Annotated in this window: 49 protein-coding genes and 15 pseudogenes (1 of these 64 only partly in view); 15 read left to right on the forward strand and 49 right to left on the reverse strand. The window is 33.6% G+C overall.

Features of this window, described 5'->3' with window-relative positions:
* Positions 1-27: 27 nt before the first annotated feature.
* Together C568_RS0117145 and C568_RS33155 are read left to right on the forward strand one after the other, a co-directional pair.
* Complete coding sequence (locus tag C568_RS0117145) at positions 28-672, forward strand: hypothetical protein (protein ID WP_003204295.1); 645 nt, start codon at positions 28-30, stop codon at positions 670-672.
* Positions 673-904: 232 nt separating this feature from the next.
* Positions 905-1,096, forward strand: a pseudogene (locus tag C568_RS33155) (IS6 family transposase); the annotation flags it as partial.
* Positions 1,097-1,154: 58 nt separating this feature from the next.
* On the opposite strand, the gene C568_RS0117150 reads toward C568_RS33155, so the two are convergent.
* The 5 genes and pseudogenes from C568_RS0117150 to C568_RS35565 all read right to left on the reverse strand — a co-directional run.
* Positions 1,155-1,772, reverse strand: coding sequence for an IS6 family transposase (locus C568_RS0117150; protein WP_018782246.1), 618 nt, complete (start codon positions 1,770-1,772; stop codon positions 1,155-1,157).
* Between the two features lie 404 nt (positions 1,773-2,176).
* Positions 2,177-2,560 carry a hypothetical protein gene (locus C568_RS0117155; protein ID WP_006097720.1) on the reverse strand — a complete coding sequence of 128 codons (384 nt, stop codon included), beginning with the start codon at positions 2,558-2,560 and terminating at the stop codon, positions 2,177-2,179.
* Positions 2,561-2,748: 188 nt separating this feature from the next.
* Positions 2,749-3,321 (reverse strand): histidine phosphatase family protein, encoded by a 573-nt coding sequence (locus C568_RS0117160; RefSeq protein ID WP_018782247.1) that lies wholly within the window; start codon positions 3,319-3,321, stop codon positions 2,749-2,751.
* Between the two features lie 316 nt (positions 3,322-3,637).
* Positions 3,638-3,919: pseudogene (locus C568_RS35560) on the reverse strand (1-deoxy-D-xylulose-5-phosphate reductoisomerase); the annotation flags it as partial.
* 178 nt (positions 3,920-4,097) lie between these two features.
* Positions 4,098-4,211 (reverse strand): annotated as a pseudogene (locus tag C568_RS35565) (IS6 family transposase); the annotation flags it as partial.
* A gap of 155 nt (positions 4,212-4,366) precedes the next feature.
* Between C568_RS35565 and C568_RS0117170 the strand changes: the two are divergent.
* Positions 4,367-5,425, forward strand: coding sequence for an endonuclease/exonuclease/phosphatase family protein (locus C568_RS0117170; RefSeq protein WP_018782248.1), 1,059 nt, complete (start codon positions 4,367-4,369; stop codon positions 5,423-5,425).
* 478 nt (positions 5,426-5,903) lie between these two features.
* On the opposite strand, the pseudogene C568_RS30960 reads toward C568_RS0117170, so the two are convergent.
* Positions 5,904-6,404 (reverse strand): annotated as a pseudogene (locus C568_RS30960) (IS6 family transposase); the annotation flags it as partial.
* A gap of 176 nt (positions 6,405-6,580) precedes the next feature.
* On the opposite strand from C568_RS30960, the gene C568_RS0117180 reads away from it, so the two are divergent.
* A complete protein-coding gene (locus tag C568_RS0117180) occupies positions 6,581-8,533 on the forward strand; it encodes a bifunctional metallophosphatase/5'-nucleotidase (RefSeq protein ID WP_018782250.1) in 1,953 nt (650 codons plus the stop codon).
* 257 nt (positions 8,534-8,790) lie between these two features.
* Here the strand turns inward: C568_RS0117180 and C568_RS35570 are convergent.
* The 3 genes and pseudogenes from C568_RS35570 to C568_RS0117190 form a co-directional block, all read right to left on the reverse strand.
* Positions 8,791-8,936: pseudogene (locus tag C568_RS35570) on the reverse strand (IS6 family transposase); the annotation flags it as partial.
* Between the two features lie 30 nt (positions 8,937-8,966).
* Positions 8,967-9,347: a BA_1872 family lipoprotein gene (locus C568_RS0117185; RefSeq protein WP_016113579.1), complete on the reverse strand. Its 381-nt coding sequence runs from the start codon at positions 9,345-9,347 to the stop codon at positions 8,967-8,969.
* Between the two features lie 165 nt (positions 9,348-9,512).
* Positions 9,513-9,752, reverse strand: a complete 240-nt coding sequence (locus C568_RS0117190; RefSeq protein WP_231398863.1) for a hypothetical protein — start codon at positions 9,750-9,752, stop codon at positions 9,513-9,515.
* A 1,181-nt stretch (positions 9,753-10,933) separates the two neighbouring features.
* On the opposite strand from C568_RS0117190, the pseudogene C568_RS34330 reads away from it, so the two are divergent.
* From C568_RS34330 to C568_RS35575, 3 pseudogenes are all read left to right on the forward strand, one after another.
* Positions 10,934-11,035: pseudogene (locus tag C568_RS34330) on the forward strand (IS6 family transposase); the annotation flags it as partial.
* Positions 11,008-11,097, forward strand: a pseudogene (locus tag C568_RS36485) (IS6 family transposase); the annotation flags it as partial. The pseudogenes C568_RS34330 and C568_RS36485, both read left to right, overlap by 28 nt.
* A 129-nt stretch (positions 11,098-11,226) precedes the next feature.
* Positions 11,227-11,387, forward strand: a pseudogene (locus C568_RS35575) (IS6 family transposase); the annotation flags it as partial.
* A gap of 158 nt (positions 11,388-11,545) precedes the next feature.
* Here C568_RS35575 and folE read toward each other — a convergent pair.
* The 25 genes and pseudogenes from folE to C568_RS0117330 all read right to left on the reverse strand — a co-directional run bounded on the left by folE (position 11,546) and on the right by C568_RS0117330 (position 33,019).
* Positions 11,546-12,133 (reverse strand): GTP cyclohydrolase I FolE, encoded by a 588-nt coding sequence (folE, locus tag C568_RS0117205; RefSeq protein WP_006097712.1) that lies wholly within the window; start codon positions 12,131-12,133, stop codon positions 11,546-11,548.
* A gap of 43 nt (positions 12,134-12,176) precedes the next feature.
* Positions 12,177-12,893 (reverse strand): 7-carboxy-7-deazaguanine synthase QueE, encoded by a 717-nt coding sequence (gene queE, locus C568_RS0117210; protein ID WP_018767833.1) that lies wholly within the window; start codon positions 12,891-12,893, stop codon positions 12,177-12,179.
* On the reverse strand, positions 12,886-13,377 hold the full coding sequence (gene queD, locus C568_RS0117215) for a 6-carboxytetrahydropterin synthase QueD (RefSeq protein ID WP_006097709.1): 492 nt from the start codon (positions 13,375-13,377) through the stop codon (positions 12,886-12,888). The genes queE and queD overlap by 8 nt, the downstream gene beginning before the upstream one ends.
* A complete protein-coding gene (gene queC, locus C568_RS0117220; protein ID WP_003203747.1) occupies positions 13,377-14,042 on the reverse strand; it encodes a 7-cyano-7-deazaguanine synthase QueC in 666 nt (221 codons plus the stop codon). Before queC ends, queD begins: the two co-directional genes overlap by 1 nt.
* Before the next feature lie 12 nt (positions 14,043-14,054).
* Positions 14,055-14,843, reverse strand: a complete 789-nt coding sequence (locus C568_RS0117225) for an ABC transporter permease (RefSeq protein WP_006097707.1) — start codon at positions 14,841-14,843, stop codon at positions 14,055-14,057.
* A 2-nt stretch (positions 14,844-14,845) separates the two neighbouring features.
* Positions 14,846-15,637, reverse strand: coding sequence for an ABC transporter permease (locus C568_RS0117230; protein ID WP_018782253.1), 792 nt, complete (start codon positions 15,635-15,637; stop codon positions 14,846-14,848).
* Positions 15,634-16,632 carry an ABC transporter ATP-binding protein gene (locus C568_RS0117235; protein ID WP_018767830.1) on the reverse strand — a complete coding sequence of 333 codons (999 nt, stop codon included), beginning with the start codon at positions 16,630-16,632 and terminating at the stop codon, positions 15,634-15,636. Before C568_RS0117235 ends, C568_RS0117230 begins: the two co-directional genes overlap by 4 nt.
* Before the next feature lie 17 nt (positions 16,633-16,649).
* Positions 16,650-17,315 (reverse strand): PIG-L deacetylase family protein, encoded by a 666-nt coding sequence (locus C568_RS0117240; protein WP_003203739.1) that lies wholly within the window; start codon positions 17,313-17,315, stop codon positions 16,650-16,652.
* 163 nt (positions 17,316-17,478) lie between these two features.
* Positions 17,479-18,246, reverse strand: a complete 768-nt coding sequence (locus C568_RS0117245; protein WP_018782254.1) for a class I SAM-dependent methyltransferase — start codon at positions 18,244-18,246, stop codon at positions 17,479-17,481.
* A gap of 11 nt (positions 18,247-18,257) precedes the next feature.
* Positions 18,258-19,037 carry a glycosyltransferase family 2 protein gene (locus C568_RS0117250; RefSeq protein WP_018782255.1) on the reverse strand — a complete coding sequence of 260 codons (780 nt, stop codon included), beginning with the start codon at positions 19,035-19,037 and terminating at the stop codon, positions 18,258-18,260.
* Positions 19,003-19,761 (reverse strand): DUF5591 domain-containing protein, encoded by a 759-nt coding sequence (locus tag C568_RS0117255; RefSeq protein WP_018782256.1) that lies wholly within the window; start codon positions 19,759-19,761, stop codon positions 19,003-19,005. The genes C568_RS0117250 and C568_RS0117255 overlap by 35 nt, the downstream gene beginning before the upstream one ends.
* 13 nt (positions 19,762-19,774) lie before the next feature.
* Positions 19,775-21,442: a carbamoyltransferase family protein gene (locus tag C568_RS0117260; protein ID WP_018782257.1), complete on the reverse strand. Its 1,668-nt coding sequence runs from the start codon at positions 21,440-21,442 to the stop codon at positions 19,775-19,777.
* Between the two features lie 20 nt (positions 21,443-21,462).
* Positions 21,463-22,497, reverse strand: a complete 1,035-nt coding sequence (locus C568_RS0117265; protein ID WP_018782258.1) for a bis-aminopropyl spermidine synthase family protein — start codon at positions 22,495-22,497, stop codon at positions 21,463-21,465.
* A 612-nt stretch (positions 22,498-23,109) separates the two neighbouring features.
* A pseudogene (locus tag C568_RS33175) lies at positions 23,110-23,250 on the reverse strand (IS6 family transposase); the annotation flags it as partial.
* Positions 23,251-23,663: 413 nt separating this feature from the next.
* Positions 23,664-24,833 (reverse strand): serine hydrolase domain-containing protein, encoded by a 1,170-nt coding sequence (locus C568_RS0117275; protein WP_018782259.1) that lies wholly within the window; start codon positions 24,831-24,833, stop codon positions 23,664-23,666.
* Positions 24,834-24,935: 102 nt separating this feature from the next.
* Positions 24,936-25,055, reverse strand: a pseudogene (locus tag C568_RS36490) (ABC transporter ATP-binding protein); the annotation flags it as partial.
* An 845-nt stretch (positions 25,056-25,900) separates the two neighbouring features.
* Entirely contained in the window at positions 25,901-26,179 is a 279-nt protein-coding gene (locus C568_RS34800; protein WP_018782260.1) for a hypothetical protein, read from the reverse strand.
* A gap of 3 nt (positions 26,180-26,182) precedes the next feature.
* Positions 26,183-26,335 (reverse strand): annotated as a pseudogene (locus C568_RS36300) (hypothetical protein); the annotation flags it as partial.
* A 4-nt stretch (positions 26,336-26,339) separates the two neighbouring features.
* Positions 26,340-26,759 (reverse strand): annotated as a pseudogene (locus C568_RS36495) (cell wall-binding protein); the annotation flags it as partial.
* Between the two features lie 852 nt (positions 26,760-27,611).
* Positions 27,612-28,145: pseudogene (locus tag C568_RS33195) on the reverse strand (sensor histidine kinase); the annotation flags it as partial.
* Positions 28,146-28,593: 448 nt separating this feature from the next.
* Complete coding sequence (locus tag C568_RS0117305; RefSeq protein WP_018782264.1) at positions 28,594-29,874, reverse strand: L-cysteine desulfidase family protein; 1,281 nt, start codon at positions 29,872-29,874, stop codon at positions 28,594-28,596.
* Between the two features lie 62 nt (positions 29,875-29,936).
* Positions 29,937-30,344: a PAS domain-containing protein gene (locus C568_RS0117315; RefSeq protein ID WP_018782265.1), complete on the reverse strand. Its 408-nt coding sequence runs from the start codon at positions 30,342-30,344 to the stop codon at positions 29,937-29,939.
* 459 nt (positions 30,345-30,803) lie between these two features.
* Positions 30,804-31,796 carry a glucan-binding protein gene (locus C568_RS0117320; RefSeq protein ID WP_018782266.1) on the reverse strand — a complete coding sequence of 331 codons (993 nt, stop codon included), beginning with the start codon at positions 31,794-31,796 and terminating at the stop codon, positions 30,804-30,806.
* Positions 31,797-32,109: 313 nt separating this feature from the next.
* Positions 32,110-32,712 (reverse strand): DUF2812 domain-containing protein, encoded by a 603-nt coding sequence (locus tag C568_RS0117325; RefSeq protein ID WP_003203117.1) that lies wholly within the window; start codon positions 32,710-32,712, stop codon positions 32,110-32,112.
* A 4-nt stretch (positions 32,713-32,716) separates the two neighbouring features.
* Positions 32,717-33,019 (reverse strand): PadR family transcriptional regulator, encoded by a 303-nt coding sequence (locus C568_RS0117330; protein ID WP_018782267.1) that lies wholly within the window; start codon positions 33,017-33,019, stop codon positions 32,717-32,719.
* A 299-nt stretch (positions 33,020-33,318) separates the two neighbouring features.
* Between C568_RS0117330 and C568_RS0117335 the strand changes: the two genes are divergently transcribed.
* Positions 33,319-33,738, forward strand: coding sequence for a GNAT family N-acetyltransferase (locus C568_RS0117335; protein ID WP_003210015.1), 420 nt, complete (start codon positions 33,319-33,321; stop codon positions 33,736-33,738).
* Positions 33,739-34,185: 447 nt separating this feature from the next.
* Positions 34,186-35,115 (forward strand): GNAT family N-acetyltransferase, encoded by a 930-nt coding sequence (locus tag C568_RS0117340; protein ID WP_018782268.1) that lies wholly within the window; start codon positions 34,186-34,188, stop codon positions 35,113-35,115.
* Between the two features lie 162 nt (positions 35,116-35,277).
* On the opposite strand, the gene C568_RS33200 is transcribed toward C568_RS0117340, so the two are convergent.
* From C568_RS33200 to C568_RS0117360, 3 genes are all read right to left on the reverse strand, one after another.
* Positions 35,278-35,481: an IS3 family transposase gene (locus tag C568_RS33200; RefSeq protein ID WP_080548478.1), complete on the reverse strand. Its 204-nt coding sequence runs from the start codon at positions 35,479-35,481 to the stop codon at positions 35,278-35,280.
* Complete coding sequence (locus C568_RS0117345) at positions 35,447-35,956, reverse strand: GNAT family N-acetyltransferase (RefSeq protein ID WP_006095682.1); 510 nt, start codon at positions 35,954-35,956, stop codon at positions 35,447-35,449. Before C568_RS0117345 ends, C568_RS33200 begins: the two co-directional genes overlap by 35 nt.
* Positions 35,957-37,175: 1,219 nt before the next feature.
* On the reverse strand, positions 37,176-37,901 hold the full coding sequence (locus tag C568_RS0117360) for a metallophosphoesterase family protein (protein ID WP_018782271.1): 726 nt from the start codon (positions 37,899-37,901) through the stop codon (positions 37,176-37,178).
* Positions 37,902-38,038: 137 nt separating this feature from the next.
* On the opposite strand from C568_RS0117360, the gene C568_RS31990 reads away from it, so the two are divergent.
* The 3 genes from C568_RS31990 (at position 38,039) to C568_RS34815 (ending at position 38,945) form a co-directional block, all read left to right on the forward strand.
* Positions 38,039-38,359, forward strand: a complete 321-nt coding sequence (locus C568_RS31990; RefSeq protein ID WP_080740046.1) for a DUF4352 domain-containing protein — start codon at positions 38,039-38,041, stop codon at positions 38,357-38,359.
* Between the two features lie 284 nt (positions 38,360-38,643).
* Positions 38,644-38,745: a YjcZ family sporulation protein gene (locus tag C568_RS33205; protein WP_018764670.1), complete on the forward strand. Its 102-nt coding sequence runs from the start codon at positions 38,644-38,646 to the stop codon at positions 38,743-38,745.
* Between the two features lie 47 nt (positions 38,746-38,792).
* Positions 38,793-38,945 (forward strand): hypothetical protein, encoded by a 153-nt coding sequence (locus C568_RS34815; RefSeq protein ID WP_003203102.1) that lies wholly within the window; start codon positions 38,793-38,795, stop codon positions 38,943-38,945.
* A gap of 106 nt (positions 38,946-39,051) precedes the next feature.
* On the opposite strand, the gene pdxR is transcribed toward C568_RS34815, so the two are convergent.
* On the reverse strand, positions 39,052-40,443 hold the full coding sequence (gene pdxR, locus C568_RS0117380; RefSeq protein ID WP_029427436.1) for a MocR-like pyridoxine biosynthesis transcription factor PdxR: 1,392 nt from the start codon (positions 40,441-40,443) through the stop codon (positions 39,052-39,054).
* Between the two features lie 110 nt (positions 40,444-40,553).
* On the opposite strand from pdxR, the gene C568_RS0117385 reads away from it, so the two are divergent.
* Both C568_RS0117385 and C568_RS0117390 read left to right on the forward strand, forming a co-directional pair.
* Positions 40,554-41,459, forward strand: a complete 906-nt coding sequence (locus tag C568_RS0117385) for a DMT family transporter (protein ID WP_018782273.1) — start codon at positions 40,554-40,556, stop codon at positions 41,457-41,459.
* 210 nt (positions 41,460-41,669) lie between these two features.
* Positions 41,670-42,227, forward strand: a pseudogene (locus C568_RS0117390) (transposase); the annotation flags it as partial.
* Between the two features lie 174 nt (positions 42,228-42,401).
* On the opposite strand, the gene C568_RS0117395 reads toward C568_RS0117390, so the two are convergent.
* Both C568_RS0117395 and C568_RS31995 read right to left on the reverse strand, forming a co-directional pair.
* Positions 42,402-43,031, reverse strand: a complete 630-nt coding sequence (locus C568_RS0117395) for a hypothetical protein (protein ID WP_018782275.1) — start codon at positions 43,029-43,031, stop codon at positions 42,402-42,404.
* A gap of 256 nt (positions 43,032-43,287) precedes the next feature.
* A pseudogene (locus C568_RS31995) lies at positions 43,288-43,907 on the reverse strand (IS6 family transposase).
* 293 nt (positions 43,908-44,200) lie between these two features.
* On the opposite strand from C568_RS31995, the gene C568_RS0117405 reads away from it, so the two are divergent.
* Positions 44,201-44,398 (forward strand): aspartyl-phosphate phosphatase Spo0E family protein, encoded by a 198-nt coding sequence (locus tag C568_RS0117405; RefSeq protein WP_003203089.1) that lies wholly within the window; start codon positions 44,201-44,203, stop codon positions 44,396-44,398.
* A gap of 261 nt (positions 44,399-44,659) precedes the next feature.
* Here the strand turns inward: C568_RS0117405 and C568_RS0117410 are convergent, their stop codons facing one another.
* The 9 genes from C568_RS0117410 to C568_RS0117450 form a co-directional block, all read right to left on the reverse strand.
* Positions 44,660-44,911, reverse strand: coding sequence for a SunI/YnzG family protein (locus tag C568_RS0117410; RefSeq protein WP_003203088.1), 252 nt, complete (start codon positions 44,909-44,911; stop codon positions 44,660-44,662).
* Between the two features lie 203 nt (positions 44,912-45,114).
* Positions 45,115-45,597: a DUF5105 domain-containing protein gene (locus C568_RS30980; protein WP_018782276.1), complete on the reverse strand. Its 483-nt coding sequence runs from the start codon at positions 45,595-45,597 to the stop codon at positions 45,115-45,117.
* Between the two features lie 600 nt (positions 45,598-46,197).
* Positions 46,198-48,813: a phosphoenolpyruvate synthase gene (ppsA, locus tag C568_RS0117420; RefSeq protein WP_018782277.1), complete on the reverse strand. Its 2,616-nt coding sequence runs from the start codon at positions 48,811-48,813 to the stop codon at positions 46,198-46,200.
* Positions 48,814-49,598: 785 nt separating this feature from the next.
* Positions 49,599-51,530: a DNA mismatch repair endonuclease MutL gene (mutL, locus tag C568_RS0117425; RefSeq protein ID WP_018782278.1), complete on the reverse strand. Its 1,932-nt coding sequence runs from the start codon at positions 51,528-51,530 to the stop codon at positions 49,599-49,601.
* Positions 51,531-51,538: 8 nt separating this feature from the next.
* Entirely contained in the window at positions 51,539-54,211 is a 2,673-nt protein-coding gene (mutS, locus tag C568_RS0117430) for a DNA mismatch repair protein MutS (protein WP_018782279.1), read from the reverse strand.
* Between the two features lie 178 nt (positions 54,212-54,389).
* The gene (gene cotE, locus C568_RS0117435; protein ID WP_003199431.1) at positions 54,390-54,932 is read right to left on the reverse strand and encodes an outer spore coat protein CotE; all 543 of its coding nucleotides are present in this window, start codon (positions 54,930-54,932) and stop codon (positions 54,390-54,392) included.
* A 129-nt stretch (positions 54,933-55,061) separates the two neighbouring features.
* Positions 55,062-55,493: a RicAFT regulatory complex protein RicA family protein gene (locus tag C568_RS0117440; protein WP_006095670.1), complete on the reverse strand. Its 432-nt coding sequence runs from the start codon at positions 55,491-55,493 to the stop codon at positions 55,062-55,064.
* Between the two features lie 3 nt (positions 55,494-55,496).
* Positions 55,497-57,026 (reverse strand): tRNA (N6-isopentenyl adenosine(37)-C2)-methylthiotransferase MiaB, encoded by a 1,530-nt coding sequence (gene miaB, locus C568_RS0117445; RefSeq protein ID WP_003199427.1) that lies wholly within the window; start codon positions 57,024-57,026, stop codon positions 55,497-55,499.
* Between the two features lie 449 nt (positions 57,027-57,475).
* On the reverse strand, positions 57,476-57,671 hold the 3' end of the coding sequence (locus C568_RS0117450) for a 2-oxoacid:ferredoxin oxidoreductase subunit beta (protein WP_018764680.1). Its footprint extends 671 nt past the window's final position; only the last 196 of its 867 coding nucleotides appear in the window; its start codon lies beyond the right edge, outside the window — the gene reads right to left on this strand; its stop codon occupies positions 57,476-57,478.

Genomic DNA, 57,671 nt, shown 5'->3' on the forward strand with positions numbered 1-57,671 from the left:
TCTATATTAAGAAATGAGGAAAAATATATGAATATAGAGCTACTAGATACACACCACGTGAAAGATGCAGCACATTTAATTGCACATTCTTTTGTGAATAACGAACCTCTTGTAAGCAGTTTACAAATTCCTTTTGCTCCTTTTCACAAAATGTGCGAGGAAATGGTAAAACAAGCTGTATCTCAATCTATGTCATTTGTAGCAATAGAAAACTTTCAAATTGTTGGTGTTCTTTTAACAAGAAAAGTAACCCAACCATTAATAGATAAAGATAAAGCGAGTGAACTGTGTCCACAAATGGATCCCATTTTTCTACTCTTAGATACTTTAGAAACGGAATCAATTGAGTTTTCAAATTTAGATAAAGAAAGATTAGTCTATCTAGATATGGGCGCTTGTCATCCAGATTGGATGGGCAGTGGGGTAGTCACTACTCTTATTTCACATGCTATTCAAGAAATAAGTACAAGAGATTTTGATTTTATTGCTGCTTGTACAAATAAAATTTCTCAAAAAATCCTTAAAAAATTGTATAAGACTTTTGAGATTAATGAAATAGTGTATAATAAATTTCCTTATAAGGAATCATTGCCTTTTGCTAACACAACAACTTCCTTAACAGCTCAATTATTATATATACCTCAATCTCAATTTGTCATTAAAGCTATATAATTTTTAGAACTACTATAAATTCGAAAAAAATTATCCTATATGTGCATGAATCCTAAATTATTACTTTTCAAATAGTATACCCATACTTTTATAGCAGCTAAAAAAGGCTCCGAATTGAGGAGTTTTTTTCTTTATAATTGGTCAATATCTTAACTTTTTCGGATTCTGGTGCAAAAATCTCTTAAACTTGGACATACTGATATTACTACTCTAGAAAAGGTGCGTGACCAGTATGGAAAAGAAAAATTTGTTCAAATGGAAGCATTATCAGCCTGAACTCATCTTATTAACAGTAAGGTGGTATCTACGGTACAATTTGAGCTTTCGAAACCTAGTGGAAATGATGGAAGAAAGAGGTTTATCCATTACTCACACAACGATTATGCGCTGGGTTCATCAATATGGATCTCAATTAGAAGAGAAAGGGTTCTGTTGCAAAGTTTCCGAAGACACAAAGAGATGGGGAATATTGTGGGCCAGTTTTATGAAACTATTAATAATTCATGTAATGCGTTATACGTCGAAAAAACGAAGTTTGGTTGAAGACTTTGAAATCCTAAAGAACGGGAGAATCGACGTTTCACATGTCGGTGATCTTGCTCAATGATATTATTGAGATACTTGATTGTATGATGAAAGGTATTTTTGTAAAGACCTATCTCCTTTAATTTTTTGAATGCGAAAGCTAAAGAAGGGGCCTTATCTGTCGTCAGAACAGTTGGTTCTCCAAAAGTTCGAACAAGTCTTTTCATAAAAGCATATGCTGCTTGTGTGTCCCGCTTTTGACGAAGTTGAATAACAAGTGTTTGTCCCTTTTTATCAATTGCTCGATATAAATAACACCATTTCCCTTTCACCTTGACATAGGTTTTATCCAAACGCCAAGATAACAATATGTTTTTGTTTTTCTTCTTCCAAATGTGATAGATAAGCTTTCCATATTCATGAACCCAGCGCATGATAGTTGTTGGATGAATAGAAATACCACGTTCTTTGAGAATTTCAGACACATCGCGATAACTTAAAGAAAAACGACAATAGTAGCCAACAGCTATTAAAATAAGATCCTTCTTGAACTGGTTCCCTTTAAAATATCCCATCTGTGATTCTCCTCGTTTTCTTTTTCGAAAGTGTAGCTTAGTTTAGAAAACTTTGCAACAGAACCCTAATTTTCATATAGGATACCGTCATATTGATAAAAAGACGGTATCCTTTCCCATGATTTCTCAGAAAGAATAACGTCTTTTTCATTTTAGGGGGTATTTTGTCTTGTTAGGTTGATAGTACTCCCATAACGAAATTTTCTGCTAAATTGTAACAAAAAAGCTCAGTTTTTTATTTTGGGATAATTCTGAATTCTTAAGTTAATGGGCATGGGACTGAACCCCTAATACTTTATTTTAATAATGACTCTTTTCATGAAATAAAACTCAGTTATCAGTCTAAACCATTTTTTAGATTTAACAATAACAAGTGTGCATTTTTACCGTTCAGATAGTCTCTTTTATTCTAATTTCTTCATTTCTTTCAGCCGTTCTATATCCTTTTCTGAAGCCTTTTCTATTTTATACAGTTCATAGCTACCCTTTATCTCATTTATCACTACAAATTCAATTTCATTCCGAACATAGCTTTTAGTTTTTCCCTTTTTATAACCAATAACATTATCTAATATAGTTTCCCCACTATCTTTTTTATATAAGTTATAGCTAACAGGTGGACGACCAATTACATACTTATTATCAGAAAATCCGACTATATCATCCCTCCCTAATCCTGTCGAAACACTCCAGACAAAAATAATCTGAAATATAGAATAAACAACAATACCGCTTAAGAAAAAAAATAGGATTGATTTAAAAAATAACTTTAAAGGTATCCTGCCCAAAAACTATTCCCTCCCATTTCATCTCGGGATAGTAAGAACAAACCGTGAATTTTGTACGCTAAGGAACCGAATTTTTTAGATTGTTGAACTTAATCCCCCGTTAGTACCATAAGAAAAAGAGTTACCGCAGTAACCCCATTGTTTATAATACACGTCATTGGGAGACTCTATGGATGAATATAGTCAATCTATGAAATTTCCCATAATCTTTTAACCTCCACCAATTCCTGTCCATTGAATTCCATTCTGTATATATCTGGTTTTGATGTATGTAGTAAAAAATTCAAATCATACTTACTGTCATAATACCCCATCATCAAAGTCATAACAGCTCCATGAGTGCCTAATACTACTTTCTGCCCTCGATAGGTGTTTAATAATTCTTTTAAGACTTTTATAGCACGTTTCTGACAGTCGACATTAGACTCTCCTCCCGTTAAAGCAAAGTCGGGTTCTAAGAATGACTTTGTTATCAAAGGAAATAATTCTTTATCCGACATTCGTTCCTCTTCAGCAATAAAAATTCTCTCTTTTAAGTCTTCAAATACTAAAACTTCTTGTCCTATTTGCTTCGCTAATTGCTGAACAGTTAGAATTGAACGATTGTATGGACTTGAGATAACAACGTCAATTCCCTCACCTTGTAATACATCTGTTATCCGTTGAGCTTCTAATTTTCCTTTTTCCGTTAATCCTCTCGCTCTTTCTTTTCCAGATTTCGGTGAATCTCCGTGTCTCACCATATATATGAAAGTTTTCATAATTACCTCCAATTTTTTAGGTTTCTGTATTCCATATATAGCTTATATTAATTAAAAAGAACTTTCCCAGTGACCATAACTAATACTCACTATAAATCCTTCTGTATGCGATATCTTAGATACATTTCTTTACAATTCCGTGAACGTAAATGTATTAAAACAAAAGAACACGTAAAATGGAGAGCTAAAAAAGACGCGTTCTGTTCTAGCTCTTTTTTCATTTTCTAATTAATAATTCGTTTGCATATTCACGAGCCCAATGATCGGCGTCTAATACTGTTTCCAAATCTGGCTTTACAATGCTATGATGAGCTTCAAGAGTAGAATCAGGGTGAGTTGCAACTTCAATTAATCCATCTGTTCCATATGTGACTTTTGTATCTGTAGGAATTCGCTTCCGAAGAGCATCTGCTAATTCTTTTGTACTTACGCTTACAATTCGAGGGTAAAATGTATATATTCATTTTTCAAGAAGGTCAATATTGTGATTTGCTGTTAAACCAATAATTTTAAAATGTTCCGGATGAGAAGTAACTACATCTAATGCAGACGTACCAATTGAGCCAGTTGAACCAAGAATTGAAATATATTTTACCATGATAATTCCTCCAAAGTTGTAGAATCCCTTTTTGCAAACCTAGATATAATTAGACAAAAAAGATAAAATTCCTTCTTTTATAAAAAAGAAACAACAGGAATTAAGCGAATATAAAGTAATTGGTTCTGTTGCAAAGTTATCCAAAACATAGAGAATCTAGGGTTGCATTGTTAAATGGTTATGCAACCATTAATAATTCCTGTAATTCGTTATACACCGAAAAGGCGGAGCCTATTTGAAGAGTTCGCCTTTGTTTGTATAGGGCATGAATGGTTTCAATGCCTTTTATTGTGACGTCATCTTTTTCCAAAGTGTACTTGAATTTCGAAAACTTTGCTACAGAATCACTTTTATTGTATATTTTAGAGTTACTTTATGTTTACGTCTAGAACATGTTAAAATAACCACGTATGCAAACTATATAAAGAGAATAAGGGAGTCATGAGCTTGAAGAAGGTATTGAAAGGTTTATTATGGGGTACAGGCTCAATATTTGGTGCTTTCGCGGCGTTTATTACGTATGTGGTAATTACGGATGTGAAGCATAAGGATGTTGAGAAGTTGAAGGTGGCAAATAATAACGAGCGCATTCTTAAGGTTGGGGAAGAGTTTAAGGCGACAACGTTTAATATTGGCTACGGCGGTTTAGATAAGGATCAAGATTTCTTCTTAGATGGAGGGACGGGTTCGCGCTCTAGTAGTAAAGAGCAAACAGAAAAGAATATCAGCAATATGCTGTCTTTCTTACAAAAGGAAGATTCTGATTTTATTTTAGTGCAAGAGATGGATGAGAAGTCACTTCGTTCATTTGATGTGAATCAGTATAAGGCGTTTCAAGATGGGCTGAAAGATCATGCGTCTACGTTTGGTTATAACTTTAATGCGCAGTGGGTGCCGGTGCCAATTAAGAAGCCGCACGGATATACGAACAGTGGACTTGGTTCGTTCTCAAAATATAAAGTAGAAGAAGTGACGAGATATCAGCTTCCTGGAAGAGAAATGTGGCTTCGTCAATTATTCGAATTAGATCGAGCGATTGTTGAGCATAAGGTTCCAGTTGATAACGGGAAATATTTACGAATGGTGAATGTTCATTTATCTGCATATGATAAGGGCGGAAACATTCGAAAGCAACAAGTTGAGTTTTTGAAAGAGTATATGAATAAGCATTATAAAAATGGCGATTATCTCGTGCTTGGCGGAGACTGGAATCAGCTATTATCTGATGTGCAGTTAAAAGATCCAAAGTTTAAAGAAGAATGGCCAGAGTGGTTAGTACAGCTGCCAGAAGATTTCACTGATGGTGGATTCCAGTGGGCTGTTGATGATACTGTTTGGACAGTTCGTGATAATGTAAAGAGCTATGTCGAAGATGAGAACTTTGTTACGATTATCGATGGATTTTTAGTGTCTCCAAATGTGGAGATTGTGAGCGTACAAGGGCATGATTTGAAGTTTGAAAACAGTGATCATAACCCGGTTAACGCAGTGTTGAAGTTAAAATAGTAGGGGAAGACAACGGAATGGTTCAAGAGAGAATGTGTGCAAGAAGAGTGTAACCATATGTTGTCTGAAGTCTTATCCAATGTAAATAATCTCGGCTCTTTCATTCATTCCATTAATGGATGAATGAAAGAAATTGCAACGCATCAGTTTTCTCTTTCCTGACTTTTATAAAACTCATCAATTACTTATTTGTAGATGGATATACTTCGAATTAATGTTCTGAATATTCAGCTCGAAAAATATCAATTTACTTTATCTAACAATTATGTAAAACTATAACCAAGCTGAATTCTTCTTTAAAACTTTCCCCTAATAAAGATTTAAAGACAATTCTGTTTTTATTCGAACTTAAGAAAGAAGCCAATTCCTATACAAATTGGCTTCTTTCTTATGAATTCACGCTACAACGTGAATTCATACTCTTTTTCATCTATAATCTTACCACATCATCAACATTTTTACAATATTTTTTCTGAAAATTCAAATAAAATGGTTCATTTTGATGAAAGGTATTTTTGTAAAAGTCTATCCTCTGTAATTTTTTAAATGCGTAAATTAAAGAAGGAGCCTTATCTGTAGTCAGAACCGTTGGTTCTCCATAAGTTCGAACCAGTCTTTTCATAAAAGCATATGCCGCTTGTGTCTCTCTCTTTTTACGCAGTTGAATATCAAGCGTTTGCCCCTCTTTGTCAATGGCACGATATAAATAACACCATTGTCCTTTTACTTTAATATAGGTTTCATCGACTCTCCATGAGTCATTTATTGATTTAAGGTGATATCGTACTTTCTCTTCTAATTGAGGCCCATATTGATGAACCCAGCGCATAATCGTTGTGTGAGCAATTGATAAGCCTCTTTCCTCCATCATTTCCACCAGGTTACGAAAGCTCAAATTGTACCGTAGGTACCACCTTACTGTTAATAAGATGAGTTCCGGCTGATAATGCTTCCATTTGAACAAATTTTCCTTTTCCATACTGATCACACACCTTTTCTAGAGTAGTAATATCAGTATATCCAAGTTTAAAAGATTTTTTTGCACCAGAACCTCCAAAATTATCTTTTGTAGTTGAAGTTTTCCAAATAATAAGTTACATTTTTAAAGTTCAAGCAACTTTATGACAATACAAAAAGGGGAGAAATATTGTTATTATGCCAAAAATGAAATGGAAGAACTATGTATGTTATTTTGTTATTCTTATACTTCTTGGAACAGCAGTAACAGTCAAACCAGCTATCTCTAAAGCTGAGGAATCTGATGTTAATATTACATTATTGGGTACTGCAGATATTCATGGTAGATTTATGCCTTGGGATTATGCGCTTGATGGTGCAAATATGAGTGGAAGTTTAACGCAGCTTTATACGGTTATAAAGAAGGTACGTCAAGAAAATCCAAATACCATATTATTAGATGCCGGGGATACAATTCAAGGAAACTCAGTAGAATTATTCAATGATAAGCCACAATCTCCAATGATGGTAGCGATGAACGCAATGGGATATGATGCTTGGGCATTTGGAAATCATGAATTCAACTTTGGATTAGATACATTGAAAAAAGTTAGTGAGCAATATAAGGGAAAGACGTTAGCAGGAAATATTTATAAGGAGAATGGAGAGCGTTTTCTTCCTGCATATACGATTGTTGAAAAAGGTGGAATTAAAGTTGGGATTATTGGCATGAATACACCAATGATTAGTGATTTTGAAAAAGGGACAGATCATTTGGCTGGTTTAGTAGTGAAAAATCCAGTAGAAGAGACAAAAAAGGTAATTAAAGAATTAGAAGGTAAAGTAGATGTAATGGTAGGGCTTATGCATATGGGACTAGAAAACGAGAATGGAATCCCTGGTACTGGGGTTCAAGATATTGCGAATGCTTGTCCGGAAATAAGCGCTATTTTTGCAGCTCATATGCATAAACTTGTTAAAAAAGAAGTTGTAAATGGTGTTATTATTACAGAACCAGATAAATATGGAACGCATATCTCACGTATTGACCTTACTTTTACAAAGCAAGATGGGAGGCTGGTTTTAAAAGATAAAACAGCTACCGCTTTACCTGTAAAAAATGCTGATGGAACAACGGTATTATCTGATCCTACACTTGAAGCAACACTAACACCTTTTCACGAGTATGCGAGAGGAGATGCAAATGTTGTAGTCGCTCAATTAAAGGGTAGAAGTCTTGTTCCTGAAAATGAAATAAAGGGTATTCCAAGTGTGCAAATTCAAGAGACATCTTTATCAGATTTTTTTCATGAAGTCATGCTCTATTACAGCAAAGCAGATGTAGTAGCCCATCAAATTGATAACGATTATGCCCGTTTGGATGTAGGTCCTATTAAGAAGAAAGATATTGCATATAATTACCAATATGCTTTGGGAGAAATTACAGTATATAAGATAACTGGGAAAGATTTAAAAGACTACATGGAATGGGCGGCAGGGTATTTTAACTCATCTCGTGCCGGAGATGTAACAGTTAGCTTTGATAAAACCCGCCGTGCGTCTAAATACAGTACGAACGATTTCTTTGGAGGCGTAAAATACGAAATTGACTTAACAAAACCATATGGAAGTAGAATTACAAATTTAAGATCTATTCGTACAAATAAACCAATCAAAATGAGCGATGTTATGACGCTGGGAATGAATGCATATAGAATGGAGGCTCTTCAGGCAAAAGGGGGAGCTTTAGAGGGACGTAAGTTTGAACAAATTTGGTCATCTAAACAAGAGAATGCATTCGGAGAAACAGGTGGAACCATTCGTAACCTTGCTATTACATATTTAAAAGAGGTAAAGAATGGTGTATACACGCCAAAAGTTATGCATAATTGGAAAATTACCGGTGTAGATACACATTCTTCAGAGCATAAGGCTGTAGTGGATCTTGTAAATAAAGGAATTTTAGAAATTCCAAAAACAGAAGATGGAAAATATACAAATATAGCATCTATAAATACTAAAGATTCAATTACAAAAGAAGAGATTGTAGCACTCTCTCAAAAAGTTAATATGAATCCGAATCAGTTTAATCATGTAAAAACAAAAGGTGAATTTTACAAAAAACTTAATAGGATTATTAAAAAAATATAAGAAAAATCTGGTTCTGGTGCAAAAAATCTCTTAAACTTGGATATACTTGTAGCTTTAAAATAAAGTTTGATTAAATTATTACTAATAACCTTGATATAAAGACAAGTCTAAAGAGCATGTTTTGAAAAAAGATTGATCAAAACATGCTCTTATTTAATATACTCGATTCATTTCTTTATAAAAAAGTTTGATAATTTTATTGGGTCTGTTGCAAAGTTTTTTTACACATAGAGACATGGGAAGATTGTGGTCAAATTTTATGAAACCGATAATAAATTCTGTAATTCGTTATACGTCAAAAAGACGGAGTCTGATTGACGTATATGGCATGAAGCGTTTCTATCCCTTTTATCGTACGTGAGGCATGACGAAGACTTTGAAATCCTAAGGAACGAGCGAAACGGCAAGCGGGTACACTCCGCTTGCCGTTTTTTCATAGCTTCGTATGTATTTGAATTCCTTTCGCTTTCTCTTCTTCACCCTTCACGCGTACAATTAAATCATATGATCCGGATTTTGGCGCTTCAAAAGAAAGCAAACCTTCTTTTTGAGAAGTGACTTCTTCTTCATAAATGACCTTATCGTCTTTTGTGACTTGCAATAAAATCGTACCTTCTTCAACGGCTGCCTCATAAGGAATTTCCACATTTCCTTTTTCAGCTTTAATCGTTTGCACATCGTGATACCCTTGCAGGGAGCCAATTTTTAAAGTCGTTTCGCCATTTTTTTGAACCTTTGTGACTTTTGTTGCTGTATTGCATGCGCTTAACAATACAACAAGAGTGAGAATGAGAAATGAACGTAGCAATTTCATAGAGATTCCCCTTTCTTTTTTATCATTATAAAATTTTACCATTGCGGTAACTATTTTATCATTTTTTGATAAGCCAACATACTCATCAAAATTAAAAATTGTTATTTACTGATAACCTGTATGACATCCGCATCCTGTCAGCCTAATAAACTCCCGTAAGTTTACTTAATCTACATTTCTTTTTGTAAATTTTAATACAGATTCTCTTGAACGTTCGATTTCATTTTTATTTTCATTATAGAACTTTGACACATACCTTAATATCATCATTTGTTTTTGAAATGACTGATACATTTTTTCAATAATCCGTAATGCTATCGCAATTGCCATAACCGCATTCTTTTTCTGATAATAATACCAATCATTAGCTAACATCATTTGAGCCTTTATCACCTTATCGCTCATTACTTCACTCTTTAAATACTTCCGCTCAATAATTTCCCTTTGCTCAATATGGGGTACCACCCCACATCCATCAACTTAAGAAAACAAATCCACCCCAAAACGAAAAAAGTGAACTTAATTGTCATGAATAAATGTGGCGTGAAAAATGTTGTTATGGGTGTATTTCGAAATCTTAGAGAGAATAAAAAAAGATATTGTCATATTCTTAAATCTGTAATATAATGAATTTATATAATTCTTAATATTCAGAAATTTAAAGAGGAGGAATTATTATGGCAATCGCAATTGCAGTTTTATCATTTTTAGGTGGAGTAATTCCGTTAGTAACAACTCTATTAAAAGCATTCATGTAATCTTTACTTCTTTACAATGAATTATTATCTTACAAATGATCTGTTTATCAAAGCTAAATTGATGCACAGATCATTTGTGTGAGTCTAAATAGTAAAAAGGCTTATTTTCCTCACAAGGACTAAGTCTTTTTTATGCTTTCTTGTGAAAAATATACAAATTTACTTCTTCTCAAAATACACAGCTAGAATCATAGCACTCTCAATATGTTCATGAATTATATGTAATAATAACATGAGTTTCATTTTATTATAGTTAATTAACCCCAAATATAAATATAGGTCATTAAGTAGGAATGCCTCATTCTTCTCTATTTACCTATATCTATATTTTTACTAATTTATTATGATATCGACATTGATTTAAAGTGTTTTACACGAAATAAACAAGTGGGATTTTTTGGTTGATACAAGAGTAATAAACGATTTTGTTTTCGTAATTCACAAAATTTTCAAAATTAAATTCTTTAAATGTTAATATTTGTTATATAATAAACCTATCAAGAAACATCCCTATGTTTTTCTAATATGCCTGTTAAGATAGTTTGTGTTACCCTTTTTGTCACCTTACCTTAAAAAGAACTTGTAGTGATTCCTACAAGTTCTTTTTGTTTTTTAACTTATAAAACCTACAATAGATCTTTAAAAATCTAAAAATTTTATTTGAAGTCAAAGTTTATATAAACTTAGTTTGATGAGCATAGGAAGGCACTCTAAAATAAACATTTTTTGTAATTTCAATCATTTTGGGTTCTGGTGCGAAAACTTCAAGATAATTGCAAGTAATCTCTAAATCTTGGGCATACTGATACTATTACTCTAAAAAGGTGCGTGATCAGTATGGAAAAGCGAAATTTATTCAAGTGGAAGCATTATCATCATAATATTATTTTGCAAACAGTAAGATGGTACCTACGGGGCAACTTGTTTTACTGGACAAGTCTGTCCAAAATCAAGTGAAGTTCATCCATCAACTATTTGGAATTGCTGCTTAAGACTAGATTCCACTAGGAAACTTTTCGCCTCTTTATATCTTTCCTAAGTATTTGCACCAGAACCTCCAGAATCGTTTCCATACCCCATATATACATAATTACTTTTCGATCTACAGCAAGAACCCTATGATTAAACCTATGTTAGGATTTAAATCTTTTTACACAGCTAAATCCACGATTTCTGGTATTGAAGCGATACATATGATAAAAAACAGAAACTTATTTTACGGGACCAGTCTGTTCAAAATCAGAATATCTTTATCAATCAATTATTTGGATTAGCTGGATAAAGGATGATTCCGTTAGGAATTTACCCTCCCTTTCATTTTCCGTTATATATTTGCACCAAAACCCTTTGATATCATATTCCTCTTTAATTAGATAAGAAAGAATAACGTCTTTTTTCATTTCAAGAGAATTTCTTTTTTAGCATAATAACGATGTAATTCTATCCCTCTATCAAATTTAAAGTTTCACTTCGAAGTGTATTATTATCTTTAAATATTCCTTTATATGACGAAGTTATAGTCATTGAACCAGGTTTTTTCACACCTCTCATTGTCATACACATATGCTCAGCTTCAATTACAACAATTACTCCTTTTGGCTCTAAAGTTTCAAAAATTACATTTGCTAATTCATTGGTTATTCTTTCCTGCAACTGTGGTCTTTTACATATGGTTTCTAAAGCTCTAGCTAATTTGCTTAACCCAGTTACTTTTCCATTATTAGGAATATAACCTATGTGGGCCCTTCCAAAAAAAGGTACCAAATGATGTTCACACATAGAATAGAACGGAATATCTTTAACTAATACCAATTCTTCATGATTTTCATTAAATATTTTTAACAAATGTTCAGAAGGGTTTTGACCTAAACCTTGAAAAACTTCCTTATACATTTTTGCTACTCGCTTTGGGGTTTCCAAAATACCTTCCCTATTAATATCTTCTCCAATTGCTTCAAGAATCATTTTTACTGCTACTTCAATTTTGTCAGTATCTATTTCTACACTTTGGATTGTTTTTAAGCTCATATATTATTTCCACCTTATTAATTTATTTATAAAATGCTCTTATTTATACGCCTCGTTTATTTCCCCATACTAAAGCATGAAGTTGAGGTAATACTTTCGCATCATTCATTTCTTTACACTGTACAGCTTTTTCAATCAACCGCTCATATTTCTGTAATAAGTTTTTAATAAGCGCTGCATCATCCACCGTTTTCGTATCATCGTTCCCAACTTGTAAGAAAAATGGTACTTGTGGATATCGCTTGTGCACCTTTACTGCATATTCAAAATCATAATCTTCAAATACGACTACTTTTAAACTAAAATCTTTTCTTTCTAATTTATGAATAACAGAATCTAGCATCGTAAAATCTGTTTTCATCTTCGAACTTGGTGGTTTAGGCGAAATGGTCACTTCATCAATTTGAAGTAACCATTCTTGCCACTTACTCCCTTGCGTCTCAATCGCTGTACGAATTCCATTCTCTTTTAATACAGTAAGAAGAAACTGAATATTTTTCAGCAAAACGGGATTCCCACCTGAAATTGTAACGTGAGAAAAATTTTCTCCACCAATTCCAACAAGTTCATTCCAAATTTCTTCTGGCGCCATTTGTCTAATTTGTTCTTTTGTTGAGCCATCCCATGTAAAGGCTGAATCGCACCAAGAACAGCTATAATCACAACCTGCTGTGCGAATGAACATCGTTTTTTGCCCGATAACCATTCCTTCTCCTTGAATGGTTGGACCAAATATCTCCAAAACAGGAATCTTACTCATCGAGTATCCACTCCCGTCTTACTTCTGCATAACTCGTTGGTGTTTCAAAGAGCCGTATGAATTCGACACGAGCTCCTTTATATTCTTCTGCTCGATTCCCTTTTGTTAATGCTTCCGCCATCTTTTCATAAATCCAGACGACCATATTTTCCGCAGTCGTATTCATCACTGGTAATGTTTCATTTAAATAGCGATGATCCAAATAAATCTCTATTTCGTTTTTCCAAATTTCTTTTATATCTCCAAAGTCAATTGCAAGTCCAATGTCATTTACATATCCACTAATACCAAATACAACTTTGTATGTATGACCATGTAAATTTTTACATTTCCCTTCATAACAGTGCAAATGGTGTGCTGCATCAAATGTAAATTCCTTGCTGACCATTACTCTTTTATTATGGTATTTTAATTGCTCACGCTGAATATCCTTGTCCATTTTTTGCAAATTTTCTACAATGCGAAATCCGAAAAAGTTTTCCATTATTCATTCCCTCCTTCGCGTTCTTGTAGATACGTATCTAAACCTGCTTTACGAAGTTGGCACGCTGGACATTCACCGCAACCATTACCAATGATTCCGTTATAACATGTTAAAGTTTTTTCTCTAACAAACTCGAATGCTCCAAGTTCATCTGCTATTTTCCATGTCTCTGCTTTATCAATCCACATAAGTGGTGTATGAATGACAAACGGATAATCCATTGATAAATTTAATGTAACGTTTAACGATTTCACAAACACATCACGGCAATCTGGATAACCACTAAAATCAGTTTCACATACACCTGTTACGATATGGTGTGCCCCAACTTGTTTTGCTAATACAGCAGCAAATGATAAGAATAGTAAATTTCGCCCATCTACAAATGTCGATGGTAATTCACCTTCTTCGTGTGTAATCTCCATATCTGTTCTTGTTAACGCATTTGGAGCTAGCTGATTTAGTAGGCTCATATCTAGCACTGTATGTTTAATGCCAAGCTCGTTCGCAATTTCCGCTGCACAATCAATTTCTAACTTATGACGTTGATTGTAGTTAAATGTTACAGCTTCCACCTCCGCAAACTGTTGCATTGCCCAAAATAAACATGTTGTGCTATCTTGCCCACCACTAAAAACAACTATTGCTTTATCATTAGAGTACATTTTATTCTCCCCTTAACTACTTGCACTGTTATAATATCTTAAGGCAAACTTCCAAAAATAAATTGAAATAATAAAAAATCCAATAGAATAACCCATTAACACGAATACATCGTTTAGTTCTAATCGACCAATTAAAGCATAAGTTGGAATATTACTAACAATAACAATAGGAAAAACAAATAAAAAAACAAATCGACTTATTCCTTTATATAAGGAAGATGGGTATCTAAGTAATGTCATAGTACCAAGAAATAACTCATGCATACCTTCAACTTTGGTTAACCATATAGATAAAGTCATTAAAATAAACCACAGAGAATACGAGAGTAAAATCCCTAAAAACAATAGACCCAAGAAAGAAAATCCATTTACAATACTAACACTCTCTCCCTTTTGTAATAATGCATAACTAATTAACAGTACGGCTGGTAAACAGTTCCCTAAGTTCCCTAAATCAAGCTTTCTTAATGAAACTAGAAACTGACTATTGATAGGTTTAAACAATATATGATCTAAACTTCCTTGGTTAACTAAACTCGGTATATACGGTAGATTATTAATAAAAAGAGTAAACATCAAAGATTTTATCAACTCACTTGTTCCAATTAGCAAATAAATATCATTTGTATTCCAACCATTAATATTACCAAAACTATCAAATATACTATTAAAAAATATTAATGTAACAATGAACCAAACAACGCTATCTAATATATTTAAAAAAAAGTTAACTCTATACATCATAATATTACTTAAATTAATTTTAAGAATTGCTTTTAACATTTTTAAATATCTAATCATATTTATGCACCAACAGATTCATATTTATTTAACCCCTTCTTCCAAAGTACTCTAATAAGGACATAGAAAACTAAAGACCATATCACTTGTAAAATTAATCCATTTACAATTTCAGTGCCACTTAAATTTCCTAAATATACATTTACCGGAAAGTGAATCAAGTATGAAAAAGGTAAAAACTGAGTTATTGTATTTAACGGGGCTGGTAAAAATTCAAGCGGAATAAGCGATCCAGATAATAATTCTAATACTATATCTACAGTAAAGAAAAAGGATGATATCTCTACAAAGTAAAATGAGAAGAGTGATATCAAATAATAAATCATATAATATAGTATTAATGCTCCTACTATTGAAAGAATGAACAGGAAAGTATATTTTAAAGTAGGCAAAAGGAAATAATCCCTGTTCAGGAATATTATCGGTATTATCGGTATCACTGACATCAGTACCTGAATAATTTTGTTTCCTAAATTATGACTAAACCAATATCCAAAATATGAAAATGGTTTTGTAAGATATTTTGATAACTCACCGGATTGTATTTCCTCATTTATCGACCAGTGCATTTCAGGAATTAGTAAAAGTTCAATTAACTTAGCAATTATTACATAAGTAATCATCATTTCAAGAGTATAGCCTTGAATATTGTTTTGTGTTTCAAAGAGAGAATGCCACAATAGTATTAAAGCCACAAGCGGTATTAAACCAAAAATCATATATAATACAACATTCATGCGATACTGAAAAACCGCTTGAAATGAAAGCATCATTGGTTTTAAATACTTCTTCATACTGTTATTTTCACTCCAGTCGATTCCATTGAATAAATATCTTCAATGAGGTCTTGTGATGACATTTCAGTCAAATTGTAGTCAATAACATTGAATTCTTTTAATATGCTAGATATGGTCTCGTTCACTAGCTTATCTTGAATTTTTATTGTTACACTAAATTTATCCGATTCTTTAACTTCTCCATATTTCTTAAGATCTTGAGAATTTATTTCATTCTCAAAGCTAAGAGATATATATTTATAACTCTTAATTTCTTCTTTTATTTTTTTGAAATTGTTATTAAAAACAACTTCTCCATTCTTCAATATTATTAATTCTTCACATAACTCATATATATCTGGGAAATAATGGCTAGTTATTATAACTGTTGTATTTCTTTCTTTGCAATAATTCTTGAGAAAATTTCTAATATTCTTTTGAGCAAGAAAATCCAATCCAATAGTCGGTTCATCTAAAAATAATATCTTAGGTGAGTGTAAGATTGAAGCAATTAACTCACATTTCATTCTCTCTCCTAACGATAGATTCCTTACTGGCGATTTAAGAATTTCTGATACCCCAAGATTTTCAGCTAATTCATCTACATTCTTTCTAAACTCTGTATCAGACAGTTCATATATTTCTTTATGTAATAAAAATGTTTCGTAAGGGGAAAGATCCCACCATAACTGATTTTTTTGGCCTAAAACAACGCCAATTGACTTTAAAAAATCTTTCTTCTTATTATGGGGGTTAAATCCATTTACCAAAATTCTCCCGGAAGTTGGTTTAATTAACCCAACCATTGCTTTCATTAAGGTAGACTTACCAGCACCATTCGCGCCAATAAGCCCTATTATTTTACCTTCTTTTATTTTGAATGACACATCACTTAAAGCAGTAACCTTGACCTTTTCTCTTTTAAATAAACTCTTGAAAGAGTTTATTAATCCTTCTTCAATTTTTACTCTTTCAAAAGTTTTTGATACATTTTCAATTTCAATGATATCCATCTTCTCTCTCCTTCTTACTACTTACTTACCACTCTAAAAACTTCTGCAAATTGCACTCCTGCCTGCATACCTCTATAAGAATTTAACCCCAAAACTCCATCAACCAAATTTAATGTTTTAAGTTGTGATTCGTATTTTTTAATTGATGCTTTTTTCAGTTCAATAAACCTGGTAATATCTTTTACAACCTGATAGTTTTTCATGGGAGTCCATACTTCATACTGTAAACACATCCTTATATAAGGAGCACAATCCTCTTTTAAGAACCCTGATTGACACAGGAATATTGCTTCTGATACAACTTCATTTACTATTCGATGATCCCTATCACTTTCCATATCATGGGGGAAATAAATAAAATTAGGCTTATATAGAGAGATTTCGTGAATAATTTCTTCCACAAAATCTAAAGAATACACAAGTGATCTGTCTGGTTTCTTTAAAAATTTAACATTTTCTTTTTCTATCCCTAATGTATTACAAGCTTTTATACATTCGTTCTCTCTATTTGAAACAATTTCATTTAAATCCCCTACACCTCCAGATAAATCTCCTTTTGTAATTATTATTACTTTTATATGTTCACCCTTACTAATAGCTTGAGCAATTGTTCCACCACAGCCAATGACTTCATCGTCATGGTGTGGCGCTATAACTAAATGTTTTTTTACTATATCCTTCATTCAGCATCACCTTTATTGAACAGGTAAATCATTTACCTATTATTTTAATTAAAAATTATTTACTCTGGAGTCCCTATACTAACTGGATACATTTTATTTCCACTAGAAAAATATACTTTTTTAAGAGCGTCTATTCGCACTGTATATCATTAAAATTCTACCCTTACTTCCTACATTCATACACCATAAATTCACTATTCCTCCCAAAAGGATTTTTATTGTAATCACCATAAAAATTTTTTATATTGAATCCTTCTATTTCTAAGAGATACTGCATTTCGGATGGTAAAGTATATTTTGCAAGAAATCTAAATTCTTTTTTACTTAAGAAATTATCTGCTATGTCATAAACCTCAAAATAACAAGTGGTTTCAATTATTTGCTTATAATGATCTGCTTTTACGACATCCCATGATTTAACTTTATAATTTTTAAAATTCTCCCCTTTAATAGGACTATTTCCTCCATCACTCACTCTCTTAGAATAAGGAAGAATAGTTGGAGGTGTAATAATATCGAAAACAAAAATCCCGCCTTCTTTTAATAGTAATTTAATATTTCTAAGAACTAATTTTTGTTGTGACGATGTAAGTAAATATTCAAATACACCACCAGACATAAATATAAAATCAAATTTTCTTTCAGACTTAAAATCTGTAGCAGAAGAAACCTTAAATTCTATTTTATCCTTAATATTTGGCATCTCATCTAGCTTCTTACTAGCTTTTTCAATCATTCCTGCTGATATATCAACACTAGTTACATTAGCGCCTTTTTCAGCAAGAATAAAAGATAATCTACCAGTACCGCACCCCAAATCTAAAACTTCATCATTTGGTTTTACCAAACCACTGTAAAAATCAAAAATACCATCAGGTTCTGGGATGATAATGTCGTATAATTCGGAAATTTCATCGTATTGTTGCTGCATTGTTTTCCTCCTTAATGTATTTCTTTTTCATATCCCCTATAAAAGGCAATCTGCCAAAATATGAGATAGAAAGCAGTTAAATAATCGTATTTTTTCTTGATATACTTATATGAGTTAATAATCGACCTTAATTTATTTTTAGGTTCATAATAACCATTTTTTTGTTGTAAAACCCCACGTGCATGACCTATCCCATAATTAAATGAACTTTTCAAATCTTGCTTAATGCTTAACTCTGGATGAATAATTCTTGCATTATCATCATATAAAATCTTAAGACTTGCAGATTTAACTCTAATATCAAAATCATAATCCTCTGTCCAAGATAAATTCTCATCAAAATAATATCCATTTACCTTCGCTAAGATTCCTTTATTAAATGCCAATGGAGGTGAATATGCATTTTTTTTGCAAGTATGTATATGTCTTGCACGTGCAATGATTTTTCCAATTTTGCTGTTAAATGAAAACATCACTCTTCCTTTAGCTAAAGATCCTGCATCTAATAATTTATATAACTTATTGATGGTACCTGGCATAAAAACACAATCTGAATCCATAATTAACACATTATCTTTACTAGAAATTTCAATTCCATAATTATATGCTTTTGCTAAATTAGGTGTAGGTAATTCGCCAATTACTGCATCGCTAGAATAGGCGATTTTTTTTACTTCTTCGGTTGCACCATTTAAAACAACGACAACCTCTACATTTTCATCAATACTCTTTAAACACTTTTCTAATCTAATATCGTTATAAGCTGGTATTACAATCGATAGATTCAACATATCTACTCACCTTATTTAAACAATTATCCATACTACTCAGAACTTCATCTAAACAATAAAATTCCCCTGAATCCTTTAACTCGACTAATTTATCTTTATTATTTCTATATGTTTCTATATCTGGGGTTAAAAGAAAAGTAATTCCTAATTCCTTACAAATATCTTTAATTGCAGGAGCCATTGAATATTTTTTTACCGGTACACCATATTGTACTACTACATCGTATGAATTTGATTCTAGGTATCTCCTAATTCTTTGTATCAATACATCCCTATATTCTTTCATCAATTCTTCGTAAATTACTGGATCCTCAATATCTTCCATCCAATCGTATGCACAAAAAGTAGGGTTCATTTGGTATTCATATGGTATAACTCCCGCATTTGATAGAATAATTGGATGAACCATAGGGTATTTATTTGTAACTTGTCTAATTTTTTTACCAATATATGAAAAGTCATATGGTTTAGCCCAAGTACAAACTTGTAAAAAAGCAATTCTTTTCCCCTGAGGCTTTTCGTAATAATCCCCACAAAAATATTCCTGCCATGTATTGAACTCTTCATGCTGAATATACTTTGAGCAAGCTCCTCGTTTAAAAATTGTTTCCTCTTTTATTAAATCTAATAGTATATATTCTGGGTAGTTAGGATAACTTTTTTTATTAAGTAACAAATCCTCTATCATTCCATCTTTTAGATTAGAATAATTTCTATTTCTCAAAATCTCTCCTCCTTTATTTAATAATCAAAAATGAACCTAATAAAAGGGCATCCACCTCTGATCCATAAAATGACCTAATAGCATCACTTGGGTTACAAATAATTGGTTCTTTTCCTACATTAAACGATGTATTCATAACTGCAGGAATTCCTGTTTTCTGGTAAAAGTTGCGGATTGTTTCATAATAATCAGAATTCATACCCCTCGTAACTACTTGAGCCCTTGTTGATCCATCAACATGAACAATTGCTGGAACTAAATGATGTACCTCTTTTTTAACAGTAGAATTTAACAGCATATAAGGGTTATTTATTTTTTCTTCTAATACTACAGAAGCGTTTTCATCTATGATGCTAGGAGCCAATGGTCTCCATTGCTCTCTTTTCTTAATAGTATTTACTTTATTTAACATATCCCTCCTCTGAGGGCTAGCTATTATGCTTCTATTTCCTAAAGCTCTAGGGCCGAATTCCATCTTTCCAGAAAATCTTCCTATTACCTTATTTTGAATTAATAACTCGGAGCATTTATCATATTTGTTAGAGCCTAATTCTATATATGATAGATTATATTTTTTTAATATATTTAAGATACTAGAATCAGGAAATTCCGGACCAGAATATACATGATCTTCAGTGAACTTAGGCGTTATACCATTTTCGGCAAGAAACCATGAAGCTGCTCCAATACTTACCCCACTATCTGAAGCACCTGGTTGAATGTACAAACTATCCACTTCTGGTAAATCAGCTATCATTCTATTCGCTATACAATTTAATGCTACTCCTCCCGAAAGACACAAATTATCTATTCCAGTTAGATTAATAGCTTTTTTTACAAGCTTAACAATTGCTCTTTCCAAGGCTGCCTGACCTGAGGCTGCAATATTTTTATATCCCATTACCGATGAATTCATTAATAGTATTGAATCTATTGGATTATATTCATACTTAATATAATTAGGAGCAATCTTTGTTATACTATTAATAACTTTCATCCAATCTTTTAATACCAAAAAATATTTACCATTCATACTAACTGTATTTTTATTTGGTTTCAAAGGGTTTTCCAGTATATCAGGAAATTCAAATATTTCTTCCCCATATGAAGATAGGCCCATTAACTTCCCTTCATTATGCCTCCCTAAACCTGAAAATACAGTTAATGCTTCATAAAAAATACCTAAAGAATGTTCCAGCGGGTATTTTTCTAGTACTTCTATTTTATTACCTTTTCCTTTTGCTATCGTTATTGACTCTTCTTCTCCACTCCCATCAATAACTATTAGGGTAGCTTCATTGAATCCCGAACTAAAAAACGCACCAGAAGCATGTGCCAAATGATGAGAACACATATGAATTTGGGGATCTTTATCTCTCTTAAAAATTCCCTTCGGAAAAACCTTTTCAAGACAATCTTCTTTGTTAAGCTTCTTTGAATACTTCTCAAAATATAATTGCTCTACATCCCAACCCATAACAATATGATCTACTTCATTTGGAGTAATTTCAGCTTCCTTTAAACAATAAGCTATTGAATTATATGGAATTTTATCTAATGCCTTTTTTTGACGAATAAATCTTTCTTCTTCAGCTGCAGCTATTAATTTACCATTATAAAATAAACACGCACTTGCATCATGAATATCAAAGTCCCACCCATTGACTCCTAAAACATACATTATTTTACCTCGCAGTTATTTTATATTTTTCTTCTAATCTCATAATATTCTTGCGGAAAGAGGGTTGGTTTATCTATTAATCGTACAAAAACTAACATATCTGTTTGAATATGCAAATTATGATATGTATCTTTAGAAAAACCAATGCCATCTAAGTCCTTTTTTATTAATTCTTCATCAATGTAAGGCTCTTCAGCCACTTTATAAGAACTTAAATCGTGAATAATTTCTTTTAAATAAAAACCTAAAGATGTCAAAAAATTCTGCAAATAAACCACCCTATTACCTAATCTTTTAACACTTATATTTAAAAAAATTAAATCACCCTTTTGACCTTTTAATAATTCATTAGCTCTATTTAACCACAAATCTAACCCTCTACCATCATCTATAGGGTCACAATGTATTGCATCATACTTATTCCTTAAATCTTCCATAACTTCATTTCTAACATCAAAATTATAAAACTTAATATCATCGTTTGTATATTTCAAATATTCAATCAACTCTTCGTCAATATCTCCTACATCTATTTCTCTGTTTTTATATTGTTTAAGGGCTAAACTTGTATAATCATCATCTCCACAAAAAAAGATATTTTTATTAGACGATAACTCTTGATTTATTATTTCAGCTCTCCTCAACGAACTATCCCAAGTAGCTTTAAATTGAGCATATTTTTTTTTGTTTATTTTATTCTCATATCCTGTATTACGAAGAGGGGTTGGTTCATATAAAATACTACTTGTTAACTCTTGTGAAAACCTTATTTTATTTTCTATAATTCCAACTAAATTTCTTTCTTTTAATACTTTTAATAATCTTAAAGCCAAACTTAAAGTCCCAGTTATTTTGACTAGATCATCTAAAGTATCTACAGTATTAATGGACTTCCAAATTATAAATTCGAATTGTTTTTCACTAATTTCATACCATTTTTTCCAAAAATTCAAAAGTACCCCTCTGTTTTTTAATTTTGGTACTTTATCTAACTCTTCTTCATAGTCTAATTCAATAAATCTTTCATATAATAAAATAATCTTATTTTCTTTCATTCTGTATACCCTACCTTAAAAAAAGTTACATATACAGTTAAACTGCATATGTAACCTCCTTATTTTAAAACTTAACCTAATGTCTTGCCTGCACGAATTAGTAAATCCTCTTCATCTAATTCAAGATCTTCAAGCTCTAACATTTCTTCATGAATATATTCCTTTTCCATTTCACATTCCCCCCTTATATAGATAATTGTGTAATTCAAATATTTGCAACAGAGCTGCACCACCAATACTACCATAAAAATAGAATTTTCTGATTAATAAAAAATTTATATTTGTGGATAAAATTCATTCAGAAAATTAAGTAAATTTTTTCCTGATAAAACAATACCAGGAATAATTATGGGTATTTTTATTATCATAATTTATATATTAAGATTTTTTAAAAAACCTAGTATAGAGCCCTTTTTTAGAAATTTTTGTTGATTTTTTTATTTATAAATTTTTCGAAAAATATTTATTTTTGGGATTATTAGGGGGTTTTTTGCTAACAAATACCAGTGAATTATCATAAAAATAGAATGAAATGGAGGCGTTATTATGGGTTCTGGTGCAAATATATGAAGAAGAACGCGGATAATAGTAGATTCCTAGTGAAATCGTATTTTATGCTATAAGTCCAAACACTTGGTGGATGAACTCTTTTTGATTTTGGATAGACTGATTCCGTAAATCAATCTGTCCCTTTTTTATCATATGCATGGCTTCAACACCACTCAATATAGAAGTTGCAGTTTTAAATGACTCTATTATTTTTTAAACAACTTTATTATTCGTGAACACGTATTTTTTTTCACTTTAAGAAGATTTCTTTTTGTTAGCTTGATAGCGATGTGGCGGTACCCCATGCCAATCAAACTAAAGCGAAATTGTATCCATAATACGAAAAACACCTCCATTAAAATCATAACTGATACTTACGATTTAGAGAGGTGTTTTTTATTGTCTCTTTCTCAGGGGGCACTCCAATAGGAGCGGATGACGTATTTTTTCATTTTAGGGAAGATTTTGTTTTATTAGCTTAATAGCATTGAAGTGCCACCGTAATTCCAAAAACCCAAAAAATTATTTTTGAGAGTAAGTTGGGGGTTTTTGAACCAGAAAGGTATATTTTCAACTATAAAAACTATGAAAAAATTCATCCTGTTTTCCTTTTTTGCCTACTTGCTAAATTCAGCAAGTAAAATATTTTTAAAAGGGGCAGGACTGTTAGCTTTACCCATGCTGTTTAAATTGACGACCAACGTATGCTTGCCTCCAATTGTACCTCCAGCAAAAGTAAGAAACCCTGGAATGCTACCTCCGTGTCCCCATATCGAGACACCGTTTGGAAGCTTAGTTTCAAAGATTCCAAGACCACATTCTCCTAATTCAGCTATTTCTGTAGGAACTGTAGTAAGCATTTGTTTTAGTTGCTGTTCCTTCAGTAATTTGCCACTGAGTAAGTAAGAGAAGAATTTGTTTAAGTCGTCAGCAGTAGAAATCATCTCTCCAGCCGAGCTACCCATACTTGGGTTATAATAAGTAACGTCTTTTAGCTCACTTGCTCCGTCTGGTTGGAAATATCCACGGGCATGCTTGGTGCCTGGAATAACGATTGAATTGCCAGGTAGGAATGTATTCGACAATTCAAGTGGTTCAACAATCCGATTTTCAATCTCTTCCGCATAGCTGTTTCCAGTTACTTTTTCAATAAGGATACCCAGTAATACGTATCCTGTATTTGAATAAGACCAGCCCTTTCCTGGGGCAAAGTCTGGGGGCAGAGAAATCCCCATCTTTACTAATTCCTCAGCCGTATACGATTTTTTTGTATCCATAAGATCAAAGTCTTTTGATCTTGAGTATTCAGCGATACCACTTGTATGGTTCAATATCTGCCGGATAGTAATCTGTTTATCATCATATCCGTTTCCTTGAATGACACCAGGCAACCATTTTTCGATGGAGTCGTCTAGATTCAAGCGGTTCTCTTCAGCTAATTGAAGTAGAACTGTTGCAATGAACGTCTTCGTCACGCTGCCAATGCGAAAGCGAAAATCTGTTTTCATTGGTTTCTTGGTTCTCAGATCCGCTATCCCAGCGGCATAACTCCACGTTTTTCCACCCTCGGAAGTTTTAGCAAGTATCCCCGGGAATCCAAGTTGCAATGTATCCCGCATTGCTTGTTTGACGGAATTACGATCTCGTTGAGTGCTTGTTTGTAACGAACTAGATACATTTTGAGTGGACTCTGCTTTTACAATTGAGGTTGGCGTTGTGTATAACAGGGAACTTCCAGCTATTAAAAGGGCCAAACTTGCACATGTAATTTGACTACGTGTTTTCATAAGGAATTCCTCTCCTCTATTCATATTGGATAGGTGGTTGCTTGCTGTTTCACACTAACCACACAGCTATCATCTCCACCAATGACAAAAGGTCAACATTGAATTTGTAATCATCTTCATAATGATTATTTTTACAAACGCTATTCTGTCCTAACAAACGGTAAATCCCTCTTTTTTTACATGTATGTTAACCCCAGAAATTACTTCTTTTCCTTGAAACACTCTTGTTAACTGGTTTGTTTTTCATATATAAGTCATATCTGTTCCGCCTTTCATGCTTCTTTATATTTTGATCATACACAATGAAAATCTCTTTTTCCTTATCTATTCCTTACAAATCCCTTACGTTCAAAATAGCTTCTATAATGGGGTAGAAGGAGTATCTGTGCCTGAAAGTTCAAAGTATTTTCCAATAAATATATGAATCAAAAAGAAACACAGAAGTTTTTCACTTCTATGTTTCTTTTTTTCGTCCTTTAAATATTAAAGATTTGGTTTACTCTTAACAGGGTGAATTCCGGCTCTTTTCTAATGTAATTTTTCTTCTTGCGATACAACATAAATGACATTGTGCTGCATGAAACACTCCTAACGTTGTTAAAATCACTTGTTTCTAAGTGGGGTCACTATATCACGGAGTTTATAATGATATGTAAATGTAAACTAATATTCAAAAGTTCACTTTCATTTATGGTATTAAAAAAGATCCTAATTAAGGATCTTTTTTTGTCTATTATAAATTATTTAATTATAAAGTTTAAAATCCCTATAATTATACATGCAATTCCGGCTAAAAATTGTCCTATTCCAGTGATTTTGTCTAAAAATGTTTCATATTTTTTAGTACTATATATACCCCATAATACTAAGAGTACTCCAAAAAGTATAAATGATAGTTTTAAAATCATCTTATAATTACCTCTGCCTATTATATTTTTTCTATGTATGTATTTCTTATACCTTTATTATTACATTGAAATAATAGTTGTACTATCTAATAACCTTACATAAAGATGACAGTTTTGTAAGATTTCTTTCATAAGTAAAAAATAAACTTTTTGGTATTATTAACGTCTGTGTCCCTTGTCATCAAACGTCCATGTTTTACCATCTATTTGAACAGTGGTATTTTGGTGAATTGATCCATCCTCTTTAGCATAATACCTAAAATATCCATATTGACCATGATGCGTTTCATAATCACCATTGAACCATCCTATCTTGGCTGCTCCAGAATCATCGAAGCGATACCATTTACCATCTATTTCTTGCCACCCTGTCTGCTTTACGCCTTTATCATCGCAATGGTATATCTTACCATTTGGTTTTTCAAACCCTGTCATCATAGCTTGTCCGTCATTATTAAAATAATATCTTTTTCCTTCAATGGTTTCATGACCATCTAAAGTATAGTGTATGCCATCTTTAAAGCGGTATTTTTTTCCGTCAATTTCCTTCCAACCAGAATAGGAATCCCCTTCTTCTAAGCTGTAATATACGATTGCAGCCTGCTTCTGTAATCTGAAGTTGCTGCCCCGATCTTAAGTTGTGAATCTCACTTTTCCCATTTGGATAGAGAACTTTAATCGATTTAGTAAAATTCTCATCATCTTTCGTATGATGCACAGAAATATTAAATTCCCCCGATTTAAAGTTAGGAGCTCTGTAAGATACATTCTCTGCATATGGACCCGCGTAATTAGTTAGGTCAGCACCCCCCCACCTCTTCGCCAACTGCTTCATAAATATCTTTCGCTGCTCCTAATGAAGTAATAGTCACGTCCAGCACTTAGCTATAAACCCTACACTTATTTTTGCGCTTGCCTGGTTCTCTGCAACAGGAGCTACAGAAAAAAGAATACCTAATGCCGCTGTGGCAGGAATCACTTTTTTTCCAAATCCACTTATTTTAAATGTTTTTTTCATTTTTGTTTTCCTTCCTTAGTAAGATTTAGATTTCTTAAACACAATACTGTAAAATAATAAGCACCGAGAAATTATCATAACGTCTTTTTGTCTTTTCATTCATCACGTTGTTCTTCACTCTTTTTTTATACCTTTTATTACCGACTTATCTAAAATAGGTGCCGGGAAATTCATTTTATTTTAAATATTTTTCATCTCCCTTTCATAAAGGTTACAAAAGTCTTGCAACGGTTGTGTTATATTACGCAAACTGTAATAAATAGAAATATTAAACATTAATAAGTGGGAGAAAATATAATAAATTAGAAGTATTTATGGAGAAGAACAACATAAAAACCCCGCTTTTTTTAAGAGGATCAGGACATCTGAGCGCGTTTGAGAGCTTTTTCTGCCACATGCGAGGGTTAAAACAAAGAAAGAACTTGAGTTCAAGTCATCTCTTCTTCTGCATATCAAAAACTTATATGTAAAAAAATGAAAATGGATTTATATAGGTAAGAGGTAACAAAATAACATAACAATATAATAATATATAAAACAAAAATTTTATTCATTACACTAAAAATGACATGGAATATGAATTCCATGTCATTTTTCAAAGTGATTTCGAAAATAAGGGGGAAAGGGATTGCTCAAGCTTATTTTTCTAGCACATCTGAGCCAATTAATTTTAAATCCTATGTTTTAATTGCACTTGTTGAGGTAAATGAAACTATAAAACATAAGATTATACTGTACATTGCTTATACTTTTTACTTCTGAGTTAAAATAAAATCAACTTTGCTTTATTCATCTTATTATATATCCCTTTCAATTTGCTTTCATAAATGTTACAAAAGTCTTGCAATCATCTTATTTCTTTGCTGATGTAACGGGAAGAGTAAACCAAAATTCACTCCCCTGTTTAGCGCCTGAACGATCTCGTACACCAATTTCGCCTTTGTGCATTTCAATTAATGATTGTGCAATGGCTAATCCAAGTCCAGATCCCCCAGATTGTGAGCTTCTTGATGAATCTGTTCTAAAAAAGCGTTCAAATATGCGCAGTTGATCACTATAAACAATGCCTTCTCCTTCATCACGTACAATGAATTGAACGTGATGCTTCTACTTATTTTCCTCTACAATTAACTCAATCGTTCCAGACACTGGAGAATATCGAATTGCATTATGTAACAAATTACTGATAACCCGTGCTATCTTACAAGGCATAATCCAGAGCTTAGGCAATGTATCAGAAACTTGGAATTGCAAATAGATCTGTTTTTCTTCTAATAAAATAGAATGTGAATCTAGTACTTCTAATAGAATACGATCCATATGTGTGAAACTTGGATAAAAATCTTCTTGTCCAAGTTCTAACTTAGAAAGATCAATACGTGTATTCGATTTGATACGCGAGATATAATAGGGGTCACCATATCACTATCAACTTAAGAGATTTTAATAACTATAAGTACAAAAAACGGTATCCTGTCTAATAATCTAGCTTGCTTAGAAAGAATAACGTTTTTACTTTTTAGGATCGTGAATATTCTTAAGTTGATGGGCATGGTATTGTGACCCCTAAAGAGGAATCCGGTTTGCTCAAACTTTATGTCAAAGCTACATTTAGATAAACATAAAACCGTAGAAATGATTAATTTCTACGGTTTTTATTGCATTAATTTAAAATTCTTTCGTAGTGGCCCCTCATACCAGCTGCTACTCCACCGATGGATTGGTCGGATAATACAATTTCAAATGAAATATTTGCTGTATGATTATGGTTTATTCAGTAGGATGTACATGGACTCTACTGATTATTAATAACATCCACAGTGATACATCACTACTATTTTCTTTTATTAATCATCATCTCTAGCATGATCTTATCCATATTCGATGAACCTTCATTTCCTAATCGGCAAAAGTTCTCAATTGTTTTATCAACATCTGCTTCGATAAATCCATCTGTAGCAGAGATACACATTCCTTGTGAGGCTAACAGTGCAGATTGTACAGCTGCACTTGAACAAGTTGCAACCTTCATCGCACATCCTGCTTTTGCTCCGTCACAAATCATCCCTGTCACATTTCCAAGTGTATTTTGGATTGCATACTTTATCTTTTCAATATCTCCACCTAATAAATACGTAATAGCAGCCGATGCACTTGCACCAGCAACTGTTACACCACAAAGTGCAGACAAACGTCCAAACTGATTTTTAATGTAAATCGCTAATAAATGACTTAACGTAACAGCACGAATTAGCTCTTCTTCCGAAGCATTTAATTTCTCACCTGCGGCTACTACAGGCATCGTTACGGCAATCCCTTGATTACCACTTCCTGAGTTAGCCATTACTGGCATTGTCGAACCGGCCATACGTGCATCTGAACCAGCAGCTGCTAATGCCATCGCATGAGTTGTTAAATCATCTGATAAAATTCCTTTCAATACATTTGCCTTTAATGTTTTTCCAACTTGTAAGCCATATTCATTCGACAAACCATCTAATGCCACATTACGATTCAGTTCAATACTCTTTTTTACAAGTACCAATTCCTTTACATCTACAGTCGTAACAAATTCATATAGTTCTGGAATCGTTAGTTCATCACGTTCTTCTTCAGAAGTGGAAAAGTGTGTATTTCCACATCCATTCTTATAAACAAGCTCCCCGTTCGCTTCTACTAATGCGATAAATGTGTGATTATCCTGAATAATAGCCCTTGCATATCCCTCGTCTGTCGTAAACTTCACTTCAATGTATAGCTTTTTAGACGTATCTGCTAATTCTACAGACACTTTCCCCGCTTCTACTAAAGAGATTGCTTGTTCTTCATCTTCTTCTGAGATTCCGGCTAACACTTCTAAATCTTTTTTGCTATCTCCTGCTAACACCCCTAAAGCAGCAACAAAGTCAATTCCAGTAGCCTTCATTCCTGGTATACCAACCGCCATTGCATTTTTAATGACATTTGTACTTGCAAGTACTTCAATTGACTGTATGTCGCCCTTCATATAATCTCTTGCAGTAGCTGCGGCTAACGCAATCGACACTGGCTCTGTACACCCTAAAGCAACGACTAATTCTTTCTCTAACACACGTAATATACTATTCTTGTTCACAAATTGCCCCCCTATCTTTCAACCACCCATCATGTGAAATGATGAATAAGTTTTCACAAAAATTAATTGTTTTCATCTTTAATCTTCTGTAAATAACGGTATATAGTTGGCTCAGATGTTTTTAACATTTTCGCCACATCAGCATTTACACATAGAATCCCCACTAACTCTTTCTTATCATTCTTAATGAAAAAGCTAGAGGAGCGAAAGACCTTTCCATCCTTATTTACTGCTTTGTAATTAGCGATAAAATCACGCGTTAAATATGTTTTTTCTTGAAGTACCTTTAACACTAAGTTTGTAGGTGCGTCCCCGATCTTACGACCAGTTATATGCCCGTTCTCAATAGCAATGACAGAGCTTTCCGGCCTTGATAAATCGTGCAATACGACTTCACAATTTCTTCCCATTACCTTCCATAGAAATGTAACGAACGGATAGTATTGCTGTAATAATGTTTCGTTCTTCATCCTTCATTACTCCTATACTTCCTGTATTAAATTGTAATAATAAACTATCATTATAATTTATTATTACAATTTAATAGTATCACAATATGTAAGCGCTCACACAAAAAAACGAACCCTTTTAATATTTTTTTCTTTCCCTAGATATTCGCATTGCAAGCAAGCCTTTAAGGGGTACTGAAACGATTCAAGGAATGAGGGGCATTCTGGAAAATAAATATAAAACAAAGGGGTTAATTTTAAAATTCAACGTTTATATCCAAATTTTATTTATAAAGGGGTCTCGCCACATCCATCAACTTAAGAAGATTTACTACCCATTATTGTTAAAAACATTATTCCTTCTAGATTAATAAGAAGGGATAACACCCAAAAAGACACCCTCTCAGGTGTCTTTTCTCATTATAGAAATATCTTAAAATAGATATCTGGTGTCATATATTCAATTTAAAAGGCCTTTTGTTATATCATAACGCCATTATCGGCAAATTGATACCATTTTCCATTGATATTCTTCCATCCAGTAGCCATATATCCATAGTTATCAAAGTAATACCAGTTACCTTCAATTTTTCTCCAATCCGTAGCCATAGAACCATCTTCTATGAAATAACGCCATACTGCATCAGCATCGGATTTACCAAAACTTATCCATCCTGTAGACATAACCCCTTCATAACCAAAGTAATATGTCTTTTCATTAATAGTTTTTAACTTTAAAGACATCCGTCCATCTTCATCTAAGTAATACCAATTCCCTTTATCTTGTATCCAGCCAGTTTTCATCGTGCCATCTTCATTTAGATAGTACCAATTATCTTTATCTTGTACCCAGCCTGTTTGCATCTTTCCAGCAACAAAGTAATACCAGCTTCCTTTGTACTGTAACCAGCCATTATAGCTAATACCCTCGTTATTAAAGTAGTACCACTCATTCTTAATTAAATTCCACCCAGTTGCCATGGATCCATCTTCAAAATAATAGCTAGCAGTGCGGTATTCTCCTATCCAACCTGTTTGCATTCTCCCATTACTATATCCACTTAAAAAATATGTTTTACCATTATATTCAAGATGACCTGTGTGTAGATTTCCGCCTTGGAGAACGTAATACCAACCTCCTTCATATTGAACCCATCCTTCATTAGTATGCAGTGCACCGTCTGCTTCTAATAAGTAAAATCTATTATTTCCATCTTCAATAGGACCCGTTTGCATTTTTCCGCTTGCATCAAAATAATACCATTTTCCTCCATCTTGTAGCCAACCTATTTTCTTCATACCTTTTTGATCATAGAAATACCATGTATCTCCCTCTTTTACCCAACCACTTTTTTGCATTGTCTGTTCTGCCTTTGCAGTGGTCTGTTTCACATTATCTTGTTTTTCAGCATGTGATACCGCAGGAACTACAAGCATTGCAGACATTAAAACTGGTAAAATAGCTTTCTTCATTTTCCATATACTCCAAATAATGAATAATTTTAGTCTTTATTTCCATAAACAGAATTATATTATGATATTTAAATATAATCAATATTTTTTGTAACAAAAATGAAATATTTTTTATCTAATCGAAATAAAATATATTATATATTAATTTTATTCATTTTTTTGTTACATTATTTTTAAACTTATTCTAAATGTACAGATGAAAAAGCATCACTAAAAGTGGACAATACACTTTTGATGATGCCTGGGTTAAAAAACATTTCAGAAACCGGATATTGCATAAACGCTTCCTTATGTAACATTCATATGTTTCAATTTAAGTTAATTCTTTCTTTTTCTTATTATATTGTGAATAGGAATACAAGAAGAAAAGGAATGCAATGATAAAAATCCAAGGTGATAAAAAGCGAAGCATAGCAAATGGAGTTTCAAATAAAAAAGTACTCCAAAACGCTGTCCCTTCCTTTTCCCATAATCCCTCTGTTAAATAGCTCACTTTAGGATTGAATAAACGAATAAATGACGGACCGTTAAATAACACAATTGTGTACATAAAAGACATCATCGCACACGTAAACGAATAGTTCGATAATCGCTTGTAAAAAGCGACTCGGGACGTTTGATCAGAGAACATTTCATCACGCCCATCCTCTTCCTTTTGCCAATAGTGCATGCTACCGAAGCGACTACCATAAACATGCTCCCAGCCAAAGTCTTCATGTATTGCAACGTATTCATCGTATTTTTCCTTGCTCATATAATCTTGATAGTCAAGGCGCATTACTTTTTTGATATTTGTTTTTTTAAATGTATATACCCCAAACGGATTGACACTGGTACATGTATAGCCTTGAGCAAGCATATCGTTTAACCAAAATTGTTCGTTTAAAACATTTGTAAATAACTTAAATTTCTTCATCGAACTACCTCATTTCATAGAGTGATAATACATGTTGCAACCTTCTTTTTTCGATTCCTAAAATTTCTTCTCCAGTATGTGTAATCTGGTATATTTTACGTCTTCCTGTTTCACCTGTTACCGGTTCGATCCAACCTTGTTTACTCAAATTTTCGATTGCACCATAAAGAGTGCCAGCTGCTAAAATTACATTCCCTTGACTCATTCGTTCTATTTTTTGCATAATTGCATAGCCATGTAACGGCTCTCGTAACGCTAATAAGATATAATGCATCGTTTCGGATAACGGCAGTAATCTATGCTTCATTCATTCACCTCCTAGTATTAAGTCCAACTATACAGTTTAACTTAATACTTATTATATACAGTTCAACTATACATTTCAACTGAATAGTTGAACTACACAAAAAACATACACTGATTTTACTAAGTGTATGTTATAACTAGAATTCTTAATTACAGAATGGGGTAGCGTCAGGTTTATGCGGATTTACAACGTTAAGCGGAAAACCTAACGGGGCAGGTTAAGTTGGTAAGTAAGAGGATTAGATAAAACTGTGTCGAATATACTTTATTTGGTGAAATTGAAGTCTTGGAGGATACATTTTGAAGAAATATGAGATTAAAAATAACATTCCAACATTGGAAGAATACAAATATTTGTGTGACTCTGTGGGATGGACTAATTATATGAATTTTGAAGTGGTGGAAACATCTCTTCAAAATTCTATTCACTGCATCACAGTCAATGATAATGATCAAATTGTGGGTATGGGGAGAATTGTTGGCGATGGGGCTATCTATTTCTATATTCAAGATATAGTGGTTCATCCAGATTATCAAAAGAATGGTATTGGAAAGGAAATAATGAATATTTTGGTTGAATACTTAAATCGGAATGCCCCAGATAAAGCGTTTATTGGTTTGTTTGCATCACAAGGTAAAAAATCATTCTATGAAAAATATGATTTTAAAGATTACTCACCCAACATGACGGGGATGTTTACTGTAATTTCAAAAAAATAGACATAATAAATTTAAAATTTTAGAAGAAGACATTAATCAACATAAAAGCCATTATTCTTCTAGTAGGGGTCACTATATCATTTCGGGAAAATTGTACGTTAATTAGAGTATTATGAAGAGAGGATTGTTCGTTCAATATAGAGACGAATATCCTCTCTTTTTATAGATGTTAGAAATATAAACAGTAGCTTACATATTTAGTCTAGTTCGTTTATTATGTAGCTACAACGCCGTCTCAAGAAGTTGGGAGGTGGGAACAAGCAATTACGTAAGCAATTAAAGGCTGCTTACGCAGATATTTATAAGCATATATAACTCACTCTTAGGGGCTAGTTTAGTATAGCTTCTTAAACTATTGAAGTAGCCCAGTTGAAAAATTAAACCAGTTCAGATATGGTAATATAAGGGTTAAAGGTACCCAACGATAAGTTTAAAGGGGACGTCTAAATGTCAACGATAAGGATCGAGAAAGCATCTATTACGGATGCTGAAAAGTTAACAGAAATTAAGAAAAGAACTTTTGATGAAGAAGCAAAAAAATGGCTTCCAAATCAAGAGAATATAATTGACTATAATATTCAGCCACCAGGGTACTCTTCAATTGAAATGACTAAGTATATGATTAAGGAGTTAAATTACTTCAAGGTTATATACAACAAAACAATTGTGGGTGGAATTATTGTCACGATTTCCGGTAAGTCTTTCGGAAGAATAGACCGTATTTTTGTAGACCCTGACTCTCAAGGTAAAGGCATAGGCTCAAAGGTCATAGATTTGATAGAAAAAGAGTTTCCGAATGTGCGAGCCTGGGATCTTGAAACATCTAGTAGACAGCTAAACAATCACTACTTTTATGAAAAAATGGGATATCAAGCAACCTTTAAAACCGAAGATGAATATTGTTATATAAAGAGAATAGAAACCCCATTAGGGATAGAAAAATCAGTTGAAAATGAGGACATTTCAGGTACTCAATATGAAAACTGTAGTATGGCTAAAACGGAGTGTTATCAAGTAACTTTAGAGGGTAGTTCTTTTAGCAATAGTAACTTGATGAGCAGCCACATTAATAATTGTAATCTTAGTCATTCAAAGTTCCACAATATAAATTTTAGAAATACATTGTTTGCCGATCTAAATTTTTCTAATAGTGAAATGGCTTTGGTGACTTTAGATGGGGTTCGTTTCGTTGATACAAGTCTTGGAGATGAAGGTAATCCAATCACATTTGAAAGGTGTGACCTTAAAGGTAGTAAAATAAATAATAGTAACCTTAGGAACGTGGAAATACAGCAGAGTGATATAACGGGTATGAAAATAAATAACATTCCTGTGGAAGACCTTCTCGAACTATACTATCATGTGAATAAAAAGTAAACAATCAGTGCTTCCCTTCAAAATTGGCTCTTTTAAATAATGGATTCATTTTTGAATGATGACCTCTAAATCAAAGGAGCTTACATATTAGATATGTCTAATATGTAAGCTCCTTTATTTTTCAAGTATTCTCAGAATTTAGGTTGGTATGTCAACACGAAACTAGACAATTTTTTTAAGGTGTTCCTGCCTGTACTGAACAGGGCTCAAATAGCCTAGTGTGCCCTGGATTCTAACATTGTTAAACCAGTTTACGTAGTCGTTCAATTCTAAAATCAATTCTTCTAAACTTGCGAAATGACGATCACGAACGAACTCTGTTTTAAGAAGATTAATTGTTATTTTTATAGTAGAAGATGGTAGCAGCTAATTCACCATTCTCAGATTTCGCATAGTTAGGAATCCGCCCAGCTTGAATATAACCTAATGAAGTATATAGTTTATTGGAAGGGTCTCCTTCTCTTGTATCAAGAACTAATAATGACCTATCCTTCTGTTTTGCTATTTCTTCAGCCCTTTGCATAAGTAAACGACCAATACCATTACGTCGATAATTGGGGTGTGTCATTAATTTTGCGATTTCAGCTCTATGGCTTCCATTCTGCTTCGTCGATAATTGTAACTGTACACTTCCAACAATTTGATTGTTTGATTTAGCAACAAATAAAATCACTTCGGGGCTAAGAACGGTTTCCCAGTACTTCTCTGCATCTACTTTTCCCATTGGTGGTAAAAATCCAATTGAAGCCCCATCTTCTACGACCTTTATTAAAAGTTCTGAAAGCTCATTAAGATGTTCTTCAATTAAAAATAATTGTTCAATTTTCACATCAATATCCAAGACAATCACCTCCATTTTAAATTAGCAGCTTAATAAAAATCAGGTGCATATGTGTTGCCTATCTAATTTCATAAAATAACCATTCGGATATTTCTCCTCCCTATAACCAATTTTCAATATTATTTTTTTATTCATACGAATAGGTAAGAGTTTGAAGTTATCGCTCCCTTTTCCCCCCGTTAGCACCGTACGTGCAACTTTCATCACATACGGCGCCCCAACTAATCCAAATTTATTTGCTCATTGACACTTCTGATACTGTGTATCTTCAGAGCCTCAATTCTTCCGTATTAATAAGTCGGTGCCTTTCGCAAAAGGTGAACCTCTATTAGTCTCACAAAAACCTTATTAATCGATAAAGACTTGCCTTGCATGAACAAATAATCCTTCATTAGTCTAGTGGCTATCCCTCCATGTGGATTGGACATTTCATCGATACTGTGCCACCACTTTCACTGATATAAAGAGAAGTTATACATTCACTAATCTCACAAATGCTTTCCAACTCAACGCTTCAAAGGGAGTAAGCCCTCCACGTTATCAGCTTACAACGTTGAATTATATCTATTATAGAACAAACGTAGGTGCTTCCTGTGAGCCTGTTAATCTTCATACGCCTGTAACGTATCATGGATTTTCATATTAGCTAGTTTTACTCATCCACTACTAACTTCCCACAAGGTGAGATACACATTTCTATGTATTGCAGGTCTAGACCCGTACATTCGAAAGTTCGTCAGAAACTCCATTTCTTATTGTAAGGTGCATTGCATTCTCACCATATTTGTTCAACTCAAGCATCATAATTTACACCGCCCCCTCGGGTAAGGTTTTCGTCAGCCGATACTGTTACGGTAAATTCTCACGCCTATTTGCCGAGCTTATAACACGAAACTTCTTACTCAATGTCGTGCTATTCGACGCAGAGAGAGCCTTTCAAGGCGTTACCCTATCATTCGACTCTTCGATATAATCCTTCCGTTTCATCAAGATGAAACGGTCTAGCCTTTACCAGAGTAATGTGACCATTCTCCATTTAAGCTAGAAACATTTCGCACAACTACCCTGCACCTTTAGTGAAATAACAGAGTGTAATTAATTTTGGTACATCTTTTTTATAAACAGTTTAACTTTCTTCAAAATGGCATGACTTTTTTATAAACAGTACAACTTTGTTTTAAGTCGACATGTCACATCTTCTGCTAAAGTTCTCTTATTTTTAAATTCTTCCTGTTTTCACTGCTCTAGCCCAATCTAAGCGACCGTTTATTTCACTTTTGTTAATTGCTCCATCTTGATTATAAGGAATATGTAATTGCTCTATCATCCAATCATTTTCTTGTTTTGTAACAATTGTATAATTAGCAAATGGTGAACCTGATTCCATTTTATGATAGATTGGTAATTCATCTTCATAGGCGGGTAGCCCAACACTTCCTGGATTAATAATTATTTTATCATTTGGAAGAGAAATGACTCTTGGTATATGTGTATGTGCACAAAAAATAAGCCTTTGTGGAATACCACTTACTAATTTCATAATATCTTCTGTCTTTTTAAGTACTGATCCACTAGAGTTCATTTCCTCTAACAAATATATTTCATCACTTGTCGGTGTTCCATGACAAAAATAGAAATCATCGGTTTGTAAGAAATTAGGCAAATTAGAAATCCACGTTTTATGCTTATCCTCTAATAAATTCTGTACATATTGAACTGTTAAATTAGACGTATTAGGCTCTAATAAAATTCGATCGCAATTCCCTTTAATACTTTGAATATTTTGGTTCATTAAAAGATCATAGGTTTCCAGTGGAAATAAAGGACCATATAAGCTATCCCCCAAATTATAAATAGATTGAATCCCTCGGTTATTAATATCTGTTAGTACAGCTTGTAAGGCATCTTTATTTCCATGAATATCAGCCATTATTGCAATTTTCATACCAATCACCCCTTCAGAATTTATAGTTTCACTTTTATTTCATCATAAATATGAAAAGAATTCTGTCCTCACCTTATATAGAATGAATATTCATACTATTATTGTACATTAATTGAAAAAAGCCGACACTAAATGTTATAGGTAATGAAGATGTAAAAGCACAGGGCATATTTAAAGCTTTAGAAGTCTACGTTATGAATCGTCAAGAGGAACCTATTACACTAAATAGCAAAAACTTTAAATTAATTGATGATCTAGGAAGAGAATATTACAGTACTACTGAAGCTCAATTAGCACTTAAAGCTGTGAATAATGCTACATTTAAATTTGATACTCTTAATCCAGATTCAAGTTCGTCAGGAAAAATTGTATTCGATATACCGAAATATGCTAAAGGATTAGTTTTACAATTTAATGGTGATATGTTGGATAAAGAGATTGATTTAAAAGTTGAATAGTCAAAAGAACTCAAAAAAGTGTTTTTTGAATGAAATACTGATTTGAATCATATTTCTCAAAAATAAATGTAGATAAATATGGTAAAATGGTAATTGGATGGGAGTCCAATACATATTATTAAAATTAAAGTGGTTCAAGTCGGAGAAAGGCACCTTATGGTGTCTTTTCTTTATTTCTTAAAGGACCTGCTCATTCATCATTATAAAACATAAAGTAATGTAAACCCGTTAAAACACAAGAATGACCCAATGTTCTCCCCTCTTATCTAAAAGGAGGAACTGTTATGGGCTTTGGAGGTAGTTGCAGTAGTTTTGGTGGTGGATTCGCCTTAGTCGTTGTGCTCTTTATATTATTAATCATAGTTGGAGCTAGCTGCTTTTGCTGATTTACTTACTAGTAAAGAAAAGGCACTCATTGGAGTGTCTTTTCTTTATGAAAAAATCCCCACACAATGCGCAAGGGAAAGAGCAAACTGTTCAGTTGGATGAACATCTTCATCATAATGGCGTACCGCCCCATGCCCATCAACTTAAGAAAACAAATCCACCCCAAAACGAAAAAATGAGCTTTTTTATTACGAATTAGTACAAAATCTCGTTCTGGGGGTAGTTGTATTTTCTTAGCTTGATAGCGATATGGTGCTACCGCTAATAGGAAAAACGAAAAAACTTTTTTAGGGAAAAAATCAAGATTACAACCAAATTTTTGCTAGTTGAGATACTCCTTTTATTATCTTTTCTTCACATAAATTACCCAATCCAAGTTGAATATGTGGATATCGTGGTATACATTTCGAGAAATATTTCGAGCAAGGATAAACTGCAATTCCGTATTCATATGCCCTTTCAATTAGCATTTTTTCACTCATTTTTGTTTTAACTTCAATAATAACGAAAATTCCGGAGCTACCACCTTTTATTTCAACATAATTCTTAAAGTGTTTTAGTAATTCCCTATTCAATAGATTCATTTTACGTTTATACAACGCTTTCATCTTCCTTAAGTGTGAGTACCAATATCCTTCATCCATAAAGGTCGCCAGTGTTCGCTGATGAATAGATGAGGATGTTTGCTCAAGTAAAGGGAGTATCTTTTTATATTCACTTACTAGCCTCCTAGGTAAAACCATATAACTGACACGGATAGAAGGTAGCAGTGCTTTTGAAAAAGTTCCTAAATAAACCACCCTATCATTAGAATCTAAACTTTGAAGAGACGGTACAGGTTGATGGATGTATCGAAATTCACTATCGTAATCATCCTCAATAATATATCCTTCCACCCTTTTTGCCCATTGAATTAACTTTAATCTTTCATTGACGGGGATAGTCACTCCATATGGAAAGTGGTGAGTAGGAGTGACATATAAAAGTCTAGAAGGCGACTTTAAAAGGCGATCGACTTGGATGCCTTGTTCTTTTACCGGAATCGGATCAATGATAAATGACTGAAGAGCAAATAGTTCCCTTGCCACATCATAGCCAGGGTCTTCTACTGCCAGATAATGATAGTCTTGCTTTAGCAACAGCGACAAAAGTAATAACAAGTGTTGTGTGCTACTGCCAATAATAATCTGTTCAGCAGAAGTATTAACCCCTCTTGATTGAAACAAGTAATCTGCTAGTACCTTTCTTAATTTAATATCGCCTTGTTTTTCTCCGTATGAAAACATGCTAGAGTCTTTAACGATTTTGTTTGTAAGCATTCTCCATTTTTTCAAAGGGAAGTTCTCTTGATCCACTGTCCCAATCTTAAAGTCAATAGTTTTCATGTCAGTTTGATTTTTTTCATGATGCTGTTCTCTAATGGGTTCATAATTAAGCGTCTCATCCGATATAGTGGCCTCTACAAAAAATCCCTTTTTGTTCTCACTTCGAATATATCCTTCCGATTGCAATTGTTCATAGGCTACCTGAGTTGTGTTTCTGCTGACCTCTAATTGGAGAGCAAGTTGTCTAATCGATGGCAACTTTGTATTCCTTTCTAATTTACCAGATAAAATCTGGGTACGTATGTATTGATAAACTTGTTGGTACATAGGAGTGTTACTTTCTCGATTGATATTAAATATTAGTTCATTCATCATTGAAATACCTCATCTGTCATTTGTGTTTATTGTAAACTGTACCTTTTAGAAATGACAGTATAAATGAATAATGAATTTAGAAAAAATTTTGATCTGGGAGATAACTTATGACAATATTTATGTACATATTTTGTTTGATTGTATGGGGACTCAACTTTATTGCAGTAAAAATTCAAGGAACTCCTGTCAGCTTGGAATTATCCTTAACTTATCGTTTAGTTATGACAGCCTTTTTATTTTTGATTCTTGTTTGGTCCCTTCGACCAAGAGGGAGGCCAACAAGAAAAGATATCCCATTTGTAATAGTTTTTGGTGTATGTAACTTTGCATTAAGCTACTTATGCCTTTATTACGCCACAATTTTGAGTTCTGCAGCAATCGTAACATTGATTTTTTCATTAAAGGTGATTTTGACCCCGATTACTCTCCGGATTTTTTTAAAAGAAAAGTTACATTCACGCGTTTTGTTTGGGGGGATTTGGGGTGTATTAGGCGTATGTATTCTCATCTATCCGAATTTGAACAACTTTCAAGGGTCCAATGACATAAAAGGAATTATGGTTGCGATCTTAGGTACGCTTCTTACAGCAGTAGGTGATGCCAGCTCGGCACGAAATGCAAGTCACAAGGTGAATCCTATCTATGCAAATGCCATTGGATTTACAGTGGGCAGTATATTGATGGGAGTAATTGTATTATTTCAAGGACAAGAATTTATATTTCCAACATCGTTTTCATACTTATCTGTGTTGCTATATTTAACCCTGGTTGCTTCATTTGTAGCATGGTTATTCTATTTGAAGCTTGTAGAAAAAATTGGAGGAGCTCAAAGTGGCTATATGGTTGCACTTTTCCCGGTAATTGGAGGAATAGCTTCCGTTTTAATCGGTGAGTCAGATCCATCATTGTATTTGTTTGCTGGTTGCTTTTCTAGCTGTATTGGTGCTGCCATCGCATTAGGGCTTGGAACTCGGAAGCAAAATGCGAAATTACCTCTAAAAAGAGCTAATTAAGAAGGAATAAGTCTATTGTGAACTTGAAAATAGAGCTCATTTATTTGGTTCTCAGGTTGTTGACCAAGAATGCATGAACACTTAAACAAATGGAATATAGACTATAGGGGTCACCATACATTACTATCAACCTAAGAGGAATTTGTATCCATAATTCATAGAAAGCGTTATTCTTTTTGTAGAAATATACAGAAAGGATGGCGTTTTTGTATGAATCTATCGATTCAAGATGAGTTTTATTTGTTCGCTAAAGAATTACAGCGATATCTATCTCCACATATTCTTCAACAACTTGCACAAGAGACAGGTTTTGTAAAACGAAAGAGTAAGTATGGCGCACGAGATTTGGCTGCTATTTATCCTAGTTCAGGAGGATGTGCACAAACAGCCGGTATTAAAATTCAGCTAGAGTATGATTTACATAGTGGAAAATCCCTCAATTTTCAAATGGATCCAGGTGAAAATAATGATAAAACCTTTGGTACAGATTGTTTAGATACTTTATGCCCAGGAGATTTATGCATCCGGGATTTAGGTTATTTTCACTTGAAAGATCTTCAACATATACAAGATAAAAAGGCTTATTATATCTCAGGTATCAAATCGAATACACGTATTTATCAAAAAAATCCTAACCCTGATTATTTTCAAGATGGCAGAATCAAGAAAGGTACAGAGTATATCCAGATAGATATGGAGGTTTTAATGAACTCTCTTCAACCAGGACAAACATGTGAAATATCCAATGCTTTTGTAGGAATGGTTGACTTACGCTGTTTCCATTCTTGATATACGGATATAAATCTATTATCAATCTCAATTTTCTTTCGACCAAATTTAATACCCTTAAAAAATCACTATTCTCCCATTTCTTCTAAACCGATGAGAGGATAGTGATTTTGAAACTTCTTCACCTGTTCAATTGAAATTTCCCGTTATTTATTATGGATTCATCGTGATTTCAATTGCTGAAGCCCTATCATTCCAATCCGCAGCCATATTAGCAGTTTTACCATACCACTCATAATGTCTAAACATGACTCCTTGACCATATCCCTGAGATGAAGTATGCTCCCACAGCGTCGTTGAGTAGCTTGCAGAAGGTGACGCCGTACTTAAGGAGGAAATTCTGTCATTCCAGCCAGAAGATAAGTTTGTAAACCCACTGCTCCAATAAATATACTGTCCACCTTTATTTATATGCTCATAGAAATCCGTACTTTCAGGACCACTACCTAGAGGCTTTATTACATTTTTAAGTTGAGGCTTTATTACATTTTTAAATCTTTGCTTATCTTTTTTAATGAAAGCCTCCAAGGTTTCTCTGCTCGTAAAACCATACGCTAACCAATCTCCCTTGTTATTCTGTTTAGGCAAAACCATGGTTATTTTTATATCTTCGTTAGATTTGTTATTCACTTTGGCCAGGGAATCCACACTCTGTTCATCTACAGTTAAATACTCGAACGATTTAATCGTGTAATCTTCTTCTGCACTTGCTGATACCGTTCCCGATCCTCCAGTTAATGCAAAACCAGCTGCTAATGCTCCTACTACTAACTTCTTGAACATACAACCATCCCCTTTTTGCTTAGATTTTTGGTACAACTAAAATATATGTTGTTTTCATAATCATATAAATGTTTAGAACTTTAGAAATAAAAAATGGAATATTCACTGTTTTTTATTTTAATTTTTATAAAAAAATACACTATTGGGGTTTTATGGCATGCCCATTAAGTTAAAAAGTTCTGTTGCAAAGTTACCCAAAACATAGAGAATCTAGGATTGCATCGTTAAATGGTTATGCAACCATTAATAATTCCTGTCATTCATTATACGTTGAAAAACCGAAGTCTGAGCCAAGACTTCAGTTTCTTTTATATAGAGCATGAATGGTTTCGATTCCTTTTATCGTACGTGAAGCATGCCGAAGGTTTTGAAATGCCTATGATCCTGTTCAACGAGATTGTTCAAATGTTTGATTGTACAATGAGTTGTATTTGAATAAAAACCTTGTTTTCTTAATTTCTTAAATGCGCAAAGTAATGCCGGCGCTTTGTCTGTTGTTAGAGCCGTTGGTTCGCCAAATGTTTTCATAAAGGCATAAGCAGCCGGATAATCCCGTTTTTTACGAAGTTGAATATCCAATGTATGCCCGTCTTTATCTATTGCACGATATAAATAACACCATTTTCCTTTGACTTTTATATAGGTTTCATCTAGCTTCCAAGATAATTGGACGTTTTTATTTTTCTTCTTCCAAATTTGATAGATAAGGTTTCCGTATTCATGAACCCAGCGCATGATAGTTGTTGGGTGAACTGAGATTCCACGTTCTTTTAAAATTTCAGAGACATCACGATAACTTAAAGAAAAACGACAGTAGTACAGGGCGGCTACCAAAATAATATCTTTCTTGAACTGTTTTCCTTTAAAATATTGCATTTATGTTTCTCCTTACTCTTTTTTTCTAGAGTGTGGTCTCATTTAGAAAACTTTGCAACAGAACCCTTGGTAGCCATTTGGTGAAACTTTTTTACAAATAATTTAACTATGTTTCAAACCAACAATATTTTCTCTTTTTACAAATTATAGTTAAAAGGTTAGGCTTCAAACTCTTTCCTTTAAAAGTTCATAAAAATGTTTTAATATGTTTAATTATGCTATTTCCTTATTCAAGAAATTAGTCTATAATTTTCTAAGGAATATTATGGGGATAGAGGAGTTTATGCAAGAATATGGAGATGAGAAAGTTACATTATTTAATTGAAAAAAGAAAAGAAGAATTAATTGAGCTTGTTAAACACTATGGTTTTTGTCATCCTAGGGTGCTAAAATTTAGCCAAGATCTAGATAAATTAATTATTCATATGATGAAACAAAGTGAAATACGTGACATTATTACAAAAGCAAACAGTAATACATGTAAAAAATAAAAATTCTATAATTTCACCTCTTATATTTATATATCAACCTATACAGAACTTTTTTCATGAAATATTTATAAAATAAATATATTTCTAGATCCTTTTAACTGGTTCGGTTGAGGTGTAGGTACAAGCATTAAATAAGAACTGCATTCGTTAAAAATTAACAACGAAAATTAACATAACTAATAGCAAAAAAAGAAGCGGAAACCGCTCTTTTTTGTTCATTCTCTAAGCGTTAGCATAGCAGGTGAGTAGTTCACGAGATGCTCACAATCTAATTTTATTTAAAAATGAAATCTTATTAAGTGTAAATAATGCATAATCTAAAGTTGTAGTTCTAATTAATATACAATCTGATTCACCACTTTGTGTTCCTATCTTTACTAACTTTTTCTTTTCAGGAACATAGTCATTATCTTCAATAATCTCAACAATGTCCTCTAACAGAATATTAATTTCTGCAGTTTGCCATTCAATTGTTAATTGTTCATGTGTCTTTGTTACCTTAATATCTTGCATATAACTCTATTACCTACCTATTAAATTTAAATTTCATTATAAATGAATGTAACGAAATTATATCAAAAAGTTATAAAAACAGCTACAATTTTTTATTCTTAAACAAAGCACCAAGATTCCTAATACAGAAAATTCAAAAATCACCTGAGTAAACCTGTATATCGAATTAATAGTATCTTTTTTATAAAGAGTTTAATAATATATTATGGTTTCCATAAAACCCTTGGAAGATCCTTTATATCCTCTCCATTTATATGCCACTTATCGTCACCTTTATTATACATACCAACCCTTAGCGATTCTTCCGTAGAAGATATTTCTGCTTCAAGTAATATTGAAGATGAATAATCATATAGTTGCTTTATTAATTTTGGGTTAGGTATTGATGGGTTTTCACTTAATATTCTTTTTTGCTCATCTTCAACTTTTGTTCTCAAACTTGATACCAATATTGGCTTTGATTTTATTTCCACTTCTGCAGTTTTACCTTCTCCATCTATATATACAACATTCGTTTCAAATTTCACTTTTTGCCGTATTACTTCTTTAAAATTTTTAAAATAGTTATCTACTGATTCTTCTGTAATACTAGATACGCCCTCATAATTATATAGGACTGCTTTTCTAACCTTTTCCGCCATCGCTTCATTAAATTGTTTTCCATCTCCACCTGTTAATTTACTCATTTTGTCTATATCTTTATCATAGAAGCCCACCTATTGTAAGTGATACTATCAAACTCATACCTACTAAATTTTTGGAATATAACATATTCTACTTCAACTCTTTTCTGTATAAATTATGAATTACAGTAATATGACACCATTATATCTCGGTGTTCTATAGCATTTTTTATTTATATACAATTATTAAAATGTAAAAACCACAAAAACATCAAACCCTATTTTATTTCAAGGTGCGCCGTTATCTATAGCACTGGAATAAAGTTTAATTAAAATGACCCTACTAAATCCCTATGCAATACACAAAAAGAAACCATTTTGAAAGATCTTTTATCAAGACCTAAAATAAAAAAAGATAGATAAATTAAAGGACATTACATATTTTATATGACTAATATGTAATGTCCTTTCTTATTCAACAATAGCGCTCTTTAACAGAAGACTCGATTTCAAGATAATCTTAACAGACATTAATATCGATCTTCAGTTACTGTCCCCTTATATGTCCTAGTGACAGGGTTCTTACCATAGACCGCAAAGCACCATGATGTCAATGATTCTCCTAATTCGAATGCTCTTCTTTTATGATTTAAATGTAATGGATTATAGTATTTCTATATAACCTTCTGTTCCATTTACTCGAATTCGTTGCCCATCTTTTATCAGCTTGGTGGCATTTTCAACACCGACAACGGCAGGTAAGCCATATTCACGTACGATGACTGCTCCATGGGTCATCAGTCCGCCAACTTCGGTGACAAGTCCTTTTATGGATACAAACAATGGTGTCCAGCTAGGATCGGTGAAGGTTGTAACCAGTATATCTCCATCTTCTAAATCTGCATCTTCCATTTTTAAGATGACGCGTGCTCTGCCCTCTATAACTCCGGAAGAAACCGGTAGACCTACAATAGCTTCGGCTGGGAGATTTTCTCGTTTGTATTCACCCGCAATAATTTCACCATCAGACGTGATAACACGTGGGGGAGTTAGTTTTTCATATAATTTGTACTCGTCTTTTCGTTTGCTGATGATCTGGTAATCTAGTTTATTTGTGCGTACGACTTCGTGAAGTTCTTCAAAAGTGAGATAGTATATATCTTCTTTTTCATGAATAACGTTGGCTTGTACGAGTTGTTCGGCTTCTTTCAGTAAAGCCTGCTTATAAATGAAGTATCGATTAACCATGCCGTACTTTGGATATTCCCGATAACCGATGAAATTCCGGATTAGGTCGATCATTCGTTTTGTTCCTTTGACTTTTTGTTCACCATCCGGTAATTGCTTCAATCGATCTAATAACTCTTGTTCTTTTTTCAAAGCTTCCTGTCGCCCTTGCTCAAATTTCCGATTGCTAGCATTAGGCTCAAAGTTTTTGATATTACTAAGAATCATGGGGATAAGTGTAGTTGGTTTTTCACTCCAACGAGTTTTAGTAATATCGATTTCTCTGGTACATCGCATTCCGTATTTGCTGAGATAATCATAGATAGTACCTTGGGTTTCCTGCCCACCATCAAACTTAACCAGTTCATCCAAAAAGTTATCATCTTTTACATGTTGTAAATAATTGATTACTTCCGGATAAGGACGAATCACATCTGCGACATCTAATAGCGCCAGACCCATTTCCGAAGTAATATTGTTTGGTACAGATAGAGAAAGCGTGTCTGCTGCGTTTTTCTCACCTAACCACTTGTTCATTTTTTCATTGATCCATGTTGAAGCATCCATAGCAGCCATAATCACACCCAAACCTTGTGGGTCAAATAAAATCTTCTTTAATTTCTGGATATCTTCTAGAATAAAATCAAATAAATCTGATCCTGATTTCGATTGGATGTTTTGTTTTAACTCTTCTATCGATGTTTGACTACTCTTAATCAAATCAGAAACGATTGTCGGATCGTTTTCGATTTGTGCTTGAAAACCCGAAGACGATATACCTTTATTGCTTTTACTGGGACTCGGTACTTTTTTACCATCTGGTGACGATTTTATAAAATCTTCTCGCTCTATTATAGTCATGAGTGCGTCTTTTATGAGCGGATCTGATTGTCCCAAGGTATCTATTATCGTTTTTCTGCTGACAGGCGAAGCCAGATTATGTGTGATATCAACAAATAACCTTCCACCAGCTTTAAACCTGGGTCCAAAAGATGTTAACTGGAATAAAGATAATCCCAATGGTTTCATGGGGTCGGTCATCATTTGTTGGTGACCGACAGATACATAAACGTGATTTTCCTGATCATTTGCTTCAGGGATGGGGTATAAAGTAGTGATTGGACGACTCTGGACAATATAAAATGTATCATCAACCAAACACCATTCGATATCTTGTGGGCAACCAAAATAAGCTTCAATCTCTCTGCCTATGCGTGCGAGCTGTAAAATTTGTTGTTCAGTAAGTGTTTGCGTCTTTTGCCGATCAGGATCAATCTGCTGTGTCTCTGTTCCGCCTTCTTTTAGTCCATAGATGGCCAATTTTTTGGTTGCTATCATCTTATCGACGATTTTATCTTCTTGCACCTTATAGCAATCCGCAGATACCAGGCCTGAGACAAGAGCCTCTCCTAGTCCAAAGCTAGCATCGATCGATAGTAGCTTTCGATTGGAAGTAATCGGATCAGCAGTAAATAAAATTCCTGAAGCCTGTGGGAAAATCATCCGTTGAATGATAACGGATAGATAAACTTGGCTGTGATCAAATCCGTTTTGGATTCGGTAAATTATTGCGCGATCAGTAAATAGGGAAGCCCAACATTTACTGATATATCGCAATATTTCATCTTTTCCGATGATATTTAAATAGGTGTCCTGTTGACCAGCAAAGGAGGCAAATGGAAGATCCTCGGCTGTAGCACTTGAACGAACAGCATATGCATGCTCGAAGCCAAAAGTTAAGAGACATCGATCGATATCTTCTTCGATCCCCTTCTCGATCTCGATCCCCTCAATCAGCTCACGAATCTTCCTGCTAATTTCACTAATTCTTTCTCGTTCGTCCACTTTTTGAACTGCTAGTTGATCCAGTAATTGATGAAGCTCCTCATTTTTCCCAATGACTCTTTTATATGCCTCAGTGGTAACACAAAATCCCTCTGGTACAAGTATTCCTTCAATCCTCGAACATTCGCCCAAATTCATCCCTTTACCACCGACCACCATTTGTCTCGTTTTATCGATCTCACGAAACTCTAGTACATATGGTTTCATTTCTTTCCCTCCCATTTATCGCTCAATACTAAGACGAATCATATGACAAAAATTGTTCATCTGATCAACCAATTACGCTGTCCACTCGTTCTTGCTCCTCGCGAAGTTCCATGTTCATATCAAACACTCCTTTAAAAAAATAAAAATAGAGGTTGACTGAAAAGGATTTTATGATATATAATTAAAATAGGGATAATTTACACAAAAACATATCAATGGTGTATCTATATAAATTTACCACAGTTTCTCATTTTTATCAATGTATTTACACGACCATAATTGTTGCAAATTCAAAGGAAGAAAAACCCCATTTTACAAGACAAATGACTTACACTAAATGATATCCAAATATCCAATCATTTAGTGTAGCGTCAGGAAAATACGGATTTACAACGTTAAGAAATTCCAATATTTAAAAGCCCAATTTCTTAGTATTAATATTAAGAAATTGGGCTTTTTTCGTTACCCCATTAAAGCGCCCTATAATTGAATAAAAACCTAATTGATTTTTATGTCCCAAGGAGAAGAAGAAGTAAACTGCCTGCCCAAAGAAAATATGCAAGTCGAGTTAATATATACATGGATAATTAACAAAAAGCATGACATAAAATTGTCATGCTTTTTTTGCCTATTAAAAAATTCTTTTCGTGCATTATTATTTTTTCAGTATATTAACACAAAAACTCATTAATTCAGTGGTATTTTTCATTCTTTATACTAGCTTTAAACAGTACAAACAATTTTCATTTCCCATTAGCGAACTTTTTTCCCGTTGGACAACTCTCCTACATCACCCGCTTAAACATCTTCTCCAGTTCATACGTCGAATGATGCACAAGTATAGGTCTACCATGCGGACATGTGTAAGGATTTGTTGTTGTACGCAGTTCTTCTAGCAAAGCAAATATTTGATCGTTCGTTAAATATTGATTTGCTTTGATCGATGCTTTACAGCTCATCATAATAGCCGCTTCTTCACGCAGTTTTTTTATATCGACTTTTTTTAGTTTGACAACTTGCTGCATCATTTCATCGATGATTTCTATTTCCTGTCCTTTTGGGAACCACGTTGGATGCGAACGAACGATAAAGGATTGATGACCAAATTGTTCTAAGAATAATCCTACCTTTTTCAATTCCTCTAATTGCTCTTCGACACGTAAGAATTCAGTGAGAGATAAATCAATACGATATGGTACGAGCAATTCTTGTACTTCTTTCGTTACTTGTCCTACTTTATCACGGAAATATTCATAATTGATTCGCTCTTGCGCTGCATGCTGGTCAATCATATATAAACCTTTATCATTTTGGGCGAAAATATAGGTTCCATGCATTTGCCCGATTGGATAAAGCGGTGGTAAGTCGTTTCCATTCATTTCGATTTCTTGGATTTCTGCTACTTCTTCTAATTCAAAATCTTCCTCGCTGTTATCCCATCCATTCCCGTCTTGGACAGATTTTCCAATCATTGATTTAGAAAGTTGCCAACCATTTTCTTCTTTTACTAAAGATTCTGGTGGCTGCCATTCCTGCTTCGGTGGTTGCCAAAGTAAATTTTTGTTTTGTGGTTTGGCTTGGATTTCTTCTTGTTTCTCATCCATTCCAGTCGGTAAGACGATATTTGGCAGTGGTACTTCTTTCGGTTTTGTATGTTCAAAATGAAATTGCTCTTGTACACTTTCATCTTTTTCTTTTTTCTTTGATGTAACACCAGCATCTGGAATGAGCTGTATTTTTTTAAACGCGTCCTGCAATGTTTTTTCAATCAATTGCAGTAATTCCTGCTCTTTACTAAAACGCACTTCTAATTTCGCTGGATGAACGTTCACGTCAACTAACATTGGATCCATCTCGATTGATAAAAAACCGATTGGATAACGTCCCACTGGAAGTAATGTGTGATACCCTTGCTGAATTGCTTTCATTAAGACATAGTTTCGAACGTAACGGCCATTTACAATCGTAGATATGTAATTACGAGATGCTCTCGTTACTTCAGGTAACGTTACATATCCACGAATGGTAAAGTCCAATGATTCCGCTTCAATCGGAATGAGTTTTTTCGCAACTTGAATGCTGTAAATTGCAGCAAGTACTTGCCTCACATCACCATTCCCCGAAGTGTGTAGCAGTTTTTTCTCATTATGAAACAATTTCAAAGATACTTCTGGATGGGACATAGCAATGCGATATACAATGTCTGTAATATTCCCAAGCTCTGTATGAATTGTTTTCATATATTTAAGGCGTGCTGGCGTGTTAAAAAACAGATTTTGAACCGTAATATCTGTCCCTTTACGGCTCGCTGTTTTTTCCTGCATTATAATGTCTCCGCCCTTAATAATAAGATGTGTACCTGGTGCATCTCCTGTACTTGTGACTAACTCTAATTCACTAACAGATGCGATACTTGGCAATGCCTCACCACGGAAACCGAGCGTGCGGATGCGAAATAAATCATTTTCATCTTTAATTTTACTTGTTGCATGCCGCTCAAAAGCAACAATACAATCTTCTTCAGCAATGCCATCTCCATTATCAATGATGCGAATTTTTGATAATCCAGCTTCTTCTAAGTGGATTTCAATAGATGTACTATTCGCATCGATGGAATTTTCGACAAGTTCTTTTACAACTGAAGCAGGTCGTTCGACTACTTCCCCTGCGGCAATTAAGTTAGAGAGTTGATCATCGAGTTTGCGAATTTTCCCCATCTACTTACTCATCCTTTCTTTAACTTTTTCTGCAAACGATACAGTTCATTTAAGGCTTCTAGAGGAGTCATATCAAGTAAATCGATTTTTTTAATTTGTGTTAATACAGCTGTTTCTTTTTGATCAAACATAGCCTTGTCTTCTTTTTTCACAGGCTGTTCTGTAGTAAAGAAAGATAGCTGTGATTCTGCAGGTTCTTCTTTCTCTTCTAGCTGCGGTTCTGATTTTTCTTTTACAACGACTGGTTCTTGGACAATTTCTTCTTGTACTTTCACTTCCACTCGTTTTGGAATGATGATTTCCTCTTGTCCTTCTAGCTGCGCTAACACTTCTTTCGCACGAGCAATTAAGCTATCTGGCAGTTCAGCAAGCTGGGCAACGTGAATACCATAACTTTTATCTGCTGCACCATCTTGAATCTTATGCAAGAAAACAACTTTTCCGTTTTCTTCAATAGCTGAAACGTGTACATTTTTCAGTTGCTCTAAGCTTTCTTCTAATACAGTTAGTTCGTGATAATGTGTTGAGAATAATGTTTTCGCTCCAATTTGATCATGAATATGTTCTATGATTGCTTGTGCGAGTGCCATACCGTCATACGTAGATGTACCGCGTCCAATTTCATCAAATAGAATTAGACTTCTTTCCGATGCATTCGCAATTGCATTTTTCGCTTCTAACATTTCGACCATAAATGTACTTTGACCTGAAATTAAATCATCTGCTGCACCTATTCTCGTAAAGATTTGGTCAAAGACAGGTAACACCGCTTCTGTTGCTGGTACAAAACAACCGATTTGCGACATAACAGTAATAAGTGCTAATTGACGCATATACGTACTCTTACCAGACATGTTTGGACCCGTAATTAAAAAGACATCCATATTTTCAGGCATCATGCAGTCATTTGGAACATACAATTTGCCGTTCAATACTTTTTCTACAACAGGATGGCGACCATCTTTTATAAAGATTTCACGTTTATCTGTTAAAACTGGTTTTACAAATTGCTCTTCTTCACTTACTGTTGCAAAGCTTTGCAGTACATCTAGTTCACTAATAACTTTCGCTAGATGCTGTAATTTAGGAATAAACACCTTTACTTCTTCACGAAGTGCAGTGAATAAATCATATTCTAGCTGTACAATTTTTTCTTCTGCCTCTAAAATCAATGTTTCTTTTTCTTTTAATTCATCTGTGATGAAACGTTCTGCGTTTGCAAGTGTCTGCTTACGCTCATAGCGCCCCTCTGGAAGAGCAGAAAGATTTGCCTTTGTCACTTCAATATAATAGCCAAAAATACGGTTGTAACCAATCTTTAATGATTTAATCCCTGTAATATCACGCTCACGTTTTTCAAGCTCTGCAATCCACGTTTTTCCGTTCTTACTAACATAGCGATATTGATCTAATTTGTCATTATAGCCATCTTTTATAATATCCCCATCTTTTATAGAAAGCGGTGGGTTTTCTTGAATACTTCTTCCTAGTAACTCTGTTAAACTTTCACATGGATCAGCGCCTTGAATTAACCTTGCTGCATAAGAATTGTCTAATAAACTAATGGCCTCTAAAATAGCTGGCACTTGCAGAAGTGAACGTCTTAATTGCAGTAAATCACGCGCATTTACGTTACCATATGCGACTTTTCCTGCTAAACGCTCTAAATCATACACTTCTTTTAATTTTTCTTTTAAATCTTCACGTAAAAAATAGTCATTCACAAACGTTTCAACCATTTCTAAACGTTCTTCAATGTTGTCTTTTTGTATAAGTGGACGTTCCATCCACTGTTTTAACATACGGCCACCCATAGCTGTTTTTGTTTTATCTAATAGCCATAATAAAGAGCCTGTTTTCTCTTTTGTTCGAAGTGTTTCTGTTAACTCTAAATTACGCTTTGAATGTACATCAATTTTCATAAATTGATTTGTATAATAAATATCTACCGGCTGCAAGTGATCCAATGAACGTTTTTGCGTTCTTAATACATAATTCAATAAGCGTCCTACTGCTGTAACTAATTTCGTTTGCGTCACACTTTTAACAAGGTGTTCCAACCCTTCAGGAATCTTCGTTGCATCTTCATATGAAATTGTCATTTTCAATGTTTCTGTTAGCTTGTTTAGCTCATCTTTTGAAAATGTAGAATCTACAACAATTTCTTTTGAACCTGTTGCATACACCTCTAATAAAACATCTTCTACCGTACCCGTTAATAGTGTCACTGTATTTTGTCCTGTTGTTAAATCATTACAAGCCAGTGCATAAGAACCATCTTCAAAATGAGTTAACGCCGCTAAGAAGTTGTTTTCTTTCTCATCAATTGTGCGCCCTTCCATCATCGTTCCTGGCGTAATCAATTGAACAACTTCACGTCTTACAACACCTTTTGCTGTTTTGGGATCTTCTACTTGTTCACAAACCGCAACCTTATATCCTTTTTCAACAAGCTGTTCAATATAGTTTTTTGCTGCATGATATGGGACACCACACATCGGTATACGATCACTACTCCCACCATCTCGGCTTGTCAATGTAATTTCAAGCTCATGCGCTGCCTTTATAGCATCCTCAAAGAACATTTCATAAAAATCTCCTAAACGGAAAAATAAAAAGGCATCTTGATAATCTGCCTTGACCTTTAAATATTGTTGTATCATCGGGGTGTACTGTGCCATTTGTTTCCTCCATACTTCATAAAAATGTGCTATATTTATATGCCGCACTTCACGGACAATTTCCTCTCCACTTATAGGAGTCTCTCTTCATTATAGCACATTTTCAATACAAAATAGTTCCATCCAGTATGACTAATACTATGTAAAAAGCTAGGAAGAAATTCTCCCTAGCTTTCTATTATTCTTCTTCTGCATCTACAATAAAGTTTGGATCTAACTCTTCAAATTCATCATCATCTACTTCAAAGCTATCCTCATCCTCTGGACATCCATCTGGATTTACATTTACACAAATTTTCGTTTCACCGACAACTTCTGTTACAAATTCACGCTCTACCGTTACAACAATTTTGTTATCATTTGGTGAAACAATTGCTTCTAAACAATTTGGATGTTGAATAACGCGGGCAATAATTTCTAAATCTTCACCTGAAAAATTTTTGTCACGATATCCAATATTGATTTCATCCGTGTAACTAACACGTTCTGTTACAACTTCTGTTTTTGTGTTTTCATCAAATGAGTACCACGTATTCACATCGTAGTATCCTTCAATTTCTACAGCCTTCCCATTCTTTCTTGCTTCATATGTGTGATTAATTACCCAACATCCGAGAATACTTGTCGGCTCATGATTTGATTCACATGTATGCGTTGACTTTGTATACTTACGTCCTTTGCCCACTACTGCCTTTGTAATAATCTCTCTAAATTCGGACATTCGGAACCCTCCTCAATCAATATTCACTTAATCATATGCGTGACAATAGCGGAATGTGTCATTCTTTTTTTGACAAAAGACTATAGAGCAAAATAAAAACAAAAAAGAGATGTCCATAAGACATCTCCCTTAACAATCACAATTCCCTTTTTTACTCTCTACTTCAGCACCCGTTTCACCTTTTAACACATTGCCACCAGTTGAAATTAAAATTTCATCCGTTACGTTATTAGAAATGGTACTTGCTACAAGCTGCAGTAAATCATTTACATATGTTTGTGAAGATTTAAATTCCTGTACAACCGGAATGCTATCAAGTTTATCTTGCAGAGCATCTATTTCCGCTTCTACTTTTTTCAATGCTTCCCATTTTCCATAATGCTGTAAGTTTACGGCTTGTTTTTGCAGCGCTTTAATTTCATCAATTGCACGTTTTACATTTTCATTTTTATGAATTTGCGCTTCCGCACGTTTAAAGAAATCCACTTCTTCTGTTTCAGAAATCATTTTCGCTAATTCTTTCGCTTGCTCAACAATTTCATCTTTTGTATAAACTTTCATCTATTATTTCACCTCGAGTGGCTCCTCAACCAATTCCCCGTTTAGAGACCAAGTTTTCGCTTCCGTTACTTTTACTTTTACAAGCTGACCGATTGCATATTTTGGAGCTACGAAGTTTACAAGTTTATTGGTACGCGTATAGCCTGCAAGCACGTCGGGATTATTCTTACTTTCTCCATCAACTAGTACTTCAACGATTTGGCCTTTATATCGTTTATTCTTTTCCATAGAATATTCATTAACCAATGCATTTAAACGTTGTAAACGCTCTTTTTTCACTTCCATCGGTACATTATCCTTCATTTTTGCAGCAGGTGTACCTTCACGTGGAGAATAAATAAATGTAAATGCACTATCAAACCCTACTTCGCGATATAACGACATCGTTTCTTCAAACTGCTCGTCTGTTTCATTTGGGAAACCAACGATAATATCAGTTGTTAATACTGCATTCGGAATCGCTTCTTTAATTTTACGTACAAGTTCTAAATAGTGTTCCCGTGAATATTTACGTGCCATAATTTTCAACATATCTGTACTTCCAGATTGCACCGGTAAGTGGATATGCTCAACTAAATTACCGCCTTTTCCAAGTACTTCAATTAAGTGATCATCGAAATCACGTGGGTGACTTGTCGTAAAACGAACACGTGCTATATCAATCTTACGAAGTTCATCCATTAAATCGCCAAGACCATATTCTAAATCTTCAAAGTCTTTACCGTATGCGTTTACGTTCTGACCAAGCAACGTAATTTCTTTATATCCATTTGCCGCTAAATGACGAATTTCATTAATAATATCTTCTGGGCGGCGACTACGTTCTTTACCACGTGTATATGGTACTATGCAATATGTACAGAATTTGTCGCATCCATACATAATATTTACCCATGCTTTAATATCACCACGACGTACTTTCGGAAGGTTTTCAATTACATCCCCTTCTTTAGACCATACTTCAACAACTGTCGCTTTTGAGAACATCGCATCTTTTAAAATGTACGGCAAACGATGAATATTATGTGTACCAAATACCATATCTACATGCTGGTTTTTTTGCATAATTTTATTTACAACAGATTCTTCTTGAGACATACAACCACACACACCAATTAAGAGATCTGGGTTTCTTTGTTTTAATGGTTTTAAATGACCAAGTTCACCAAATACTTTATTCTCAGCGTTTTCACGAATGGCACAAGTATTTAATAGAATCACATCTGCATCTTCTGTCGAAAATGTTGGTTCATATCCAAGTGTTGTAAAAATACCAGCCATTACTTCTGTATCATGTTCATTCATTTGACATCCATAAGTACGGATATAAAACTTTCTTCCGGCACCAAAGTTACGAAACTCTTCTGGCAAACCAAAATCACGTTCAATTTTAACTTCTTCTTTTCCGCGTTTTTTCGCATCTTTTAAAGAAGGCGGCTGATATACACTTTCAAAGTATTTACTGTAATCTTTTTCTCCTTTTTTCATAGAAGAATTGGCTTGTTGACTTGCTAATCGTTGTTGCTCGTTCATGGGTAATCTCCTTTCAACCTTAACTATACACACTCTGTAGTCCATTCTAATGACAATCAGACCCATCTTAAAGATTAGGATAGTTTGAGAGATAACTTGCCCCTTTGAAACTCGAGTAATCGATCTAACCATCCGTAAGAATGGAGTCTTCCCGACACCAATAGACATTCCCTTTTTTGTTGTTTTAACCTTGTCCTTTTAAATAACATGTTATTTTATTCCTATACACACTATCATAGTATAAAGTGTTTAGCCAAATTTAACAACAAAGAGACAGTATCATACCCACGTACTACAGCGCACAAACCAATTTTTTCTGACAAGACGATACACTATCATTTTATCATTCTGAATTTTCCGAGTAAACAAAATATATTAAAAAGTTAACTCATTTTGTTTACTCACCATGTAAATAAAAAAGCTGCCATTAAGCAGCTTTTTTATTATGATTACATAAATTCAGCAACGAGTTCATCAAACATTTTTTGATCCATTTGTAAATCAGCTTGCACTAAAGGCTTTTCACTATATCCCTTTACAAGTTCTTGGTAAGAAGGCTGCTCTGTATTTTGATAAATTAAGCCTGTTACTAAACCTTTGTTTTCCATTAATGTTTGCATAGCAATCATACGATTAGATGGATCG

The sequence above is a fragment of the Bacillus sp. 95MFCvi2.1 genome, from assembly GCF_000374965.1.
GTDB lineage: Bacteria > Bacillota > Bacilli > Bacillales > Bacillaceae_G > Bacillus_A > Bacillus_A pseudomycoides.

Bases quoted from the DNA above. Each gene is read 5' to 3' on its own strand.
- C568_RS0117240 (WP_003203739.1), bottom strand. From the start codon at position 17,315: ATGAAGGATATAGTAAAAAAACATTTAGTTATAGCGCCACACCATGAC.
- C568_RS0117260 (WP_018782257.1), bottom strand. From the start codon at position 21,442: ATGTATGTTTTAGGAGTCAATGGGTGGGACTTTGATATTCATGATGCA.
- C568_RS0117275 (WP_018782259.1), bottom strand. From the start codon at position 24,833: ATGAAAACACGTAGTCAAATTACATGTGCAAGTTTGGCCCTTTTAATA.
- C568_RS33205 (WP_018764670.1), top strand. From the start codon at position 38,644: ATGGGCTTTGGAGGTAGTTGCAGTAGTTTTGGTGGTGGATTCGCCTTA.
- C568_RS0117150 (WP_018782246.1), bottom strand. From the start codon at position 1,772: ATGGGATATTTTAAAGGGAACCAGTTCAAGAAGGATCTTATTTTAATA.
- mutS (WP_018782279.1), bottom strand. From the start codon at position 54,211: ATGGCACAGTACACCCCGATGATACAACAATATTTAAAGGTCAAGGCA.
- C568_RS0117315 (WP_018782265.1), bottom strand. From the start codon at position 30,344: ATGAAGAACGAAACATTATTACAGCAATACTATCCGTTCGTTACATTT.
- C568_RS0117360 (WP_018782271.1), bottom strand. From the start codon at position 37,901: ATGAAAATTGCAATAATGGCTGATATTCATGGAAATAAAGATGCCTTA.
- C568_RS0117320 (WP_018782266.1), bottom strand. From the start codon at position 31,796: ATGAAGAAAGCTATTTTACCAGTTTTAATGTCTGCAATGCTTGTAGTT.
- C568_RS34815 (WP_003203102.1), top strand. From the start codon at position 38,793: ATGAAAAAATCCCCACACAATGCGCAAGGGAAAGAGCAAACTGTTCAG.
- C568_RS0117265 (WP_018782258.1), bottom strand. From the start codon at position 22,497: ATGAAAGAAAATAAGATTATTTTATTATATGAAAGATTTATTGAATTA.
- C568_RS34800 (WP_018782260.1), bottom strand. From the start codon at position 26,179: ATGATGACAGGGTTTGAAAAACCAAATGGTAAGATATACCATTGCGAT.
- C568_RS0117190 (WP_231398863.1), bottom strand. From the start codon at position 9,752: ATGAGCGATAAGGTGATAAAGGCTCAAATGATGTTAGCTAATGATTGG.
- C568_RS0117250 (WP_018782255.1), bottom strand. From the start codon at position 19,037: ATGTTGAATCTATCGATTGTAATACCAGCTTATAACGATATTAGATTA.
- C568_RS0117410 (WP_003203088.1), bottom strand. From the start codon at position 44,911: ATGCAAGATATTAAGGTAACAAAGACACATGAACAATTAACAATTGAA.
- miaB (WP_003199427.1), bottom strand. From the start codon at position 57,026: ATGAACGAGCAACAACGATTAGCAAGTCAACAAGCCAATTCTTCTATG.
- C568_RS0117405 (WP_003203089.1), top strand. From the start codon at position 44,201: ATGGAGATGAGAAAGTTACATTATTTAATTGAAAAAAGAAAAGAAGAA.
- C568_RS0117245 (WP_018782254.1), bottom strand. From the start codon at position 18,246: ATGCAGCAACAATACGATGAAATTTCCGAATTATACGACATTATCATC.
- C568_RS30980 (WP_018782276.1), bottom strand. From the start codon at position 45,597: ATGAGTAAATTAACAGGTGGAGATGGAAAACAATTTAATGAAGCGATG.
- C568_RS0117235 (WP_018767830.1), bottom strand. From the start codon at position 16,632: ATGGATATCATTGAAATTGAAAATGTATCAAAAACTTTTGAAAGAGTA.
- queD (WP_006097709.1), bottom strand. From the start codon at position 13,377: ATGGAAAACTTTTTCGGATTTCGCATTGTAGAAAATTTGCAAAAAATG.
- C568_RS0117395 (WP_018782275.1), bottom strand. From the start codon at position 43,031: ATGTTCAAGAAGTTAGTAGTAGGAGCATTAGCAGCTGGTTTTGCATTA.
- mutL (WP_018782278.1), bottom strand. From the start codon at position 51,530: ATGGGGAAAATTCGCAAACTCGATGATCAACTCTCTAACTTAATTGCC.
- ppsA (WP_018782277.1), bottom strand. From the start codon at position 48,813: ATGAAACCATATGTACTAGAGTTTCGTGAGATCGATAAAACGAGACAA.
- C568_RS0117330 (WP_018782267.1), bottom strand. From the start codon at position 33,019: ATGAAGCATAGATTACTGCCGTTATCCGAAACGATGCATTATATCTTA.
- queE (WP_018767833.1), bottom strand. From the start codon at position 12,893: ATGAGTAAGATTCCTGTTTTGGAGATATTTGGTCCAACCATTCAAGGA.
- C568_RS0117180 (WP_018782250.1), top strand. From the start codon at position 6,581: ATGCCAAAAATGAAATGGAAGAACTATGTATGTTATTTTGTTATTCTT.
- C568_RS0117145 (WP_003204295.1), top strand. From the start codon at position 28: ATGAATATAGAGCTACTAGATACACACCACGTGAAAGATGCAGCACAT.
- C568_RS0117225 (WP_006097707.1), bottom strand. From the start codon at position 14,843: ATGATTAGATATTTAAAAATGTTAAAAGCAATTCTTAAAATTAATTTA.
- queC (WP_003203747.1), bottom strand. From the start codon at position 14,042: ATGTACTCTAATGATAAAGCAATAGTTGTTTTTAGTGGTGGGCAAGAT.
- C568_RS0117340 (WP_018782268.1), top strand. From the start codon at position 34,186: ATGTCAACGATAAGGATCGAGAAAGCATCTATTACGGATGCTGAAAAG.
- C568_RS0117325 (WP_003203117.1), bottom strand. From the start codon at position 32,712: ATGAAGAAATTTAAGTTATTTACAAATGTTTTAAACGAACAATTTTGG.
- C568_RS0117385 (WP_018782273.1), top strand. From the start codon at position 40,554: ATGACAATATTTATGTACATATTTTGTTTGATTGTATGGGGACTCAAC.
- folE (WP_006097712.1), bottom strand. From the start codon at position 12,133: ATGAGCTTAAAAACAATCCAAAGTGTAGAAATAGATACTGACAAAATT.
- C568_RS0117160 (WP_018782247.1), bottom strand. From the start codon at position 3,321: ATGAAAACTTTCATATATATGGTGAGACACGGAGATTCACCGAAATCT.
- C568_RS0117440 (WP_006095670.1), bottom strand. From the start codon at position 55,493: ATGAAAGTTTATACAAAAGATGAAATTGTTGAGCAAGCGAAAGAATTA.
- C568_RS0117230 (WP_018782253.1), bottom strand. From the start codon at position 15,637: ATGAAGAAGTATTTAAAACCAATGATGCTTTCATTTCAAGCGGTTTTT.
- pdxR (WP_029427436.1), bottom strand. From the start codon at position 40,443: ATGAATGAACTAATATTTAATATCAATCGAGAAAGTAACACTCCTATG.
- cotE (WP_003199431.1), bottom strand. From the start codon at position 54,932: ATGTCCGAATTTAGAGAGATTATTACAAAGGCAGTAGTGGGCAAAGGA.
- C568_RS0117185 (WP_016113579.1), bottom strand. From the start codon at position 9,347: ATGAAATTGCTACGTTCATTTCTCATTCTCACTCTTGTTGTATTGTTA.